The organism is Streptomyces sp. NPDC015532 (assembly GCF_043078065.1).
GTDB lineage: Bacteria > Actinomycetota > Actinomycetes > Streptomycetales > Streptomycetaceae > Streptomyces.
Map to the genome: position 1 here is coordinate 15,356 of NZ_JBIBSY010000015.1, position 57,182 is coordinate 72,537.

Consider the following 57,182-nt stretch of genomic DNA (forward strand, 5'->3'; position numbering starts at 1 on the left):
CGCGGGCCCCCCCCTTTTGTGCTAAAATTACTTCTCCCCCCAACCCCCCCCGGGCGGGGGGGGGGGGCCCCCCCGGGGGGGCCCCCCCCCCCCCCGGCGGCGTCTGCGGTCCTGGAACGTGCTCCCCGGGCCCGGGGAGCACGTGCTGCGGACCCGGAGATTCTGTTCTGCGGGCCCGGGGAGCCGTCGAGGTACAGGAACGCCGGAGGGCCCGCAGCGTGATCACTGCGGGCCCTCCGGCGTTCCGTACGCCCCCTTGGGGCCGTACGGCCAAGGCGGTTGCTGCTGCCGGTCAGTCCTCGTCGCGGCGGAGCGACGGCTTCAGGTCCTTCAGCCGGCCCAGCAGGCCGTTCACGAACGAGGGCGACTCGTCCGTGGAGAACTCCTTCGCCAGCTGCACCGCCTCGTCGAGCACCACGGCGTCCGGGGTCTCGTCGACCCAGATCAGCTCGTAGGCACCGAGGCGCAGGATGTTGCGGTCGACGACCGGCATCCTGTCCAGCGTCCAGCTGACGGCGTACTGCGCGATCAGCTCGTCGATCCGCCGCGCCTTGGTGGCGTAGCCCTCGACCAGCTCCATCGTGTATTCGCTGACCGGCGGCTGCCGGGTGTCCGAGCGGGAGTGCCGGATCCAGTCCGCGAGGACCGTCAGGACGTCCACATCGCGCTGGTCGCCCTCGAAGAGGATCTGGAAGGCGCGCTTGCGGGCCGTGTTGCGAGCAGCCACGGTTAGCTGTTCACCCGGCCGAGGTAGTCGCTGGTGCGGGTGTCGACCTTGATCTTCTCACCGGTGGTGATGAAGAGCGGGACCTGGATCTGGTGACCGGTCTCCAGGGTGGCGGGCTTGGTGCCACCGGTGGAGCGGTCGCCCTGGACGCCCGGCTCGGTCTCCTGGATGACCAGCTCGACGGCGGCCGGCAGCTCGACGAAGAGCACCTCGCCCTCGTGCTGGGCGACGCTGGCCGTGAAGCCCTCGATGAGGAAGTTGGCAGCGTCGGCGACGGCCTTGCGGTCGACCATGAGCTGGTCGTACGTCTCCATGTCCATGAAGACGAAGTACTCGCCGTCCATGTAGGAGAACTGCATGTCGCGCTTGTCGATCGTGGCCGTCTCGACCTTGACGCCGGCGTTGAACGTCTTGTCGACGACCTTGCCGGAGAGCACGTTCTTCAGCTTGGTGCGCACGAAGGCCGGGCCCTTGCCGGGCTTGACGTGCTGGAACTCGACGACGGACCAGAGCTGGCCTCCGTCGAGCTTGAGCACCAGGCCGTTCTTGAGGTCGTTCGTGGAAGCCACGGTTGCGGAATCTCCTGGACTGACGTGGACGACCCCGGCGCACGCACACAGCTCGAAAGCTAGAGCGCGAGCAGTTCCTTGGTCGTGATGGTGAGTAGCTCGGGTCCGCCGTCCGCCTCAGGGCGTACGACGAGCGTGTCATCGATCCTGACACCGCCCCGGCCCGGAAGGTGGACCCCCGGTTCGACGGTGACCGGCACGCAAGCGTCCAGTTTACCCATGGCCGCGGGGGCAAGCTGCGGGTCCTCGTCGATTTCGAGCCCGACCCCGTGTCCCGTCAGGGGCGGAAGGCCTTCGGTATGGCCCCCCGACTCCAGTACCTGACGGGCCGCGCGGTCCACGTCCCGGTAGGCGGCACCGGGTGCCAGCGCCTCCCGGCCGGCGCGCTGGGCGGCGAAGACGAGGTCGTACAGCTCGATCTGCCAGTCGGCGGGCGAGGTGCCGATCACGAACGTACGACCGATCTCACACCGGTAGCCGCGGTAGGTCGCGCCGAGACAGACGGAGAGGAAGTCGCCCTCCTCGACGCGCCGGTCGCTGGGCCGGTGGCCGCGGCGTCCCGAGTTCGGGCCGGTGCCGACCGAGGTCGCGAAGGCCGGTCCGTCGGCGCCGTGGTCGACGAGCCGGCGCTCCAGCTCCAGGGCGAGATGGCGTTCCGTGCGGCCGACCAGAATCGATTCGAGGAGTTCGCCGAGCGCCTGGTCGGCGATCTCGGCGCCGGTCCGCAGCGCGGAGATCTCCTCCTCGTCCTTGATCACGCGCAGCTGCTCCACCGCGCCGCCCAGGTCGTCCAGACGCAGCCGCGGCGCGACCGAGCCGAGGGCGCGGTGCCGGGTCACGGTCAGGTGGTGTTCCTCGACGGCAAGGGACTCCGCGCCCTGATCGGCCGCCAGTCCGGCGGCGGCGACGGCCGGATCGCCTCCGGCACGGGGCAGCACCCGGACGTTCAGCGCCTCGTCGGGGCGCCCTTCCATGGCTTCGCCGGACGGCGGGCCGGCGCACAGCAGCATGTCCTCGTCGCTGCCGAGCAGCAGCACCGCGCCGAGCGGCGCGGCGCCGGCGAGATACCTCACGTTGGCGGGACGGGTGACGAGCGCTGTCGCGCTGCCGCCCGCCGTACAGCGCTCCCGGAGCCGCTCTCTGCGGGTCGCGTACACCTCTGGCATGAACCGAGCCTACGAGCGGTGGCCGGATGTCGCCGGTTCAGAGGGCCGGACGGGTAGCCCGGCACCCGGACGAACGGCCCCGGGGCCGCGGCCCCGACCCGTCCGGCACGCTGAGGGGCAGACTCTTTCACCACGGCGAAGGGCCGAACCCCTCCGGCACCGCGAAGAGCCGGACCCCTTCGGTACCGCCGGCGGTCGAACCCTTCTTCACCTCGGCGGCCGAACTCCCTCAGCACCGCGAAGGGGCTGCCAATTCAGCACCGCGAAGGGGCGGACCCTTCAACGCGGCGAAGGGGCGGACCCCCTCAGCACCGCGCGTGGCCGAACCCTTTCTTCATCTCCGCGGGCCGAACCCGTTCACCACTGCGGCGGGCTGGCGATCGAGCGTGCCAGGACGTCGTCCAGGACGCGGGCCGTGGCCGCCACGTCGAGCTGGGAGTTGTCGATGATCGGGAGCCCGGAGCCGTACCAGCCCGCCATGCGACCGTGGATGCGCGCGACCTCCTCGTCGCTGAGCCTGCGGTTCCCCGAGCGCTCCGCGTTGCGCTCCAGGACCACTTCCAGGCCCGGCAGGAGCACGACCGGCAGCAGCCCGGGTCCCACGTGCCGCTTCCAGCCGCCCAGGCCGACGACCGGCCGGTCCGGGAAGACGGCGTCGTCGAGGATGCACGAGATGCCGTTGGCCAGGAAGTTGCGGGCGGCGAAGCCGCAGGTGCGGCGGGCGAGACGATACTGCGCCTCGGAATGGTCGTTCCATCCCGACTGCGGGTCGGCGAAGCCCGAGCGCACCCATTCGCGTACGTCGTCGAGGCTGATGTGGGCCGTGGGCACCCGGCGGTGGTCGGCCCAGTGCTTGGCGACGCTGGTCTTCCCGGCGCCCGCGGGCCCGATGAGCAGGACCGCGAGCGTGGTCGCCGCCGGGTCGGGCGCGCCCGTGGCGGGCGGCAGGCTCGGCATGGCCACCGACACGCCCGGAGGCAGCCGCACATGCCCGGTGGTGTCCGGCGCGGGCTGACCCGGCGGGTGCTGCGGAGGCTGCGCCGAGGGGTGCTGAGGAGGCTGCACCGACGGGTGCTGCGGAGGCTGCTGGGGCATCTGGTGCGGTGGCAGATGATGCTGTGGCGCCTGAGCGGGTGGGGCACCTGGCCCCGGCGCTCCGGCGAAGCCCGGAGCGGGCGCGGGACCCTGCTGCCCCGGGTACTGTCCGGCCGGCGCCCATCCGGCGGCCGGCCCTTGCCCCGGCTGGTGGGGCGGCGGCAGCGGAGCCCCCACTGCGTGCTGCATCCGGTGCCACTCCGTCTCGTACAGGCGATGTGCGCTGGCGGACGGGACCCCGGTCCCGTCGCTACCGAACGGTACCTTCCCCGGCCGCCGTTGTGTGAACGGCCGGGGACCGTGCGAAGTGCCCTGCGAGGAGAGGCAAAACGGGCTGAGCAGGTGCTCTTCGGACCTTACGTCGTCGCGGGGTGCCGCCCGTTACTCGCCGACCTCGCCGTACGCAGCGAGCAGGACGGCCGGATCCGGGCCCTCCAGGACGGTCGGCCTGGCCAGTCCGTCGAGGACGATGAAGCGCAGCAGGTCGCCCCGCGACTTCTTGTCGACCTTCATGTTCTCCACGAGCTTCGGCCACTGGTCGTAGCGGTAGCTCAGCGGGAGCCCGACGGACTCCAGGATCGTGCGGTGCCGGTCGGCGGTCACGTCGTCCAGCCGGCCCGCGAGACGGCCGAGTTCGGCGGCGAAGTGCATGCCGACGGAGACGGCGGCGCCGTGCCGCCACTTGTAGCGCTCGTTCTTCTCGATGGCGTGGGCGAGCGTGTGGCCGTAGTTGAGGATCTCGCGCAGCCCCGACTCCTTGAGGTCGCCGGAGACGACCTCGGCCTTGACCCTGATGGAGCGCTCGATCAGCTCGGCGGTGTGCGGTCCCGCGGGCGTCCTGGCCGCCTCGGGGTCCGACTCGATGAGCTCCAGGATCACCGGGTCGGCGATGAAGCCGGCCTTGATGATCTCCGCGAGCCCGGAGACGTAGTCGTTGACCGGCAGCGAGTCGAGCGCGGCCAGGTCGCACAGCACGCCCGCGGGCGGGTGGAAGGCGCCGACGAGGTTCTTGCCCTCGGCGGTGTTGATGCCGGTCTTGCCGCCGACCGCCGCGTCGACCATGGCGAGCACGGTGGTGGGGACGGCGATCCAGCGGACCCCGCGCAGCCAGGTCGCGGCCACGAAGCCGGCGAGGTCGGTGGTGGCGCCTCCGCCGACGCCGACGATGACGTCGGTGCGGGTGAAGCCGGACTGGCCCAGCGCCTTCCAGCAGTAGGCCGCGACCTCGGCGGTCTTGGCCTCCTCGGCGTTCGGCACCTGGATGGCGACGGTTTCGAAGCCCTGCTCCGCCAGGTCGGCGCGGAGCGCCTCGCCGGTGCCGGCGAGCGCCTCGGGGTGGATCACGGCGACCCGCTTGGCCTTGCCGCCGATCAACCCGCCCAGCTCGCCGAGGAGCTGACGGCCGATCAGGACCTCGTAGGGGTCGGTGCCCGCGGTGCCGCCGACCTGGACCCGGGTCACTGCCTCGCTCATGCTTCCTTCAACTCCAGTGCGTCGAGGACCCCTTGGGCGACCTCATCGGGGGTACGGCCGTCGGTCGCCACGACCGCGCGGGCGACTTCGGTGTACAGGTGGCGGCGTGCCTCCATCAGCTCGCGCCACTGCCGGCGGGGGTTGACGGCGAGCAGCGGCCGGGCGGCGTTCAGGCCGGTGCGCTGCACCGCCTCCTCGACGTCCATGGAGAGATAGACGACCTGGTGGCCGGCGAGCAGCGCCCGGGTGTCGGCGTCGAGGATCGAACCGCCGCCCAGCGCCAGTACGCCGTCGTGCCCGGCGAGCGCCTCGCGCACCGCCCGCTTCTCGATCGCGCGGAAGGCGGGTTCGCCCTCGTCGACGAAGATGTCGGCGATGGCGCGCCCCTCGGCCGCCACGATGTCGTCGTCCGTGTCCCGGTAGGCGCAGCCGAGCCGCTCGGCGACGAGCGCGCCCACGGTGGACTTGCCGACCCCCATCGGTCCGACCAGGACCAGCCGTGGGGCGGTCACCGGATGGCCAGGTTCTCGAGGTACGACCGGACGTTGCGGCGGGTCTCGGTGACCGAGTCGCCGCCGAACTTCTCGGCGACGGCGTCCGCGAGGACGAGGGCGACCATGGCCTCGGCGACGATGCCGGCGGCCGGTACGGCGGAGACGTCGGAGCGCTGGTGGTGGGCCTTGGCGGCCTCGCCGGTGGCGACGTCGATGGTGGCCAGCGCGCGCGGGACGGTGGCGATCGGCTTCATCGCGGCGCGGACGCGCAGCAGCTCACCGGTGGTCAGACCGCCCTCGGTGCCGCCGGCGCGGCCGGAGACGCGGCGGATGCCCTCGGGGGTGTTGACGATCTCGTCGTGGGCCTGGGAGCCGGGCACCCGGGCCAGTTCGAAGCCGTCGCCGATCTCGACGCCCTTGATCGCCTGGATGCCCATCAGGGCACCGGCCAGCCGGGCGTCCAGCTTGCGGTCCCAGTGCACGTGCGAGCCGAGGCCGACGGGAACGCCGTAGGCGAGCACCTCGACGACGCCGCCGAGCGTGTCGCCGTCCTTGTGGGCCTGGTCGACCTCCGCGACCATCGCCTTCGAGGTGTCGGCGTCGAGGCAGCGCAGCGGGTCGGCGTCGAGCTTGTCGACGTCGGCCGGGGTGGGGTACACGCCCTGCGGGGCCTTCACGGAGCAGAGTTCGACGACGTGGGAGACGATCTCGATCCCGGCCGTCTCCTTCAGGTACGAGCGGGCGACGGCGCCGAGCGCCACGCGGGCCGCGGTCTCCCGGGCGGAGGCGCGCTCCAGGATCGGCCGGGCCTCGTCGAAGCCGTACTTCTGCATGCCCGCGAGGTCGGCGTGGCCGGGCCGCGGGCGGGTCAGCGGGGCGTTGCGGGCGAGACCGTCGAGGATCTCGCGGTCCACCGGGTCGGCCGCCATGACCTGGTCCCACTTGGGCCACTCGGTGTTGCCGACCATGACCGCGACCGGGGAGCCGAGGGTGAGTCCGTGCCGGACGCCGCCGAGGAAGGTGACCTCGTCACGCTCGAACTTCATCCGGGCACCGCGCCCATAGCCCAGGCGCCGCCGGGCGAGGTGGTCCGCCACCATCTCCGTGGTGATCGGCACGCCGGCGGGAAGTCCCTCCAGCGTCGCGACAAGTGCGGGACCGTGGGACTCCCCGGCGGTCAGCCAGCGCAACCTGCTCAACGGTGCTCCTCATGCTCGCGCCCTGTACTGCTGCTGCGTACACGTGTCCTCGCGTACGGCGACGGCGCGACCGGGTGCGCGGCCCAGGCCCGCCATGTCCGATCCTCCCACGTCCGGAGACGGGAACCGGCCGCCGGTCCATCAGGCGGGACGGCCGGGCCCGGACGGCGGGCTCAGCGCGCCGCGTTCTGCCCCCGGCCCTGATCCTGGCCCGGAGCGTAGGAACCGAGGAAGTCGGCACCGCTGGGCCCGTCCTGCGCCGGGGTCCGCGGGAACTGGTTCTGCGGGTCCTGCCGGGTCTGCGGGTCCTGCTGGTTCCGCGGGTCCGTCTGGTTCCGCTGCGGGGCGTACGCGCCCAGGTAGTCCGCGCCGCGGCCCTGTCCGTACCGGGCCGCGGCGTGCACGGGCACACCCGCCCGCACGGCACGCCAATACTTGATCTTGCGTGTGAGCTTCAGGATCCACGAGCCGAGGACGGCGAGCACGACCAGCGCGAGCACCGTGATCTGCACCCAGTCGGGCATGAACTTGAGGACGAGCTCGAAGATCTCACCCTTGCCGGACGCCAGTGGCACCCCGGTGGACACGCTGGTCATGTACCTGACTCCCCCTACCCCGTGCTCCGCCCCCTGCGGAACTCAGCGGATCCTACGGGAGGCGAGCGCGTGTTCCCCAGCTTTTCTCATGGCGTCCAGAGGGGCCGGGTGCCGCCCGGTCATCTGCTCCACCTGGAGCACCGCCTGGTGCACGAGCAGATCCAGTCCGCCGACCACCGCTCCGCCGTACGCGGACCAGCGCGCCGCGAGATCGGTCGGCCAGGGGTCGTACAGCACGTCGAAGAGGGTCGTGGGGCGCCCCGGGACGGCGGCGGCCAGCGCGTCCGTGGTCCCGGCCGGCGTCGTGGCGATCACCAGCGGCGCCCGGAGCGCCTGCTCGGCGTCACCCCAGTCCTCGGTGCGCACCTCGATGCCGAGGCGCTCGCCCCACTGCCGCATCTCGGCGGCCCGCTCCCGGCTTCGTACGTACGCGACGACCTCGCCGGTGCAGATCCGGGCGAGGGCGGCCAGGGCGGAGGAGGCGGTGGCACCGGCGCCGAGAACGGCGGCCGAGTCGACCTGCTCGATCCCCCGCTCGCGCAACGCGGCGACCATCCCGGGGATGTCGGTGTTGTCGCCGACGCGCCGCCCGTCCTCGGTGAACACGACGGTGTTGACCGCCTCGACGGAGGCGGCCGTCTCGCTGATCCCGTCGAGCAGCGGCATGACGGCCCGCTTGAGCGGCATGGTCAGCGACAGCCCGGCCCACTCCGGCCCGAGACCCTCGACGAACGCGGGCAGCGCCGCCTCGTCGGTCTCGAAGCGGTCGTACGTCCAGTCGCCGAGGCCCAGTTCCCGATACGCGGCGCGGTGCAGCACCGGCGAGAGGGAGTGCGCGATCGGCGAACCGAGCACGGCAGCCCGGCGGGCGTCAGTTGCCCGAGCTGGCATTGAACTTGTCCTTGAGTTTCTCGAACTGGGCCAGCGTCTTGGCGAATTCCGTATTGTTCTGACCGTCGGTCGCCACGAAATACATCCAGCCGTCCTTCGTGGGGTTGAACACCGCCCTGAAGGCGTCGTCGCCCGGATTGCCGATCGGACCGGGCGGCAGACCCCTGTGGTAATACGTGTTGTACGGGTCCGGATTGCTGTTGATCTCGGACTCGCCGATATTGATCTTACTCTGGCCCTTCAGGTAATTGAAGGTCGAGTCGAACTGCAGCTTCTGGTTGGTCTCGGTGTTGGTGATCTTCAGACGGTTGTAGACGACCTCGGCCATCTTGCGGTAGTCGTCGTGCGTCTTGCCCTCGGCCTGGACCAGACTCGCGACCGTGACCACCTGAAGAGGGTTGTCGAGCTTGAGGCTCTTCGCCTTCGCCACGAGCCCCAACGCCGTGTACCTCTTGTTGGCCTGCGCGACCATGCTCTTCAGCACGGCCTCGGGCTTCATGCCCTTGGCGGCGGGGTACGTCAGCGGATAGAGGAACCCCTCCAGGGGGTCCTTTATGTCCTTGTCGCTGTTCGCCCAGGTCGGCAGCCCGAGGCTCTTGTACTTCTTCTTCGCCACGGCGCTGGTGGTGCCCTTGGCGAGTCCGAGCTTCGTGTCGATCAGCTTGTACACCTGAGCATTGCGCGCACCGGGAAACACGGTCACGTTGTTCTGGCTCTTGGGGTCGAGCATCAACTCGACGGCGCTCTTGGCCGACATCCCCTTGCGGAGGATATAGGCGCCCGCCTGGATCGACTTGCCCTTGGGATTCTCCGCCTGAGCGGACACGAACGCGTCCACGCTCTTGACGACACCGGCCGCTTTGAGCTTCTGGCCGATCACATAGCCGCCCTCGCCCTTGCCGATCTCGACGGGAATTTCTCCCGTCCCCTCACCGGCAAAGTCGGGGGCCGCGCCGAAACGATTCTGGTAGTAGTGGTACCCGAAATACCCGGCGCCCGCGAGAACGCCGCCGAAGACCGCGACGACCACCAGGCAGGCGCAGCCGCTGCGGCGCTTCTTGCCCTTGTCGCCGCGCTCCTTGCCGCCGCCCCGCGGCTCCTTGCGGTCCCCGCGGCCCCGGCGCTTCTTCGGATCGTCGTCGTCCTCGTCGAGGTCGTCCTCGTCGTCGCCACCGGCGAAGAACGCGTGCTCGCCCTGGTCCGGCCCCGGGTCCCAGTCCGGCTCGGGTTCGGGCTCGGCACGGCGCCGGGCCGGAGGCTCGGGCGGCGGATAGGCGTCCGGGGTGTTGTAACGGTCGGGCTGCTCACCCGTGTACTGGCCCGCGTAGGGGTCGGAGGGGTCGGCCGCGTACGGCACCTGGGGCTGCGCGCCGGTGCCGCTGTCGGCGTACTGCCCCTGGCCCGGGTACTGCTGCCCGCCCTGGGTGTCGTACTGCTGCTGACCTTGGCCCGGGTACTGCTGCTGCCCCTGGCCGGGGTACTGCTGCTGACCTTGGCCCGGGTACTGCTGCTGCCCCTGGCCGGGGTACTGCTGCCCACCCTGACCGTCGTACTGCTGCTGCCCCTGCCCCGGATACTGCTGCTGCCCCTGGCCGGGGTACTGCTGCTGCCCCTGGAACTGCTGGTCCTGGTACTGCTGCTGGCCCGGGTACTGACCGTGCTGGCCCTGCGGCGGGTACTGCTGGCCCTGGCCCTGGTACTGCTGCCCCTGGCCCCAGTCGCCCTGCTGCGGATAGTGCTGCGGCTGGCCGCCGTCGTAGGCGGACTGGCCGTCGGCGGCCTGCCCGCCCCATCCGCCGTCCCCGTACAACGGGTCCTCCGGATGCCACGGTTCGGAGCCAGGGCCCCGGCCATACTCAGTCATCGATCCCCTACGAGCCGCGAGCCGGCAGCGGCCGGCTCCTATGGCCCGGCTCCCGTCCGCCTCTTTACTGTGCGACGGCTGTTCGAACACCACCGCATCGGGCGGAACGTTACCGTATCGCGATCACATGACCACTTCGACGCCCTCGCCGGGCGACTTGCCTGACACCCGTTCGGATTCCAGGGCCTGCTGAAGGATGACGACGGCCGCCGCCTGGTCGATCACCGACCTGCCCTTCTTCGATTTCACGCCCGAGGCGCGCAAGCCCTGACTGGCCGTGACCGTGGTCATCCTCTCATCCACGAGCCGTACCGGAACGGGAGCGATCCCTTCCGCGAGCTCCTGGGTGAAGGCACGGACCTTGACCGCGGCGGGACCCTCGCCCCCCTTGAGGGAGCGAGGGAGCCCGACGACGACCTCGATCGGCTCGTACTCCTCGACGAGCTGCCGCAACCGGCGGTGGGCGGCCGGGACGTCACGTCCCGGGACCGTCTCCACCGGTGTCGCGAGGATCCCGTCGGGGTCGCACGAGGCGACCCCGATCCGGGCGTCCCCGACGTCGATCGCGAGCCGACGTCCTCTGCGCATGTCCGCGGCCTCTACTTGGCCGTCTCGGCGACGAGGCGCTGGACCGCGTCGATGGCCTCGCCGACGGCGGCGGGGTTCTGGCCGCCGCCCTGGGCGACGTCCGGCTTGCCGCCACCGCCGCCGCCGAGCGTCTTGGCCGCGGCGCGGACCAGTTCGCCGGCCTTCAGACCGCGCTCACGGGCGGCCTCGTTGGTGGCGATGACCGTCAGGGGCTTGCCGCCCGCGACCGTGAACAGGGCCACCACGGCGGCGCGTCCGCCCTGGATGCGGCCGCGCACGTCGAGAACCAGCTTGCGCAGGTCGTCGGCGCCCGTGCCGTCCGGGACCTGGCCGGTGACCAGGGCCACGCCGTTGACGTCCTTGGCGGACTCGACGAGACCGGCGGCGGCCTGGAGGACCTTCTCCGCGCGGAACTTCTCGATCTCCTTCTCGGCGTCCTTCAGCTTGCCGAGCATGGCGGAGATCTTCTCCGGAAGCTCCTCCGCGCGGCCCTTGACCAGCTCCTGGAGCTGGGCGACGACCGTGTGCTCACGGGCCAGGAAGTTGTAGGCGTCCACGCCGACCAGGGCCTCGATGCGCCGCACGCCGGAACCGATGGACGACTCTCCGAGCAGCTTCACCAGGCCGAGCTGGGCGGTGTTGTGCACGTGCGTGCCGCCGCACAGCTCCTTGGAGAAGTCGCCGATGGTCACGACGCGGACGCGCTCGCCGTACTTCTCGCCGAACTCGGCGATGGCGCCCTGCTTCTTGGCCTCGTCGATGCTCATCACCTCGGCCTGGACGTCCAGGTCGCGGGAGAGCACCTCGTTGATCTGCTGCTCGACGTCCGTCATCACGGCCGTCGGGACGGCGGAGGGGGAACCGAAGTCGAAGCGGAAGCGGCCGGGCTGGTTCTCGGAACCGGCCTGGGCGGCCGTCGGGCCGAGAGCGTCGCGCAGGGCCTGGTGCGTGAGGTGCGTGGCCGAGTGGGCGCGGGCGATGGCCGTACGACGGCGTACGTCGATGGTGGCCTGGGCCTTGGCGCCGACGGTGACCTCGCCGACCTGGACGACGCCCTTGTGGACGTACACGCCCGGGACGGGCTTCTGGCAGTCGCGGATCTCGATGACGGCACCGGTGTCGACGCGGATGCGGCCCGTGTCACCGATCTGACCGCCGCCCTCGGCGTAGAACGGGGTGCGGTCCAGGACGATCTCGACCTCGTCGCCCTCGGTGGCGGCCGGGGAGGAGACGCCGTGGACGAGGATGCCGACGACCGTCGACTCGGCCTCGGTGCGGTCGTAGCCGATGAAGTCGGTCTCGCCGGCGGCGTCGGCGATCTGACGGTAGGCGCCGAGGTCGGCGTGGCCGGTCTTCTTGGCGCGGGCGTCGGCCTTGGCCTTGTCCCGCTGCTCCTTCATCAGGCGGCGGAAGCCGTCCTCGTCCACCGACAGGCCCTGTTCGGCGGCCATTTCGAGGGTGAGGTCGATCGGGAAGCCCCAGGTGTCGTGGAGCAGGAAGGCCTTGTCGCCGGCGAGGACCGTGCCGCCGGAGTCCTTGGTGTCGGTGATGGCCGTGTCGAGGATGTTTGTGCCGGCCTTCAGCGTCTTGAGGAAGGCGGCCTCCTCGGCGAGGGCCACCGTCTCGATCCGCTGCCGGTCGGAGACCAGCTCCGGGTACTGCTGGCCCATCATGGCGATCACGACGTCGATGAGGTCCTTGACGACCGGTCCGCCGGCGCCGAGCAGGCGCATGTTGCGGATGGCGCGGCGCATGATGCGGCGCAGCACGTAGCCGCGGCCCTCGTTGCCGGGGCTCACACCGTCGCCGATGAGCATCACGGAGGTGCGCATGTGGTCGGTGACCACACGCAGCGACACGTCGGAGCCGTGGGCGGCGCCGTACTCGACACCCGTCAGCTCGGTGGCCTTGTTGATGACGGCCATGGAGGTGTCGATCTCGTACATGTTCTGCACACCCTGCAGAATCATGGCGAGGCGTTCGAGACCGAGGCCGGTGTCGATGTTCTTGCTGGGCAGGTCGCCAAGAATCTCGAAGTCGTCCTTCGAGGTGCCCTCGCCCCGCTCGTACTGCATGAAGACCAGGTTCCAGATCTCCACGTAGCGCTCGTCGTTGACGGCCGGGCCGCCCTCGACGCCGAACTCGGGACCGCGGTCGTAGTTGATCTCGGAACACGGACCGCAGGGACCGGGGACGCCCATGGACCAGTAGTTGTCCTTCTTGCCCAGGCGCTGGATGCGCTCGGCCGGGACGCCGATCTTGTCGCGCCAGATGGTCTCGGCCTCGTCGTCGTCGAGGTAGACCGTGATCCACAGGCGCTCGGGGTCGAGGCCGTAACCACCCTTGTCCTGGGGCGAGGTGAGCAGCTCCCAGGCGTAGGTGATGGCGCCTTCCTTGAAGTAGTCGCCGAAGGAGAAGTTGCCGCACATCTGGAAGAACGTGCCGTGGCGCGTGGTCTTGCCGACCTCTTCGATGTCGGGTGTGCGCACACACTTCTGCACGCTGGTGGCGCGGGCCCAGGGAGCCTTGACCTCACCGAGGAAGTACGGCTTGAAGGGGACCATGCCGGCGGGGACCAGGAGCAGAGTCGGGTCGTCCGCGATGAGCGACGCCGAAGGAACGACGGTGTGACCGCGCTCCTCGTAGAAGCTCAACCAGCGGCGGCGGATTTCAGCCGACTCCATCAGTGGTCCTCATTCCGGTTGTACGAGTACGTCGTGTTGTCGATGTACTTGATCTGCTTGTTGTCGCCCGACTGCTCGCCTCCGCCGATCGCGGCGATACGGCGCTGCGTGGGCACTTCGGGATCCGGGTGCGCGTTCAGGCCGAGCACCTCGCCGAGTTCGGCCTCTCGCTGGGCCATGCCGTCGCGGACGTCGAGGGCGAACTCCTTGAGCCGGTGGCCCGCGTCGATCGCCTTGTTCGCGGCCTGCGCCGCGAGGCTCTCGGGGGTCAGCTGCCTGAGCTTGCGGTTGACCTTGGTGGTGGCCCATACACCCGCGGCTGCGCCCGCGGTGAACCAGAACGTACGGCGGAACATCGCTGCGTCAGTCCTTCTTCCGCTTTCCCCGCCGCGCGGACGGGACGGTGCGGCCCACGATCACGGTACGACGGGACGCTTTGTCGGGCACATTCTCTCGACGGCCTCCGATGGCCCGGCGCACGCCGTACCCGAACGCCGCGACCTTGACCAGCGGCCCGCCGAACGTGGAGGCGACGGTAGTCGACAGCGCCGAGGCGTTCGACGTGACCTCCTGGACGTCCGACGCGATGGCGTCGACCCGGTCGATCTGCGTCTGCGCGGAGCGCACCGCCGCCGAGGCCTCGGCCAGGAGCGGGACGGCCTGGTCGGTCACGTCCGCCACGAGCTTGGTGGTCGCCCTGAGCGTCTGGGCCAGCCTCACCAGCGCGACGGCGAGGAAGGAGACCAGGATCGCCCAGAAGACGGCCACCAGGATCCCGGCCACCTCACCACCGGACACTGTGCACCCGCTCCCTGACTGTGTGCCTGAACATCGAAAAGTCGTCACCCGAGCCTATCGCGCCGGGGCCGGGGCTCCGTACCGCATTTATCCGCTCCGGAGTGTGGAGTTGCGTGAAGCGATTGTACGGAGCGCTAACGGGTCAGTACGCTCCGTATCTCATGCAACGTTCTCAGCCCGCCCGACACTCCGGTCCTGCCGCACCCGGCAATCTGCCCCTGGAACTCGACGCGTTCGTGGGGCGCTCCGCCGAGCTCGCGCGGCTGGCCGAGGCACTGGAGACGGTCCGTCTGGTCACCGTGACCGGTATGGGAGGCGTCGGCAAGACACGGTTCGCCACGCACGCGGCGGCGGGGACGTACCCGCGCGACGGCGTGTGGCGCGTGGACCTGTCCGCGGTGCAGGAACCCGAACTCGTCGAGTACGCCGTGGCCGAGGCCCTCGGCCTGACCGACCACACGGCGAAGCCGCCGCGCCGGACGCTGCTCGACCACCTCTCCGGGCGCCGGCTCCTGCTGGTCCTGGACGGCTTCGAGCACCTGGTCGACGTGAGTGCCTCCTTGGTGGGCGAGTTGCTGCGGCGGGCGCCGGACCTGCGGGTGCTGGCGGTGGGCCGCAGACCGCTGGACATCGCGGGCGAGCGGGTGTTCCCGCTGGCTCCGCTGGCCGCGGCGGAGGCGGTGGAGCTGTTCGCGGACCGGGCGGCGGCCCGGGTGCCCGGCTTCGCCCTGGACGAGGGCAACAGCTCCGACGTCCGGGAACTGTGCCGGCGGCTGGATGGGATCCCGTTGGCGCTGGAACTGGCGGCGGGGCGCGTCGGCGCCCTGTCCCCCGCGCAGCTGCTGGCCCGCCTGGAGGACCGGTTCCGGCTGCTGACCGGTGGTGTGCGCGACGCGCCGCCGCGGCACCAGACCCTGCGGACGGCGATCGGCTGGAGCCACGAACTGTGCACACCGGCGGAACGGCTCCTGTGGGCACGCCTTTCCGTGTTCGCCGGCCGGTTCGACCTGGAGGCCGCCGAATACGTGTGCAGCGGGGACGGGCTGCACGCCGACGACGTGCTGGACGTGCTCGGCGAGCTGCTCGCGCAGTCGGTGCTGTCCCGCGAGGAGACCGCGGCGGGTGTGCGCTACCGGATGCTGGACACGGTCCGGGCCTACGGCGCGCACTGGCTGGAGGCGACGGGCGACGCGGAGCGGCTGCGGCGCCGCCACCGTGACTGGTACATGGGCCTGGTCACCTGGTGCGAGCTGGACTGGTTCTCGCCGCGGCAGGCCGAGGTGGCGGTCCGCGTCGAGACGGAACTGCCGAATCTGCGCTGCGCGCTGGAGTACTCGCTCGGCGAACCCGACGAGGCGCATCTGGGCCAGTACCTGGCGGGCGCCCTGTGGTTCTACTGGGTCGGCTGCGGCCGGCTCTCCGAGGGCAGGCACTGGCTGGAGCGCAGTGTCGAGCTCGACGGCGACCGTGACCAGTCACGGCTGAAGGCCCTGTGGGTGCTCGGCTACGTGGCGGTCCTCCAGGGGGACTCGGTGCCGGCGCTGTCCGCGCTCCAGGAGTGCCGCGAGGAGGCGGAGCGCTGCGAGAACGCCGTCGCGGTCGCGTACGCCGAGCATCGCACCGGCTGTCTGGCCCTGGTCACGGACGACATGGCGCGTGCCGAGCGACTGCTGCGCTCGGCGCTGGACCGCTATCACGAGATCGGCGAGCTCAACAGCAACGTGCTGATGGGCCAGGTCGAACTGGCGATGGCGCTCGCCTTCCAGGGCGATCTGCCGGGCGCGGTGAAGCTGTGCGAGGACGTCCGCGGGGTCTGCGAGGACCACGGGGAGCGCTGGGCGCTGGCGTACGCGCTGTACGTCCTCGCGTACGCGGCGCAGGCCGAGGGCGATCAGGCGCGGGCTCGCGGTCTGCTGGAGCGGGGTCTCGGCATCGCGCACGGCTTCCACGATCTGCTCGGTGCCGTTCTCGCCGTCGAGCTGCTCGCCCTGGTCACGGTGGCGGAGGACGATCCGGCCGAGGCCGCGGTGCTCCAGGGGGCGGCGTCGCGGATGTGGCCGTCGGTGGGCCTGCCACTGTTCGGTTCGGCGTACTACAACGCGCCGCACGAGCGCTGCGCGGCTCTCTCCCGGCAGCAGCTGGGCGACGAGCGCTACGAAGAGTGCCTGCGGGCGGGAGAGCTGCTCGGGCAGGACGCGGCGGTCGCCCGCGCGCTGGGCGGTGCCGGGGTGCCGCCGCTCGGGGCGGTGCCGTCGCCGCGCAGACTGCCCCCGGACGTGCGAAAGCCCGCCGTCTCGCCCACCTCGAAGGGCGGGGAGACGACGGGCTGACGCTGACGCGCAGGTGGTACCGCGTCCGCTGTAAGAAGATCAGCGGGCGTAGTACTCGACGACGAGCTGCTCGTCGCAGATCACCGGGATCTCCTTGCGGTTCGGCTCGCGGTCCAGGCGGAAGGCCAGGGCCGGGAGGTTCACCTGGAGGTAGCGCGGGGTCTCGCCGTCGGGGGCGAACCCACCGGCACGGGCGACCTCGAACAGCGTCTTGCTGCGGCTGCGCTCGCGGACCATCACGACGTCGTCGGGACGGACACGGAACGACGGCTTGTCGACCTTGCCGCCGTTGACCTCGATGTGGCCGTGGACGACCATCTGGCGGGCCTGGTAGATCGTGCGGGCGATGCCCGAACGAAGGACCAGCGCGTCGAGACGACGCTCCAGCTCGATGACCAGAGCCTCACCGGTCTTGCCCTGCGTCTTGGCGGCACGCTCGTAGGCGCGGACGAGCTGGCGCTCGGACACGTCGTACTGCGCGCGCAGACGCTGCTTCTCCAGCAGACGGACCTTGTAGTCCGAGTTCTGCTTGCGGCCGCGGCCGTGCTCGCCCGGCGGGTAGGGGCGGGCCTCGAAGTACTTGACGGCCTTCGGGGTCAGCGCGATACCGAGCGCACGCGACTTCTTGACCTTGGGGCGGGACTGATTCGCCACTGTCTGTTTCTCTTTCCTTTTTCCGGCTCACCCGGGTTAAAGGAGGTCGCATCCGCAGCCGGGGAAACCCTGCGGGCCCTGACGGGCCTGCCGGGCAGCCGCTCCCTGGTCTGGGCACATACGTGCAGCACACGAGTAGCCCACCGACCGTTCCCGGAGACCGGGTGGTGGTGGGCAGCCCGCGACACCTCCGACGGTGCGCGACGCTCCTGGATCCCCTCGTCGTACGAGTACGGTGTCGGGGTTCCGGCTGCATGTCCCGTTGGGTGATGCCGACCGGAGCCGGACACGGGACGCAGCGCTTCGAGACATGTTACAGGGTGCTCACGACCGCCCTCTACCGAGGCGCTTGCGGGTCCACTCCACCGCGTCGGCGTACCGCGCCTCGGCGCCGTGCCGGGTCGGGGTGTAGTACTCCCGGTCCTTGAGCTCCTCCGGCGCGTACTGCTGGGCGGCGATGCCCTCGGGCAGGTCGTGCGGATACACGTACCCCTGGGCGTGCCCGAGCTTGGCCGCGCCCTTGTAGTGCCCGTCGCGCAGATGCGTCGGCACCGGGCCGGCGTGGCCCTTGCGCACGTCCTCCATGGCGGCGCCGATGGCCATCGTCGCGGCGTTGGACTTCGGGGCCAGGGCGAGGGCGATCGTGGCGTGGCTGAGGGTGAGAGCCGCCTCGGGGAAGCCGATCATCGCGACGGCCTGGGCGGCGGCCACGGCTATGGGCAGTGCGTTCGGGTCGGCGAGACCGATGTCCTCGCTGGCGGAGATCATCAGGCGGCGGGCGATGAAGCGGGGGTCCTCGCCCGCCTCGATCATCCGGGCCAGGTAGTGCAGGGCGGCGTCCACGTCGGAGCCGCGGATGGACTTGATGAGCGCGCTCGCCACGTCGTAGTGCTGGTCACCGTCGCGGTCGTACTTCACGGCGGCGCGGTCGACCGTCTCCTCCAGCGTCTGGAGGGTGATCTCCGGCTCGCCCTTGTCGAGGGCGGCGCCCGCCGCGGCCTCCAGGGCCGTCAGGGCGCGGCGGGCGTCGCCGCCGGCGATCCTCAGCAGGTGGTCCTCGGCGTCCCCGGGCAGGGCCACGGACTCCTTGAGGCCGCGTTCCGCGTCGAGCGCGCGGCGCAGCAGGCCGCGCAGATCGTCGTCGGTGAGCGGTTCGAGGGTCAGCAGGAGGGAGCGGGAGAGCAACGGCGAGATCACCGAGAAGTACGGGTTCTCCGTGGTCGCGGCGATCAGGGTCACCCAGCGGTTCTCCACGGCGGGGAGCAGGGAGTCCTGCTGTGCCTTGCTGAAGCGGTGGATCTCGTCCAGGAAGAGGACGGTCTCCTTGCCGTAGCCGCCGGTGGCGCGGCGGGCTCCCTCGATGACCGCGCGCACCTCCTTGACGCCGGCGGTGATCGCGGAGAGTTCCACGAAGCGCTTGTCGGTGGCCTTGGAGACGACGTACGCGAGGGTCGTCTTGCCGGTGCCCGGCGGGCCCCACAGGATCACCGAGGACGGTCCGGCGGGACCGCCGCTCCCCTCGGCGACGAGTCTGCGCAGGGGCGAGCCCGGCTTCAGCAGATGCTGCTGTCCCACGACCTCGTCGAGGGTGCGCGGACGCATCCGAACGGCCAGGGGGCTGCCGGACGGGTCCTTCTCCTGGCGTTCTTCTGCTGCGGCGGTGAACAGGTCGGGCTCCACGTCGGAAACCCTATGTCACCCCACTGACAATCCCCGCGGGACCGTCAGCTGGTCCAGAAGTCCCACCAGCGGGTCAGGATCAGCATGCCGATGATGCCGATGTGCAGCGTGGGCAGGACCCAGGTGAACTCGCCGAAGAAGCTCTTGGCCCAGCGCGGGGCGGGCAGGAAGCCGTTGCGGACGTTGAAGGAGGTCACGTACCAGAACATGATGATCGTGGCGACCCAGGCCAGGCTGCACCACAGGCAGAGCGAGTTGATCCGGTACAGCGACTGGAACTGGAGCCAGGTGCAGAAGGCGACGCCGAAGAGCGTGCCCGCGTTGAAGGTCAGCCAGTACCAGCGCGGGAAGGTGGCCCGCGCGAGCAGGCTCACGCCGACGCAGATCACGATGCCGTAGGCGACGAGCCCCATCATGGGGTTCGGGAAGCCGAAGGCCGAGGCCTGGTCGCTCTTCATGATGTTGCCGCAGGAGACCACCGGGTTCAGGCTGCACCCCGGGACGAAGTTCGGGTTCTCCAGCAGCTTGAACTTGTCGATCGTGATGACCCACGCGGCAAGGAGACCGGCCGCACCCGTGATCACCAGCAGCACCGCGAGGGCGCGGCTGCCGCCGGCCGTCCGTACCGCGGCGGCGGGGCGTTCCTGATCGGTCGGGACGTCCTTGACTGTCGTCTTGTTCATCACGCCGTTTCCGTAGTTTCGAAGGGCCTGCGGGCAGGCTCATTGTGCCGCACCCGCCCGGCTGTCCACCGTTCGGTGGACATAAGAAGGTACGCACGGTCGCCCCGGAAGGTTCGGTTCGGCGGGAGGCTCGCTGTCATGACAACAGACGCGGACCGGCTCGCGGTCGATGTACGGGGGCTGCGCAAGCAGTACGGGGACGTGACCGCCGTCGACGGCATCGACCTCGGCATCCGGCGGGGCGAGGTGTTCGGCCTGCTCGGACCGAACGGGGCGGGCAAGAGCACCACCGTGGAGATCCTCCAGGGCAACCGCCGACGGGACGCGGGCGAGGTCTCCGTGCTCGGCTCGGACCCGGCGACCGCCCCGCGCGCGTGGCGGTCTCGTGTCGGAATCGTCTGGCAGGACGAATCCGCGCCCGCCGAGTTGACGGTGCGCGAGACGGTGCATCATTTCTCCCGTTATTACCCGAATCCTCGTGATCCGGAGGAAGTCATCGGCCTGGTCGGTCTCCAGGAGAAGGCGGGCAGCAGGATCAAGTCGCTCTCGGGTGGCCAGCGGCGACGGCTCGACGTGGCCCTCGGCGTGATCGGCGGCCCCGAACTGCTCCTCCTGGACGAGCCGACGACGGGCTTCGACCCGGCGGCGCGACGGCAGTTCTGGGACCTGATCCGCAGGTTGGCCGACGAAGGCACGACCATCCTCCTGACCACGCACTACCTGGAGGAGGCGGAAGCGCTCGCGGACCGGCTGGCGGTCGTCGCGCGGGGCCGTGTCGTCGCCGAGGGCGAACCGGCCGCGCTCCGCGAGCGCTTCGGCACCGGGGCCACGGTCGAGTGGACGGAGACCGACGGCAGCCCGCGCAGCGAACGCACGGACACCCCCACCAGGACCGTCGCCGCCCTCACGCGCCGCTTCGACGGGGAGATCCCGGGGCTCCGGGTGAGCCGCCCCACCCTTGAGGACGTCTATCTGCGACTGACCGGCCTGGAGGACGCCCGATGACCAGCACCGACGTACGCGTGCGCACGAGGACCACGGCGGGCGGGCTGCCCGGCGCCTGGGGGCTCGGACTGCGGCGCGGAGCCCTGGAGATCAGGCAGTTCTTCCGGCAGCGCGACCAGGTGATCTTCACCTTCGCCTTCCCGGTCGTCTTCCTGTTCCTGTTCGCGTCGATCTTCAGCGACGACGTGGCGGGCGCGGGCATCACCGCCTCCCAGCTGTACGTCCCGGCGATGATGGCCGCGGGCATCATGTCGACCAGCTTCCAGTCCCTCGGCATCTCGATCGCGATCGAGCGGGACGAGAGGGTGCTGCGCCGGCTGCGCGGAACGCCGATGCCGCCCGCCGCGTACTTCCTCGGCAAGATATGGCTGGTTCTCGCCACGGGCGCCCTGGAGACGGCGATCCTGCTCCTCGTCGGCACCACGCTGTACGACGTCGACCTGCCCTCGGACCCCGGCAAGTGGGCGGACTTCGCCTGGATCTTCGTCCTGGGGCTCACCGCCTGCGCCCTGCTCGGCATCGCGATCAGTTCGGTGCCGAAGTCGGGCAGGAGTGCCACGTCGGTGGTCGTCCTGCCCTTCCTGGTCCTCCAGTTCATCTCCGGCGTCTACATCGCCGTCGACACCATCCCGGACTGGATGCTGAACATCGGCGCGCTGTTCCCCCTCAAGTGGATGTGCCAGGGGCTGCGCGGGGTGTTCCTGCCCGAGTCCGCCCAGGTCCTCGAACAGGCGGGAGGCTGGGAGTTCGGGCGGATCGCCCTGGTGCTCGGGGCATGGTGCGCCGGAGGATTGCTGCTGTGCCTGCTGACCTTCCGGTGGAAGAACCGGCGCGACGGATGAGGACTCCGGCCGCGCGCCCCGCCCCGGCGCCGGACAAGGCCCCCATGGGTCCGGCGCCGGGCGGGGCCCCAACGGGTCCGGTGCCGGGCGGGGCCCGTGCTTCGAACACCTGGGAGCTCTCGTTCCGGCTCTGGGACTCGTACTTCGCGATCGTGTGGGTGGCCACCCTGGTGTTCGTGCTCGGCACGGCGCACCCGGGGTGGCACGTCCGTGTCGCCGCCGGCGGGCTGCTTCTGCTGCTGATCCCCTGGTACCTGCTGGTCGGGCGCCCCGTCCTGACCGCCGACGCCCCCGACGAGCGCCGCGCCCTCGGCTACATCGCGGGCGCGGTCCTGCTCTTCCTGCCCCCCGGGGTGCTGGTCGGCGAGACGCGCCTGATGACCTTCGCGCTCATCCCGCAGTGCTTCATCGCGCTGCGGCTGCGCCGGGCGCTCACCGCCGCGACCGTCATCAACATCGTGCCGGTGGCGGGCTGGGCCCTGCTGTGGCGGCCCTCCGGTCAGGACCTGTTCTTCAACACGGTCTTCGCCGTGGTCACACTCGTGTTCTCGACGGCCCTGGGCAGCTGGATCATCCGCATCATGGAGCAGAGCCAGGAACGGGCCTCGCTGATCACCGAGTTGGACGCCGGCCGCCACGAGATCGCCCGGCTCTCGGCCGCGCACGGAGCGCTCGCCGAGCGCGAACGGTTCTCCCGGGAGATCCACGACACGCTCGCCCAGGGCTTCACCAGCCTGCTGATGCTGGTGCAGGCCGTCGAGGCCGAGCTCGACCACGATCTGCCGCAGGCCCGCCGCCATCTGGCCCTGATGGACGAAACCGCCCGGCAGAACCTCGCCGAGGCGCGGGCCCTGGTCACCGGGGGCACGCCCGCCGACCTGGACGGCGCCACGCTGCCCGACGCGTTGCGCCGGCTGGCCACCCGCCACGCCGCGAGCCTCCAGGTGACCGGCGCCGTACGCCCGCTGCCCGCGGGCTCCGAGGTGGTGATCCTGCGCTCGTGCCAGGAGGCGCTTGCCAACACGCGCAAACACGCCGGGAGTTCCTCCGCGATCGCCGTCACCCTCGCCTACGCCGCCGACTCGCTGGCCCTCTCCGTACGCGACGACGGCCGGGGTTTCGACCCCGCCGTGCCGGTCGGCGGGTACGGGCTGGCAGGGTTGCGCGCGCGGGCCGCCGAGGTGGGCGGTACGGCACTGATCCGCAGCGCGCCGGGCGACGGCACGACCGTCACCGTGTGTCTGCCCGTCCCCGGGAGTGACGCGTGATCCGGATCATCCTCGCCGACGACCATCCCGTCGTCCGTGAAGGGCTGCGCGCGATGCTCAGCGCCGAACCCGATCTCGAGGTGATCGCCGACGCGTCCAGCGGGCCCCGCGCGGAGGCGCTGGCCGCCGAACTACGGCCCGACATCGTGCTCATGGACCTGCGGATGCCCGAGGGCGGGGGCGTCGACGCGATCGTGCGGATGACGCGGGCCGGGCTGCCCTGCCGGGTCATCGTGCTGACGACGTACGAGACGGACCGGGACATCCTGCGGGCGGTGGAGGCCGGGGCCGCCGGGTATCTGCTGAAGGATCTGCCGCGTGCCGAACTGGCGGACGCCGTACGGGCCGCCGCGCGGGGCGAGACCGTGCTGGCCCCCTCCGTGGCCGCCCGGCTGGTCGACCAGCTCCGCACCAGGCCGGAGCGGCCCCGCCTCTCCGAGCGGGAGACCGCGGTGCTGCGGCTGGTCGCCGAGGGCTGCACGAACGCGGAGATCGGACGCCGGCTCTTCATCGGCGAGTCCACCGTGAAGACCCATCTGCTGCGCGTCTTCCAGAAGCTGGGGGTGGGCGACCGGACGGCCGCGGTGACGAGCGCGATGCGCTTCGGGCTGCTGGAGTGAGGCTCCCCCGCCCCGAGCAGCCGTCGCTCGGCGCGTCCGGCGCGATCTTCGGCCTGTTCGGCGCCACCGCACCGCTTTCCCGGGGCCGGTGGGGCTGAAGTCCTTCAGCCCCACCGGCGTTCGCGGGCCGGGGTCCGACGTGGAACGTGTGGGCCGGGCGGACAGCGGGAGGCGTCCGCCCGTCAGCGGCGGGCCCGGCGCCTGGGCCGCCGCCACCCGGGACAGGCCCGTCGCCGGAGCCGGCCACCTGCCTGACCGGGCCGGCCCGGAGACCGGCCCAGGTGTGGGCCGGCCGCCGGGGCGGAGGACCCGCCTCAGCCCAGGCGCGACCGCAGCTCGGCCACGATCTCGCCGGTGCCGACCGCCGTCTGTTCCCCGGACTCCATGTCCTTGAGCTGCACGACACCCTCGGCGAGGTCACGCTCACCGGCGACGACCGTGAAACGGGCGCCGCTGCGGTTCGCGTTCTTCATCGCGCCCTTGAGCCCCTTCGCGCCGTACGAGAAGTCGGCGGCGACACCGAGCCTGCGCAGTTCGGTGACCACACCGAAGAGCGTCCGGCGGGCCTCCTCCCCGAGCGGCACCGCGAACACACTCGTGAGCGCGGGGAGTTCGAGCTCCACGCCCTCCGCCTCCAGCGCCAGCACCGTACGGTCGACGCCCAGCGCCCAGCCGACGGACGGCAGCGCGGGGCCGCCGATCATCTCGGACAGCCCGTCGTAGCGGCCGCCGCCGCCGACCGCGGACTGCGAGCCGAGGCCGTCGTGCACGAACTCGAAGGTGGTCCGCGTGTAGTAGTCGAGCCCGCGCACCAGCTTCGGGTCGTCCTCGAAGGAGACGCCCGCGGCCGTGATCAGGTCGCGCACCTCCTCGTGGTACGCCTTGCAGCCGTCACACAGGTAGTCGCGCAGCAACGGCGCCCCGCCCAGCTGCTTCTGGACGTCCTCCCGCTTGTCGTCGAGGACGCGCAGCGGGTTGATCTCCGCGCGGCGCAGCGTCTCCTCGTCGAGGTCCAGGCCGCGCAGGAAGTCCTGGAGCGCGGCCCGGTAGACGGGGCGGCACTCCTTGTCGCCCAGGCTGTTCAGCAGGATGCGGAAGTTCCGCAGCCCCAGGGAGCGGTACGCCTGGTCGGCCAGGATGATGAGTTCGGCGTCGAGCGCCGGGTCCTCGGCTCCGATCGCCTCGGCGCCCACCTGGGAGAAGTGGCGGTAACGGCCCTTCTGGGGGCGCTCGTAGCGGTAGTACGAGCCCGAGTACCAGAGCTTGACCGGGAGGTTGCCGGCCTTGTGCAGGTTGGCTTCGAGGGCCGCGCGCAGCACGGAGGCGGTGCCCTCCGGGCGCAGGGCCAGCCTGTCGCCGCCCTTGGTCTCGAAGGCGTACATCTCCTTGGTCACGATGTCGGTGGACTCACCGACACCGCGGGCGAACAGTTCGACGTTCTCGAAACCGGGCGTCTCGATGTAGCCGTAGCCGGAGTTGCGCAGCGGGGCCGCGATGGCCTCGCGTACCGCGAGGTACTTGGCGCTGTCCGGCGGAATGAGGTCGTACGTGCCCTTGGGGGCCCTGAAGGTGCTCACGGAAGTCTGGTCACATTCCTCGTCGAGGAGCGGAGGTCGGGTCCGCTCCCAGGCCGGCGGCCACCTGCCGCAGATACGGGTTGGTGGCGCGTTCCTGGCCGATGGTCGTCTGGGGGCCGTGGCCGGACAGCACCACGGTCGAGTCGTCGAGCGGCAGGCACACACGGCCCAGCGAGTCGAGCATCTCGTCCATGTCGCCGCCCGGCAGGTCGGTGCGTCCGATGGAGCCGGCGAAGAGCAGATCCCCGGAGAAGAACACGGACGGAATGTCCGCGCCCTCGGGCATCCGGAACGTCACCGACCCCTTCGTATGGCCCGGCGCGTGCGCGACGGAGAGGCCGAGGCCCGCCAGCTTCAGCTCCGCGCCGTCGGTCAGCGTCCGCACGTCGTCGGGCTCCCCCACGGTCAGCTCGCCCATCAGCGGCATGCCGATGGACCGGCCGAGCGCCTTCTCGGGGTCGCTCATCATGTACCGGTCCTCGGGGTGGATCCAGGCTGGTACGTCGTGCGCTCCGCACACCGGGACGACCGAGGCGACGTGGTCGATGTGGCCATGGGTGAGGATGACCGCGACGGGCTTGAGCCGATGCTTCTTGAGCGTGTCCTCGACTCCCTGGGCGGCCTGATGGCCCGGGTCGATGATCACGCACTCCTCACCCGCGGCGGGGGCGACCAGGTAACAGTTGGTCCCCCAGGCCCCGGCGGGGAACCCGGCAATGAGCACGATCGTCCTTCGTGGTGGCGTACGCGCGTGTGTCGTACGGGCGGGTGGCTGTGGATCAGAGCCTACCGGCGCTGCCGATTCCTCAGCTAACCCATATACGGTACGGGCACACGCGGGCGGTCGGCTCAGGCGACGCACGCGTCCCACTCGACGTACGAGACGCACGAGGAGAAACCCGGTGGTCAGCCAGGAACAGCGGCGGCGTCAGCTCGCCCGGGAGAAGTTCTTGCGACAGCAGCAGCGCCGCACATCCGCTCGACGAAGGACCCATACACGTAACGCGGTGATCGCGGCGGTCGTCGGCGTGGTCGTCGCGGGCGGTGCGACGGCGTACGCGACCGGCGTCTTCGAGAGCGACGGCAAGAAGGCCAACGCGGGCGCGGGGGCGACGCCCAGCGCGACACCGACGAGCAAGGCGCCCGATCCGTGCGAGAAGCCCGCGGAGGGCAAGGTGAAGTCGCTCACGTGGAAGAAGGAGCCGGCGGTCACCATCGACAAGTCCGCCGCCTACACCATGAAGATGGCGACGACCTGCGGTGACATCGACATCGCGCTCAAGGCGTCCGCCGCCCCGCACACGGTGAACTCGTTCGACTTCCTCGCCGGCAAGGGCTACTTCGACCACACGAAGTGTCACCGGCTCACCACCAACGGGATCTACGTCCTTCAGTGCGGTGACCCGACGGCCCAGGGCAGCGGCGGTCCCGGCTACACGATCCCGGACGAGAATCTGAAGGACAAGACGCTCAAGGGCAACGTGTACCCGGCGGGCACGATCGCGATGGCCAACACCGGTCAGAAGCACACCGGCGGCAGCCAGTTCTTCCTGGTGTACCAGGACAGTCAGCTTCCGCCCAGCTACACACCGTTCGGAACTATTTCCCAGTCCGGCCTGACGGTCCTCAAGAAGATCGCGGCCGCCGGCGAGAGCACCGGGCAGGGCGACGGCGCACCGAACGCGACCGTCGTCGTCAACAAGCTGACCGTGACGAAATCCTGACCGTCAGCTGCTGAATTTCGGTCGCGCGGGATGCGGACAGCCGCCCCGCCGGTCGCCTATGTTGGCCGTGACGAAACTGTGGACGATGCCAGGGGGCGCTGAAGCCCCACACAGGCATCATGTGGAGGAGGCGCTGTGAGCAGCGACCCGTGGGGCCGCGTCGACGAGACGGGGACCGTGTACGTGCGTACGGCCGACGGCGAGCAGGTCGTCGGTTCCTGGCAGGCCGGCACTCCTGATGAGGCGCTGGCCTACTTCGAGCGCAAGTACGAAGGCCTGGTTGTCGAGATCGGCCTCCTCGAAAAGCGAGTGAAGACCACCGACCTGTCGGCGAAGGACGCCCAGACCGCCATCGATCACATCCGCGAGCAGGTGGACGCCCACCACGCGGTCGGCGATCTGGGCGCGCTGAAGGTGCGGCTGGACAAGCTCGTGGAGACCGTCGACGCGCGCCGTGAGGAACGCAAGGTCCAACGGGCCAAGCAGTCCGACGAGGCGCGGCACGCCAAGGAGGCCCTGGTCGTCGAGGCCGAGGAGCTGGCGCAGAGCGACCAGTGGCGGGCGGCCGGTGAGCGCCTGCGCGCGCTGGTGGACACCTGGAAGGGGCTGCCGCGACTCGACCGCAAGTCGGACGACGAGCTGTGGCACCGCTTCTCGCACGCCCGCTCGGCGTTCTCCAAGCGGCGCAAGGCGCACTTCGCGTCGCTGGACGCGCAGCGCGAGGATGCCCGCAAGGTCAAGGAGAAGCTGGTCGCCGAGGCCGAGTCGCTGTCCGGCTCGTCGGACTGGGGCCCGACGGCGGCCCGTTACCGCGAGCTGATGGCGGACTGGAAGGCCGCGGGCCGTGCCCAGCGCGAGCACGAGGACGACCTGTGGAACCGCTTCCGCGGAGCCCAGGACGTGTTCTTCGCGGCGCGCAGCTCGGTCTTCGCCGAGCGCGACGCGGAGCAGACGGAGAACCTGAAGCTCAAGGAGGAGCTGGCCGAGGAGGCCGAGAAGCTCGTCCCGGTGCAGGACCTGAAGGCGGCGCGTGCGGCCTTCCGTTCCCTCAACGAGCGCTGGGAGGCCATCGGCCACGTGCCGCGGGACGCCCGCCCGAAGGTCGAGGGCCGGATGCACGCGGTGGAGCGGGCTCTCCAGGAGTCCGAGGAGACCGAGTGGCGGCGGACGAACCCGGAGGCACGCGCGCGTGCCGAGGGTCTGACCGGTCAGCTTCAGGCCGCCGTGGACAAGCTCCAGGGCCAGATCGAGACGGCGCGCTCCGCGGGCAACACCGCGAAGGCCGACAAGCTCCAGAAGGAGCTGGACGGCCGTCAGGCGCTGCTGGACCAGGCGCTGAAGGGTCTTCAGGAGTTCGGCGGCTGATCCATCCGTCGCACCCATACAAAGGGGCTCCCGTACGCACGCCGTACGGGAGCCCCTTCGTGTGTCTTCTTCGTACGTCTTCTTCGTTCGTCTTCTTCGTTCGTCTTCGTCCGTCCGTCCGCCCGGCCGCGTGGCGGGGCGGACGGGCGGCGGGTGTCAGGCCTCGGAGGGTCTGCGCGCCGACGTCACGCGGTACACGTCGTAGACGCCCTCGACGCCTCGTACGGCCTTCAGGACGTGTCCCAGGTGCTTGGGGTCGCCCATCTCGAAGGTGAACCGCGAGGTGGCGACCCGGTCGCGGGAGGTCTGGACGGCCGCGGACAGGATGTTGACGTGCTGGTCGGACAGGACGCGGGTGACGTCCGACAGCAGCCGGGACCGGTCCAGGGCCTCGACCTGTATGGCGACGAGGAAGACCGAGGACTGGGTGGGCGCCCACTCGACCTCGAGGATGCGTTCGGGCTCGCGCGAGAGCGAGTCGACGTTGACGCAGTCGCTGCGGTGGACCGAGACGCCGCTGCCGCGGGTGACGAACCCGATGATCGGGTCGCCCGGCACCGGTGTGCAGCAGCGGGCGAGCTTGACCCACACGTCGTCGACGCCCTTGACGACCACGCCGGGGTCGTTGTTGCTGCGCCGCTTGCGGCCACGGCCCCGTGCGGACGGTACGGCCTCGTCCATCTCCTCGGTGGCCGCCTCCTCGCCGCCGAGCGCCTGGACGAGCTTCTGGACGACGCTCTGGGCCGTGACGTGCCCCTCGCCGATCGCCGCGTACAGCGACGAGATGTCGGGGTAGCGCATCTCGTGGGCGAGGGTGACCAGGGAGTCGCCGGTGAGGATCCGCTGGATCGGCAGGTTCTGCTTGCGCATCGCGCGGGCGATGGCGTCCTTGCCGTGCTCGATCGCCTCGTCGCGGCGTTCCTTGGAGAACCAGGCGCGGATCTTGTTGCGGGCGCGCGGTGACTTCACGAAGCCGAGCCAGTCGCGGGAGGGGCCCGCGCCGGCGGCCTTGGAGGTGAAGACCTCCACCAGGTCGCCGTTGTCCAGGGTCGATTCGAGGGGCACCAGGCGGCCGTTGACCCGTGCTCCTATCGTCCGGTGGCCGACCTCCGTGTGGACGGCGTACGCGAAGTCCACCGGGGTCGCACCGGCCGGAAGCGCTATGACGTCGCCCTTCGGCGTGAACACGAAGACCTCGTTGCGCGACAGGTCGAAGCGGAGCGACTCCAGGAACTCGCTGGGGTCCTCGGTCTCCTTCTGCCAGTCGAGCAACTGGCGCAGCCACGCCATGTCGTTGACGGTGTCCTGGCCCGCGCTGCCCTTGGCCGCCCGGGGCACGTCGGTGCGGATCTTGGAGGACCCGGCGACGGTCTCCTGCTTGTACTTCCAGTGCGCGGCGATGCCGTACTCGGCACGGCGGTGCATGTCGAACGTACGGATCTGGAGTTCGACGGGCTTGCCGTTGGGGCCGATGACCGTCGTGTGGAGCGACTGGTACATGTTGAACTTCGGCATCGCGATGTAGTCCTTGAACCGGCCGGGGACCGGGTTCCATCGCGCGTGCACGGTGCCGAGCGCCGCGTAGCAGTCGCGGACGGTGTCCACGAGGACGCGGATGCCCACCAGGTCGTAGATCTCCGCGAAGTCACGGCCGCGGACGATCATCTTCTGGTAGACGCTGTAGTAGTGCTTCGGGCGGCCGGTCACGGTCGCCTTGATGCGGGCCGCGCGCAGGTCGGACTGGACCTCGTCGGTCACTATGGCGAGGTACTCGTCGCGCTTGGGGGCGCGCTCGGCGACCAGGCGCACGATCTCGTCGTACATCTTGGGGTAGAGGATCGCGAAGGCGAGGTCCTCCAGCTCCCACTTGATGGTGTTCATGCCCAGGCGGTGGGCGAGCGGCGCGTAGATCTCCAGGGTCTCGCGCGCCTTCTTCTCCTGCTTCTCGCGCTTGAGATAGCGCATGGTGCGCATGTTGTGCAGGCGGTCGGCGAGCTTGATGACCAGGACGCGAGGGTCCTTGGCCATGGCCACGACCATCTTGCGCACGGTCTCGGCCTGGGCGGCCTCGCCGAACTTGACCTTGTCCAGCTTGGTGACGCCGTCGACGAGCAGCCCGACCTGGTCGCCGAAGTCGCGGCGCAGGGTGTCGAGGCCGTACTCGGTGTCCTCGACGGTGTCGTGCAGGAGGCCGGCCATGAGCGTCGCCGGGTCCATGCCGAGCTCGGCGAGGATGGTGGTGACGGCGAGCGGGTGCGTGATGTACGGGTCGCCGCTCTTGCGCTTCTGGCCGCGGTGCCAGCGTTCGGCGACCTGGTAGGCCTTCTCGATCTGGCGGAGCGTCGACGTCTCGATCTTGGGGTCGTTGGGGGGGGGGATCACCCGCCACCCCACCCCAAACCGGGTGTTGGGGGTTGGGCGGGGGGGGCCCCGGCGGGGCCCGGGTGGGCGGGGGGGGGCGGGGGGGCGTGGGGGGGCCGTCGTGGTTGGCTTTCTGTGGGGGGGGGGGGGGGGGGGGGGGGTTGGGGGGGGGGGGGGGGGCCCCCCCCCCCCCCCACGGCTCCAGAACCGGGTTGTACGGGTTCGAGCGCTGGACGCCGAGACGGGCCAGGCGGGCTCGGACGCGGTTGGAGGAGCCTCCGGAGCGGGTGGGCTGCGCCGCCGAGGGACGGACCGCCGGGGTGTTCGCGGGGCGCTCGGGCGACGCCGGCTTGGGACGTGCTCCCTCGGCCGCCGCCGCGTCGGGCGCGGCCTGGGCGTGCTCGACCGGCCCGCTCGCTCCGTCGTCTGCGGGCTTCTCCGCGGCACCCGAGGCGGGCTCGGGCTGGGTGGAGGCGGTTCGCCCCAGGCGTTCCGCGCTGGGGGCGAGTGGCTGGGCCTCGTCTGGCAAGAGGGCTCCTCGTGCGCGATCCGGGTCCCCCGGTCAGGCTCCGGAAACCCCATGGTAGCGATCCTTCGCGCCGGACTCGCTGTCGGCCGCCGGCAGCGGCCTCGCGGGGGAAACGCCGGAGGCGGGCGCCGGATTCCTCCGGGCCCGCCTCCAGGGTGTCCTACGGGTGCCTCAGGCCTTTCGGGGGCCTTTCCGGGAACAGACCCCCCGGGTGGTGCGCACGCGGTCCTCAGACCGTCAGGAGCGCCTCCAGGGGAGCCCCGGCCAGGGCCGGCTCCAGACGGCCGCGGCCGCCGAGGAAGCCGAGCTCCATCAGCACGGCGACGCCCGCGACCTCGGCGCCCGCCCGGCGGATGAGCTGGAGCGAGGCCTCGGCGGTGCCGCCGGTGGCGAGGACGTCGTCGACGACCAGCACGCGGTCGCCCGCGCTCAGGTCCTCGGCGTGCACCTCGATCTCGGCGGAGCCGTACTCCAGGTCGTACGCCTGCGACAGGGTCGCTCCGGGGAGCTTGCCCGCCTTGCGCACGGGGATGAAGCCGATCCCGGCGTGGACGGCGACCGGGGCTCCGAGGATGAAGCCGCGCGCCTCCAGACCGACGATCTTGGTGGCGCCGTTGCGCACGGCGATGTCCGCCAGGGCGCCGGTCAGCGCGCCGAACGCGGCCGGGTCGGCCAGGAGCGGGGTGATGTCCTTGAACATCACTCCCGGCTCCGGGTAGTCGGCCACGTCACGGATACGGCTGGACAGCAGCTCTTCGATGCCGGTCATCGGCGCTTCCCCGAGGGCCGCCCGCGGCCGCGGGTGCGGGACGCGGGCTGGTTGCGGGGGCCGACGACCGCCGGGGTGGCGTCGTCCGGCTCGTCGTCCTCGTACGAGGCGGCGCCCGCGGCCTGCGGCTCCAGGGACTCGCCCTTGGCGGCGGCCTGGGCCCGCTTGGCGAGGACCCGCTTGCGCAGGGCCTTCATCTGCGGCTCGCGCTCCTTGAGGTCGGCGACGAGCGGCGTGGCGATGAAGATCGAGGAGTACGCGCCGGCCGCGAGGCCGACGAACAGCGACAGCGAGATGTCGTTGAGCATGCCCGCCCCGAGCACGCCGCCACCGATGAACAGCAGGCCGGCGACCGGCAGCAGCGCGACCACCGTGGTGTTGATGGAACGCACCAGGGTGCTGTTGATGGAGCGGTCGGCGACGTCGCTGTAGGTCCAGCGGGTCTGCTTGGTGATGTCCTTCGTCTGCTCCTTGAGGCTGTCGAAGACGACGACCGTGTCGTAGAGCGAGTAACCGAGGATAGTGAGCAGACCGATCACGGTGCCCGGGGTGACCTCGAAGCCGACCAGGGCGTAGATGCCGACCGTGATGGTGATGTCGTGGATCAGGGCCACCAGGGCGGCGATGGCCATGCGCCACTCGAAGGCGATGGCCAGGTAGATCACGACCAGGACCATGAAGATCGCCAGGCCCTCCCAGGCCTTGTTGGCGATCTGGTCACCCCAGCTCGGACCGACCAGGTCGGCGTTGATCTGCTCGGGGTTGACCTTCAGGTCCGCGGCGAGCTTCTGCTTGATCGTGTCCGACTTGTCGGTGTCGATGCCGGCGATCTGGACGCGCAGTCCGCCGTTGCCCAGCTTCTGGACGACCGCGTCGTGCCCCGAGGCCTCTTCCGCGAAGGTCTCCGCCTGGCTGACCGAGATGCTGCTCTTCTCGGTCGTGAAGACGGCGCCGCCCTGGAACTCGATGCCCATGTTGAGGCCCCGAACCGTCAGGCCGAGGATGGCCGTGATGGTGATCAGGATCGAGATGCCGTACCAGATCTTGCGCTTGCCGACGAAGTCGTAGCCGATCTCGCCGCGGTGGAGCCGGGCGCCGAGGGTGCCGAGTTTCGACATCTCACGCCTCCTTCGTGTCGACGGGGGCGGACGCGCGACGGGTGCGGCGCAGCGGCGGCTTGGCGCCCAGTCGCTTCGGGTCGAGGCCGGACCAGCTGTGACCCTCCGCGAAGAACTTCCTGCGGGCGAGGATCGTCATCAGCGGCTTGGTGAAGAAGAACACGACGACGACGTCGAGCACCGTGGTCAGACCGAGGGTGAACGCGAAGCCCTGGACCTTGCCGACGGTGACGATGAAGAGCACCGCGGCGGCCAGGAACGACACGAAGTCGGAGACCAGGATGGTGCGCCGCGCACGCGGCCAGGCACGCTCGACGGCCGGGCGCAGGGTGCGGCCCTCGCGGATCTCGTCCCGGATGCGTTCGAAGAACACGATGAACGAGTCCGCGGTGATACCGATCGCGACGATCGCACCGCAGACGGCCGGGAGGTTCAGGGCGAAGCCGATGGCCGGGCCGAGCAGCGCCATGAGCACGTAGGTGAGGATCGCGGAGACGCCCAGGGACGCGATGGCGATGACCGACAGGCCCCGGTAGTAGATCACCAGGTAGATGATGACCAGGGCGAGGCCGATGGCGCCCGCGATCAGACCGGCGTGCAGCTGCTCGCCACCGAGCGCGGCGGTCACCGTGGTGACGCTGGACTCCTTGAAGCTGAGCGGCAGGGCGCCGTACTTCAGCATGTTGGCCAGGTCTTCGGCCTCGGTCTGGGTGAAGCTGCCGGAGATCTCCGCGGGGCCGCTCAGCGACTGGCCGACCGAGGGGTCGGAGACGACCTGGCCGTCGAGGACGATCGCGAACTGGTTCTGCGGCTGCTGGTTCTGGGCGAGCTTGCCGGTGATGGCGGCGAACTTCTTGGAGCCACCGGACGTGAAGTCCATGGTGACCTTCCAGCCCGCGGCGGTCTGCGTGTCGAAGAGCGCGCCGGCCTTCTTGATGTCCGTGCCGGCCACCTCGGCCGGGCCGAGGATGTACTTCTGCCACTCACCGGCGGAGTTCTTGTCCTGGCCGCAGGCCACGATCGGGTCGGTCGGCTTGGTGCCGGAACCAGCCTTGGCGCGGACGGCCTTGTCGGAGCAGTCGATCGTGGCGTACTGGGCCTGCAGCTTCGCGGTCGCCGGGTCCACGCTGGCGCTCGCGGACGGCGAGGCGCTCGCGGAGGCCGAGGCGCTCGGGGTGCTGCTCGCGGACGGCGAGGAGCCCGCCTTCAGGGCGTCGGTGACGACGCGGCCCTGGGTGGTGGCGGACGCCGACGGCGTCACGGAGGACGAGGAGGACGGGGTCGCCTTGTCCTCGGCCTTGCCGGAGGAGCTGCTGGAGGCGCTCGGCGACGGGCTGGACGACGCCGCGGCCCCGGAGACATCGGTGGTCAGCACGGGACGGAAGTAGAGCTTGGCGGTGGTGCCGACCTGCGCGCGGGCCTGCTCCGAGTTCGTGCCCTTGGGGATGTTGACAATGATGTTGTCGGATCCCTGGGTCTGAACCTCGGCCTCGGAGACACCGAGACCGTTGACACGGCGGTTCATGATGTCGACCGCGGTGTCCATGTTGGTCTTGTTGATCGCGTTGGGCTGGCCCGGCTCGTTCTTCGCCGTGAGCGTGATGCTCGTGCCGCCGGCGAGGTCGATGCCAAGACGCGGAGTGGTGTGCCCGGAGGCGAACATCCCCCCGGTGAGCGCCGCGATGGCGATCAGGATCAGGGCCAGCGAGCGCCCCGGCCTGCTCTGGGCGCTCGCGCTCCGGCCCTTCTTCGGTGCTGCCACCTTCTCGTACTCCCTCTCGGGCCGCCCTGCGCCGGGTGAGCGCGGAACGGCCATGCCATGGTGTCGGGACTCCGTGCGAGAACAGCACGTCCCGGGAGGTGTGCGGCGCGAGCGGATCGGGCCGTGCTCCCGGGTCGTGACTACTTCGCTTCGGCCCCGCCGTCGGTCTTCTTCGGCTCCGCGTCGTCGGCGACGGCGTCGTCGGCCTTGGCCGCGACGGCCTCGTCGGCCGGCTTGTCCGCCACGTCCTTCTTGCCGAGGTCGAGGGGCTTGTCGTCGGAGGCGTCGGAAGAGGCGTCGGCGGCGGGCTCGTCGGTCTCGGTGAGGGAGGAGGCGTCGTCCGGAACGACGGTTCCGTCGGCCTTCAGGTCGTGCTCGATGCCGTGAACGATGCGGTTGTACTCGTCGTCCGTGAGGACGGCGCCGATCGCGTTCTTCGCGAAGAGCAGGTCGACGCCGGGGGCGGCGTCGAGGAGGACCGTGTCCTCGTTGACCTCCTTGACGGTGGCGTACATACCGCCGATCGTGCGCACGCCCGAGCCGGGCTGCAGCTCATTGCGCATGGAAGCCGCCTGCTGCTGCTTCTTCTTGGCCGACCGGGTCATCAGGAACATGGCCCCGATGAGCACGATGAACGGGAGGAGGGTCAGAGGACTCACGGGTCGGGACTTCCTTCTTCAACCGCAAAGGTGAGCGGCCTGCTGGATGGGGGTATGTATGCCGTCGACAAGGGCGGCATCGGCGGAGTCTAAGCGAGTCCGCACTCAGGGAACAACGCTCAGCATGGCACCGGGGTTCCTGCCCCGGTACGTACGCACGCCGTCACGCCCCGAACAGGTCTCCTTGTCCGTTTCCGCCTGCCGAACGGCGGGGCGGCGTGAGGCCGAGATGCGCCCATGCCGCGGGTGTCGCCACCCGGCCACGGGGAGTGCGTGCGAGGAGTCCCTCCCGTACGAGGAAGGGCTCGGCGACCTCCTCCACGGTCTCACGCTCCTCCCCCACGGCGACAGCAAGTGTGGACAATCCGACAGGGCCGCCACCGAAAAGCTTGATCAGGGCTTCGAGAACTCCGCGGTCGAGCCGGTCCAGACCCCGTGCGTCGACCTCGTAGACCTTCAGAGCCGCCCCGGCGATCTCCCGGGTGATGATCCCGTCCGCTCTGACCTGCGCGTAGTCGCGCACGCGGCGCAGCAGGCGGTTGGCGATACGGGGTGTGCCGCGGGAGCGGCCGGCGATCTCCGCGGCGCCCTCGGCGCCGATCTCGACGTCCAGGAGGCCGGCGGAGCGGTGGACGACCCGCTCCAGTTCGGCGGGTTCGTAGAACTCCATGTGCGCGGTGAAGCCGAAGCGGTCGCGCAGCGGCGGGGGCAGCAGTCCCGCGCGGGTGGTGGCGCCGACCAGCGTGAACGGGGGCAGCTCCAGCGGGATGGCGGTGGCGCCGGGGCCCTTGCCGACGATGACGTCGACGCGGAAGTCCTCCATCGCCATGTAGAGCATCTCCTCGGCGGGCCGGGACATGCGGTGGATCTCGTCGAGGAAGAGGACCTCGCCCTCCTGGAGGGAGGAGAGGATCGCGGCGAGGTCGCCGGCGTGTTGGATGGCGGGGCCGCTGGTGATGCGGATGGGAGCGCCCATCTCGGCCGCGATGATCATGGAGAGGGTCGTCTTGCCGAGGCCGGGGGCGCCGGAGAGCAGCACGTGGTCGGCGGTGGCCCCGCGCGCGCGTGCGGCGCGCAGGACCAGGTCGAGCTGCTCGCGGACCTTCTCCTGGCCGATGAACTCGTCCAGGTCCTTGGGGCGCAGCGCGGCCTCGACGGCCTGGTCCTCTCCGTCGGCGACCGATCGCACCAGCCGCTCCGCGGTGGGGCCGACGAGCCGCTCGTCGGCGGCTTCGTCTGTCGTGTCGTCCCAGTTCATCGGTGGTGCCTCGCGGTCTCGTGGTGGGGGGCGGTCGGCGGTGCGGCGGGCGCGGGCCGCACCGGGGCGCGCCCGGTCCGGGGGCCCGGGGCGTTCAGCGTGCCCGGTTCAGGGTCTGCAGGGCAGCCCTGAGGAGCTGACCGACCTGCGGGGTGCCCTCGGCGGCCTCGGCCTGCGGCGCGACGGCGGCGACCGCCTCGTCGGCCTCGCGGGTCGCGTACCCGAGGCCGACGAGCGCGGCGTGCAGCTGGTCGCGCCAGCCGGTGGTGACGGCCGTGCCGATGGCGGGCCCGCCGGGGCCGAGCGGCTCGCCGAGCCGGTCCTTGAGATCCAGCAGCAGCTTCTGGGCGCCCTTCTTGCCGATGCCGGGGACGGCGATGAGCGCCTTCTCGTCGCCGGTGGACACGGCCCGGCGCAGCGCGTCGGGAGTGTGCACGGCGAGCATCGCCTGGGCGAGGCGCGGGCCGACTCCGCTCGCGGTCTGGAGCAGCTCGAAGACCTGGCGTTCGTCGTCGTCGGCGAAGCCGTAGAGGGTGAGCGAGTCCTCGCGGACGACGAGCGAGGTGGCGAGCTTGGCCTGCTGTCCCGTGCGGAGTCCCGAGAGCGTGTTGGGCGAGCACTGGACGGCGATGCCGATGCCGCCGACCTCGAGGACCGCGGAGTCGGGGGCGAGGGCGGCGACCGGGCCGCTGACGAAGGCGATCATGCGGTACGGCCTTTCGATGCTGGGTTCTGGGCGTGCGCGGCCGCGGCCCGCTGGAGCCTGTTCTGCGCGAGGGCCTGCTGGGGCCTGTTCTGCGCGGCGGCCTGCTGGAGTCTGTTCTGGGCCGGGGCGCGCCAGATGTGGCAGATGGCGAGGGCGAGGGCGTCCGCCGCGTCGGCGGGCCTGGGCGGCTCCGAGAGCCGGAGCAGCCGGGTGACCATCGCGCCGACCTGGGCCTTGTCCGCCCGTCCGCTGCCGGTGACGGCGGCTTTGACCTCGCTCGGGGTGTGCAGCGCGACGGGGATGCCGCGCCGGGCCGCGCAGAGCATGGCGACGGCGCTGGCCTGGGCGGTGCCCATCACGGTCCGGACGTTGTGCTGACTGAACACGCGCTCCACGGCGACGTACTCGGGTTCGTACTCGTCGAGCCACTGCTCGATCCCCTGCTCGACGGCGACCAGGCGAAGGCCCAGCTCGGCGTCCGCGGGGGTGCGTACGACGCCGACGCCGCGCATGGTCAGGGGCCGCCCGGCGACTCCTTCGACCACTCCGACACCGCACCGGGTCAGCCCGGGGTCAACACCCAGCACCCGCACCCGGGCCCTCCTTCGATCTCGCCCGTCGTCACCGGGGGTCTCCCCGGTTCGTGCAGGCTATCGGGTGCCACTGACAGAGCGACGGGCCGACGGGGGGTGTCCCGTCGGCCCGTCGCTTCGGGCAAGCCCTGGGTCAGGCGTCGACCTTCTCCATGACCTCGTCGCTGACGTCGAAGTTGGCGAAGACGTTCTGCACGTCGTCGCTGTCCTCCAGGGCGTCGATCAGCTTGAAGATCTTCCGGGCGCCCTCCTCGTCGAGATCGACCTGCATGGTCGGGACGAAGTTGGCGTCGGCGGAGTCGTAGTCGATGCCGGCCTCCTGGAGCGCGGTGCGCACCGCGACCAGGTCGGTGGCCTCGGAGAGGACCTCGAAGCTCTCGCCGAGGTCGTTGACCTCCTCGGCGCCCGCGTCGAGCACGGCACCGAGGACGTCGTCCTCGGTCAGCTCGCCCTTGGGGACGACGATGACGCCCTTGCGGTTGAAGAGGTACGACACGGAGCCGGGGTCTGCCATGTTCCCGCCGTTGCGGGTCATGGCGACGCGCACGTCGGAGGCGGCGCGGTTGCGGTTGTCGGTGAGGCACTCGATGAGCACCGCGACACCGTTCGGGCCGTACCCCTCGTACATGATCGTCTCGTAGTCCGCGCCACCGGCTTCGAGACCGGCGCCGCGCTTGACCGCGGAGTCGATGTTCTTGTTCGGGACCGAGCTCTTCTTCGCCTTCTGGATGGCGTCGAACAGCGTCGGGTTGCCGGCCGGGTCGGCGCCGCCGGTCCGGGCCGCGACCTCGATGTTCTTGATCATCTTCGCGAAGAGCTTGCCGCGCTTGGCGTCGATCACGGCCTTCTTGTGCTTCGTCGTAGCCCATTTAGAGTGGCCGGACATCTGCCTGTCTCCTTCGCGTAACCCAACCTGTACGGACTCCCCCAGACATCGAGAGCCTGGGAAGACCCCACAGATCCTACAAGGACGCCGGTGTCCGGTTCGCGCGCACCATGTCGACGAACAGACCGTGCACGCGGTGATCGCCCGTCAGTTCCGGGTGGAACGACGTGGCGAGCACGTTTCCCTGGCGGACCGCGACGATGTGGCCTCCGTGCTCGGCGAGCACCTCCGCCTCGGCGCCCACGGACTCGACCCAGGGGGCGCGGATGAAAACGCCCTCTACAGGATCGCCCTCGACGCCCTTGACGTCGACCGCCGCCTCGAAGGACTCGTTCTGCCGTCCGAAGGCGTTGCGGCGCACGATCATGTCGATGCCGCCGATGGTCTCCTGGCCCGAGCGCGGGTCGAGGATCTTGTCGGCGAGCATGATCATGCCGGCGCAGGTGCCGTAGACGGGCATGCCCGCGCGGACCCGCGCGCGCAGCGGTTCCATCACTCCGAAGAGGACCGCCAGCTTGGAGATGGTGGTGGACTCTCCGCCGGGGATGACCAGACCGTCGATCTCGGCGAGCTCCTCGGGACGCCGCACCGGCCTGGCCACGGCGTCCGCCGCGGCCAGGGCGATGAGGTGTTCCCGTACGTCGCCCTGGAGAGCCAGGACGCCAATGACAGGAGTGGTCATGTGACTACCAGCCGCGGTTGGCGTAGCGCTCGGTCTCGGGGAGGGTGTCGCAGTTGATGCCGACCATGGCCTCGCCGAGGTTGCGGGACGCGTCCGCGATGATCTTCGGGTCGTCGTAGAAGGTGGTGGCCTTCACGATGGCGGCGGCGCGCTTGGCCGGGTCGCCGGACTTGAAGATGCCGGAGCCGACGAAGACACCCTCGGCGCCGAGCTGACGCATGAGCGCGGCGTCGGCGGGGGTGGCGACACCACCGGCGGAGAACAGCACGACCGGCAGCTTGCCGAGCTCGGCGACCTCCTTGACGAGCTCGTACGGGGCGCGCAGGTCCTTCGCGGCGGCGTACAGCTCGTTGTTGTCGAAGCCGCGCAGCCGGGCGATCTCGTTCTTGATCTGGCGCAGGTGGCGGACGGCCTCGACGACGTTGCCGGTGCCGGCCTCGCCCTTGGAGCGGATCATGGCCGCGCCCTCGGCGATACGGCGCAGGGCCTCGCCCAGGTTGGTGGCACCGCAGACGAAGGGGGTGGTGAACGCCCACTTGTCGGAGTGGTTGACCTCGTCGGCCGGGGTGAGGACCTCGGACTCGTCGATGTAGTCGACGCCGAGGGACTGAAGGACCTGGGCCTCGACGAAGTGGCCGATGCGGGACTTGGCCATCACCGGGATGGAGACCGCCTCGATGATCTCCTCGATCATGTTCGGGTCCGACATCCGGGCGACGCCGCCGTCCTTGCGGATGTCGGCGGGGACCCGCTCCAGGGCCATGACGGCCACGGCGCCGGCGTCCTCGGCGATCTTCGCCTGCTCGGCGTTGACCACATCCATGATCACACCGCCCTTGAGCTGCTCGGCCATGCCGCGCTTGACGCGGGCGGTTCCGATCGCGGTGTTCTCGGCGGAGCTGGGGAGGGTGCTGGACACGGGTTGACCTCACTCGGTGAAAGAGGATTTCTGCAGCTCCGAGGAAACGCGAGGCGACCAGTCCACTGCAAGGGCCAATGGGGAGTCGGTGGCTCGTTTTCGTTCCGGTCCACCGGTGTACATCAGTTCGTCGGGCGGTCCGCCAGGGCCGTCGGGGGCTCGTCGTCCATCTCGAAGGCCATGGGGAACGGGGCGTGGCCCGCGAGGCGGAACCAGCGGACCTTGCGGTGCCGGCGCAGGGCGCGGGCGGCGCGTACGGCGTCGTTGTGGAAGCGCCGCGCCATCGGCACCCGGCGCACGGCCTGGGCCAGCTCGCCGGCCGCCTCCTCGCCGCCGGGCACCTCGCGTACCGCCTCGACCTGCTGGGGCTCCCCGAACACCGCCCGCAGGGCCTGGCTCAGTTCGCTCTCGGCCACCTCGCGCTGCTCCTCCTCGGCCTGCCGGGCCGCGTGCGCCGCCTCGTAGAGCACGATCGAGGCGGCCGGGTCGAGCACCCCGGAGGTGGCCAGCTCCTGCGTCACGGAGGCCCGGCGCAGCAACTGCGCGTCGAGGGCGGCGCGGGCGGCGTCGATACGGGCGTGCAGGCGGTCGAGCCGGCCGGCGGTCCAGCTCAGGTAGAGGCCGATCGCGACGAGGCCGACGAGGGTCCAGATGAGGGTTGCGGTCACGGGCGGCAAGGCTACCCGTGCCGGTCACCGGCCCACCGGGGCCCGCACCACGACGCGAGCCCGCCACGTCGGCGCCGGCCCACCCCGTCGGGACGCGACGGTTCCCGGCCGGCCCCCGGCGGGTGCACCGGCACGGGACCTGCCGCTGGGCGCCGCGTACCGACGGGCGCGGCGGCACAGTGGCGCGGCCACGGCGCAGCCGTCGCGGCCCGGCGGGCCCGGGACCGAGCGACTACGGTCCGGGCAGGCCCCCACCACAACCCACTCGGGCCGGCCACCAGGACCGGCACGGTCGGTCCCGCCGAGGCGTGCGGGCTCCAGCCCCGGCCCAGGGCGGTCCGGCCCGCCGAGGCGTACGGGGCACCAGCCCCGGCCCAGGGCGGTCCGGCCCGCCGAGGCGTACGGGGCACCAGCCCCGGCCCAGGGCGGTTCGGCCCAGAGGGGCGTGCGGGGTGTCAATTCCGGGCCGGGTGGGCCGGGCTGGTGAGGCGGGCCGGGGGTCAGTCGCGGGCCAGGCCGAAGCGGGCCCGGAGGCCTGTGCGTTCGTCCGTGGCCACCGCGGCGGCGCCGTCCGTCACCGTCTCGTACACGGACAGGATGTCCGCGCCGACGGTCGACCAGTCGAAGCGCCGTACGTGCTCGCTCCCCCGCGCGCGCAGCGCGGCCCGGCGATCCGGGTCGGCGAGCAGCCGCACCGCCGCGGCGGCCAGGGCGTCCGCGTCCTCGTTGGCGAACAGCTCACCCGCCTCGCCCTGGTCGAGGACCTGGGCGAACGCGTCGAGGTCCGCGGCGAGCACGGGCGCTCCGGCGGACATCGCCTCGACCAGGATGATCCCGAAGCTCTCGCCGCCGGTGTTCGGGGCGATGTACAGGTCGACACTGCGCAGGAGACGCGCCTTGTCCTCGTCGCTGACCATGCCGAGGAACTCGACGCGCGAACGCATCTCGGCCGGAAGCGACTCCACGGCCTCCTCCTCGTCGCCGCGCCCGGCGACCAGCAGTCGCGTCTGCGGGCGTTCGGCCAGGATCTTCGGCAGGGCCCTCATGAGCACCGGCAGGCCCTTGCGGGGCTCGTCGATGCGGCCGATGAACCCGATGGTGTCGCCCTGCCACTCGGGCTTGGGCTTGGCACGGGCGAAGAAGTCGACGTCGACGCCGTTCGGGATGACGACGGCGTCACCGCCGAGGTGCTCGACCAGGGTGCGCCGGGCGTACTCGCTCACGGCGATCCGCGCGCTGATCTTCTCCAGGGCGGCCTGGAGGATGGAGTACGCGGCGACCATCGCCCGGGAGCGCGGGTTCGAGGTGTGGAAGGTCGCGACGATCGGGCCCTGCGCCGCCCAGCACGTGAGCAGGCCGAGCGAGGGCGAGGACGGCTCGTGGATGTGGACCACGTCGAAGGTGCCGTCGTGCAGCCAGCGCCGTACCCGGGCCGCCGACAGGAAGCCGAAGTTCAGCCGCGCCACCGAGCCGTTGTACGGGACCGGGACCGCGCGGCCCGCCGAGACGACGTACGGCGGCAGGGGCGTGTCGTCGTCCGCGGGGGCGAGGACGGACACCTGGTGCCCCAGGCGGATGAGGTGTTCGGCCAGGTCGCGGATGTGGAACTGGACGCCGCCCGGGACGTCCCAGGAGTACGGGCAGACGATGCCGATCCTCACGAGGCCCTCTTCTCGGGATCCACCGTGCCGGACCCCTCTCGGGGAGCCTTCCCGGCGTCGAGGTCCTTGAGCCACAAACGCTGCAACATGTGCCAGTCCTCCGGGTGCTCGGCGATGCCGTGGGCGAAGGCGTCGGCCAGCGCCTGTGTCATGACAGACGTCTTCTCGGCGCGGCTGCCTGACTCGGGGACCTCGACCGGCGGATGCACCTGACCGCGCATCACGGGAGAGTCGTCGTACCAGAGCGTCACGGGCAGGAGGAGGGCGCCGGTCTGCTGGGCGAGCAGGGCGGGCCCCGCGGGCATCCGGGTCGTCTCGCCGAAGAACTCCACCTCCACGCCCGAGGCGGACAGGTCCCGTTCGGCGACCAGGCAGATCAGTCCGCCGTCGCGCAGGCGCCGGGCCAGCGTGCCGAACGCGGCACCCCCGCTGTGCGGCAGCACCTCCATGCCGAGGCCCTCGCGGTAGGCGACGAAACGGTCGTACAGCGATTCGGGCTTGAGACGCTCGGCGACGGTCGTGAACGGCGTCTTCAGCCCGGTGGTGACCCAGGCGCCCGCGAGATCCCAGTTCGCCATGTGCGGAAGCGCCAGGATGACGCCCCGGTCGGAGGCGATCCCGTCGGTCAGACGGTGCACGTCCTTGATCTCGAACCCGTTCCGCACCCGCTCCTCGCTCCACGCGGGAAGCCGGAACGACTCCATCCAGTAGCGCAGGTAGGAACGCATGCCGGCCCGGGACAGCTCCGCGAGCCGCTGCGGTGTCGCGTCCGGCACCACGCGCGCGTAGTTGCTCTCCAGGCGCTGGACCCCCTTGCCGCGCCGCTTCCAGGCGATGTCGGCGATCGTGCGGCCGAGGCCCGCGGCGACCGGCTCGGGGAGCTTCTTGACGGCGCTCCAGCCCACGGCGTAGGCACCGTCGACCAGCCTGTCCCGCAGGCTGGTCACGAGGTGGCCTCACTGCTCTGCGCGGCGACCTCGGCGTCCGCCTCGGCGGCCTCGCGGCGGACGGTGACGACGCGCTGGATCAGCGTCACGAGGCTGCCGACGGCGACGATCCACAGCGCGATCGGCAACAGCACCTGGATGCCGGGCACACCGAAGGTGTGCAGTCCCGCCAGACCGGCCGCGACCAGCGAGATGACCAGCCGCTCCGCGCGCTCGACGAGACCGTTGACGGCGACCGGCAGGCCGATCGACTCGCCACGGGCCTTGGTGTACGACACCACCTGGCCACTGGCGAGACAGAAGATCGACACGGCGCACAGCACGTTGTCGTCGCCGTTGCCCGCGTACCAGAGGGCGAAGCCGCCGAAGATCGCGCCGTCGGCGACCCGGTCGAGCGTGGAGTCCAGGAAGGCACCCCAGCGGCTGGAGCGGCCGAGCTGGCGCGCCATGTTCCCGTCGACCAGGTCGGAGAACACGAAGAGTGTGATGACGATCGTTCCCCAGAAGAACTCTCCCCGGGGGAAGAAGACCAGCGCCCCCGCCATGACTCCGGCCGTGCCCAGGAGGGTGACCGTGTCGGGGCTCACCCCCCGGCGGACGAGAAACGCGGCGAACGGTGTGAGGACACGCGTGAAGAATGCACGCGCGTACTTGTTCAGCATGGCCTTCCCGAGGGTCGGTGTCGCCGGGGGCCCCTGCTGGCCGTCGGCTGGCCCATCGTAGCCACGCGTGCGCTTGTGCGATGGCCGGGCACCCGCGCCCCGTGTCACGACCCGATGCCGCCGGTGTCACGGCGCGATCGCGTCCCTTGTATGGACGCACAGTGACGCGAGTGCAAAGCTCGAAGGACCGCGGGCGTCCCCGGGAGCCGCCACCGCTGGGGGTACCCCCGGACGGAGTCTGGGGGAGGCTTCGGCATGTCCCGCGCCCACAGAGACCTCACCGTGCACGGGAGGCAAGGCCATGGGCGACAAGGCGAACACGCACACCGGAGCCGCCGGCAGGGCTACGGCGGCCGACCACCCCGCGTCCGTACGGAATGTGGTGCTGGTCGGCCACAGCGGATCGGGCAAGACGACATTGGTGGAGGCTCTCGCGCTGACGGCGGGAGCGGTGAACCGGGCGGGCCGCGTGGAGGACGGCGGCACCGTCTCGGACTACGACGAGATCGAGCACCGGCAGCAGCGTTCGGTGCAGCTCTCCCTGGTGCCCGTCGACTGGGACGGGCTGAAGATCAACCTTCTCGACACCCCCGGATACGCCGACTTCGTCGGCGAACTGAGGGCCGGTCTGCGAGCGGCGGACGCGGCCCTCTTCGTCGTCTCGGCCTCGGACGGGGTCGACGGCTCGACCCGGATGCTGTGGGAGGAGTGCGCGGCCGTCGGCATGCCCCGGGCCATCGTGGTCACCCACCTCGAATCGGCCCGGTCCGACTTCGAGGAGATGACCGCGATCTGCGCGCGGGCGTTCGGCGGCGACGACCCCGACGCCGTCCTGCCGCTGTACCTTCCGCTGCACGGCGCGGCGGGACCGGACGGGCACGCGCCCGTGACCGGCCTGACCGGCCTGCTCACCCAGCAGTTGTTCGACTACTCCTCCGGGGAGCGCAAGGAGGCGGACCCGGGGCCCGAGCAGCAGCCGTTCATCGAGACGGCCCGCAACCGGCTGATCGAGGGGATCATCGCCGAGAGCGAGGACGAGACGCTCATGGACCGCTACCTCGGCGGCGAGGAGATCGACCTCAAGACACTCGTACAGGACCTGGAACAGGCCGTGGCCCGCGGGAGGTTCTTCCCCGTGCTGGCCGCCGCGCCCGCCGCCGACGGAGCCCGGCAGGGCCTCGGCACGGTCGAACTCCTCGAACTGATCACCGGCGGCTTCCCCACCCCGCTGGAGCGTCCGGCGCCCGTGGTGACCACGCCGGACGGCGCTCCGCGCGAGGTGAGGGCCTGCGACCCGGACGGGCCGCTGGTCGCGGAGGTCGTGAAGACCGCGTCCGACCCCTACGTGGGCCGGGTCTCCCTGGTCCGGGTCTTTTCCGGGACACTCCGTCCCGACGCGACGGTGCATGTCTCCGGGCACGGGCTGACCGACCGCGGACACGAGGACCACGACGTCGACGAGCGGATCGGCGCCCTGTCCGCGCCGTTCGGCAAACAGCAGCGCGCCCTCACCCACTGCATCGCGGGCGACCTCGCCAGTGTGGCGAAGCTGAACCGCGCCGAGACGGGAGACACCCTTTCGGCCAAGGACGACCCGCTGCTGATGAAGCCGTGGCGGATGCCCGACCCGCTGCTCCCGCTCGCCATCGAGGCGCACAGCAAGGCGGACGAGGACAAGCTCTCCCAGGGGCTCGGCCGGCTGGTGGCCGAGGACCCCACGATGCGTCTGGAACAGAACCAGAACACCCATCAGGTCGTCCTGTGGTGCCTGGGCGAGGCCCACGCGGACGTCGCCCTGGAACGGCTGCGCAACCGCTACGGCGTGCAGGTCGACGTGGTGCCGCACAAGGTCTCCCTGCGCGAGACGTTCGCGGGCCCCTCCACCGGGCGCGGCCGCCATGTCAAACAATCCGGCGGGCACGGCCAGTTCGCGATCTGCGAGATCGAGGTCGAACCGCTGCCGAACGGCTCGGGCATCGAGTTCGTGGACAAGGTCGTCGGAGGCGCCGTGCCCCGGCAGTTCATCCCCTCCGTCGAGAAGGGGGTGCGCGCCCAGGCGGCCAAGGGCGTGGTCGCCGGCTATCCGCTCATCGACGTACGGGTCACGCTGAAGGACGGCAAGGCGCACTCGGTGGACTCCTCCGACGCCGCGTTCCAGACGGCCGGCGCGCTCGCGCTGCGCGAGGCGGCCCGTGACGCCACGATCCATCTATTGGAGCCGGTGGCCGAGGTGACGGTCATGGTCGGCGACGACTACGTGGGCCCGGTGATGAGCGATCTGTCGGGACGGCGCGGCCGGGTGGTCGGCACCGAGCAGGCGGCCGGCGGGCGCACCCTCGTCCGCGCCGAGGTCCCCGAGATCGAGATCGGGCGGTACGCCGTCGATCTGCGGTCCGTCTCGCACGGCACCGCGCGCTTCGACCGGTGCTACGCACGGCACGAACCCATGCCGCAGCACATCGCCGAGCGGCTCCGCGAACAGGAGGCGGGTGCCTGAGGCCAGGGGGGCTTCGGGCACTTCGCCGGGGGGTGTCATCCGTCGGTGGGCGGCTTCGGCCGTCCGCCGACGAATGTCGGCCGCGGCCGATACTCTGAGAGCTGATCAAGACGAAGACCTGATCAACAGGTGTGCGGGGCACCGAAGTCGGGAAAGCCGCAGGAGCGGGTGCGGCGGCGATGGGGGCGGAAGTGGCGTTCGACGGTTTCGATTTCACTCCCGGGGCGCAGGTGCCGCTCACGGGCTCCGCGGGGCAGACGGCCGCGACGTTCGCGCTGGCCTCGGCGGCGTACCGCGACAGTCCGATGGAGGAGATCCTCAAGGCCGACAACGAATGGCACCAGTCCACGGTGAAGGCCGGCCGGATCAAGCTGTTCAGGCCGAATCTGGGCGAGGCCTTCTCGGGGGCCGTCACGGCCCGCATGCTGGGCGCGGGCCGCAATCCGCTCATCCAGTCCTTCGGCACCGAGCCGCAGGTCATCGTGGAGCACTGCCTGGCGGCCACCAACATCCGCCGGGAGCGCGACAATTGGCTCTCGGCCGTCATGGTGCTCTGCGGGCTGCTGTTCCTGCCCGGACTCCTGATCTGGCTGATGGTCTTCCAGATCCGTACGCAGATCGCCAAGCGCGCGGACAAGCGGGGTTCCGCGCTCGGCACCACGCTCCTGTTCGCCGTCGGCGCCCTGGCCGTCCTCTTCCTCCTCCGCATGCCGTTCACCGGCTTCTGGGCCTGGTACGCGCGCGCCGCGGTGGTCCTCCCGGTCGTGGGCTGGCTGTGGGCGAAGCGGATCTGCGAGCGCACCGCCAAGGACCTGCGGCTGCGCTGGGACAATCTGCTGTCGGGCGGCGGCATCGGCGCCAAGATCCCCGAGGCGGTGCCCGGCAGCCCGGGTGAGACTGCGGCGGAGCAGCTGCGCCAGTCGCTCGCCCGGCTGACCGCGGAGCAGCAGTCCAACTCGGTCTTCTACGCGGGCCCCAAGGGCATACTCGGCATGGGCACCCGCTGGGGGAGCTGGCAGCTCGCCGAGGACCTGGTGGCGATGGACGAGAAGAAGGAGATCCATCCGTTCCGCAGCTGGGACGTGATCCGCAACATCCACGACCAGTTGCGCATGCTGGAGCGCGGGCCGCTCAACACCGGTGGTTTTCCGGCCCCTTCGATAAAGCACTGGATCGTCACCCCGATCGGCGAGAACGCGAAGGCGGTGTCCCGGCCGGGCGGCACGGACGTCGACGCGTACACGATCAAGTCGCACGCCGTGCAGGACATCTGCAACAAGCAGCAGTTCGGCAGCGGGGACCGGCACTATCTCGGGGTCCAGTGGACGCTCTGGGACGGCCAGTTGATCATCACGATGATGATCACGGTGACCGTGCTGCACCAGACCCTGCGCATCGAGGTGACCGGGCACGCGCTGGGACCGGTGAACTCGCTGTTCACCAGCAAGCCGGAGGCTCCCACCAAGGAGGTCGCGAAGACCGTCAAGTTCTGGGAGACCCGGAAGGTGAGCCTGCCGCTGGTCACCGCGGACGAGGTCGTACGGCTCGCGGCGCGGGCGCCCCTCACCTGGTATCCGCCGCTGCTGAACTGGGTCGGCGGGAGTCTGGCGCTGCCCGAGCCCTTCGGGCTGCGGCACGCCTGGGCGGATCAGCCGTGGCGGCACCGTTTCATGGCGGACGACGCGCTGCGGGCCGCGACGCCCGTGCTGCGCGTGGTGCACTCGGCGGCGATCAAGGTCCTCGGCGAGAACGGCGTCGACACGGAGAAGTTCGGCAACCGCTCGGCGTTCCTCAGCACGGCGGTGCAGGACCCCTCACCGCGCAAGGCCGACATGTACGACGCGTGACCGCACGTCCGACGAGAGCCGGCCGCGACCGGCGGACGAGCCCCCGGGTGGAGGCGGACGGGGCGCCCGGTGGGGCGCCCCGGAACCGACCGGACAGGTCCTAGGCGGTCGGCCAGGCCTCGGCCAGCATCTTGCGGGTGTCCGCGAGGAGCTGCGGCAGGACCTTGGTGTGGCCGACGACCGGCATGAAGTTCGTGTCGCCACCCCAGCGGGGCACGATGTGCTGGTGCAGATGGGCGGCGATGCCGGCACCCGCGACCGATCCCTGGTTCATGCCGATGTTGAACCCGTGGGCGCCGGAGGCGGTGCGCAGGGCGGTCATGGCCTGCTTGGTCAGCTCACCGAGTTCGGCGGTCTCCGGCCCGGTGAGGTCCGTGTAGTCGGCGACGTGCCGGTAGGGCACGACCATCAGGTGTCCACCGTTGTACGGGTAGAGGTTGAGCACCGCGTACACGTGCTCCGCGCGCCTCACGATCAGCCCGTCCTCGTCGGATTTGGCCGGTATCGAGCAGAACGGACAACCGTCGTCGGCCCCCGGGCCCGTGGGCTTGTTCTCGCCCTGGATGTAAGCCATCCGATGGGGCGTCCAAAGGCGCTGGAACGCGTCCCGCGTTCCCACTCCGATCTGCTGCTCCGGCTCGCTCGTCATGTGTTGCAGCATATTGCTTCGCCCGTTCGCGGCGTGTCGCCGGGTGCCGGGCAATGGAGCGTGCGGCCAAGCTGTGGCCATGGACGACGACAGCCCGATGACCCGCTGGGAGCGCCGCACCGAGGTACCGCTGGCGGTCGCGTCGCTGCTGTTCCTCGCCGCCTACGCGGTGCACGTGCTGGCGCACGGCCTGCCCCAGGTCGGGCGCGACGTCTGCCTGGCGGTGATCGCGGTCGCCTGGGCGGCGTTCCTCGTCGACTACCTGGTGCTCTGGCGGCTCAGCGGACAGGGTCCGCGGTTCGTCCGGACCCACCTGCTGGACACCGTGGTGCTCGTCCTGCCGCTCCTTCGGCCACTGCGGGTCGTCAAGCTCTACGACTCCGTACTGAGGCGCCGCGGGGAGCCCCGTCTCCCGCTGTACGCGCGGGTGATCTTCTACGCGAGCATCGCGGTCCTGCTGCTCGGCTTCTCGGGTGCCCTCGCCGTCTACCAGGCCGAGTACCAGGCGCCGCACGCGACGATCGTCACCTTCGGCGACTCGGTGTGGTGGGCCGCCTCCACCCTCGCGACGGTCGGGTACGGGGACGTGACACCGGTGACCCCTCGGGGCCGCACGATCGCCGTCGCCATGATGGTCTGCGGTCTGGCCCTGCTCGGCGCGGTGACGGGTTCCTTCTCCTCGTGGCTGTTGCAGCTGTTCTCGCGCGAGGGCGACGAGAAGCCCCCGGGAAGCTGAGCTTCCCGGGGGCTTCGGGCTCGGCCGGAGAGGCCGATCAAATCTGGGCGCGCTCCTCGACGACCTTCGCGATCTTGGCGATGGCCTCGTCGAGCGGGATGCCGTTCTCCTGCGAGCCGTCGCGGTAGCGGAAGGAGACGGCGCCGGCCGCCATGTCCTCGTCGCCCGCGATGACCATGAAGGGCACCTTCTGCTTCTGCGCGTTGCGGATCTTCTTCTGCATCCGGTCCGAGGACGCGTCGACCTCGACGCGCAGACCCTTCTTGCGGGCCTCGGCGGCGAACTTCTGGAGGTACTCGACGTGCGCGTCGCCGATCGGGATGCCGATCGCCTGGACGGGCGCCAGCCACGCCGGGAACGCGCCCGCGTAGTGCTCCAGGAGCACGGCGAAGAAGCGCTCGATGGAGCCGAAGAGCGCGCGGTGGATCATGACCGGGCGCTGCTTGGAGCCGTCGGGGCCGGTGTACTCCAGGTCGAAGCGCTCGGGCAGGTTGAAGTCGAGCTGCACGGTCGACATCTGCCAGGTACGGCCGATGGCGTCCTTGGCCTGCACGGAGATCTTCGGGCCGTAGAAAGCGGCGCCGCCCGGGTCCGGGACCAGCGGGAGGCCCTGCTTCTCGGCGACCTGGCGCAGCGTCTCGGTGGCCTCTTCCCAGATCTCGTCCGAGCCGACGAACTTCTCCGGGTCCTTGGTGGACAGCTCCAGGTAGAAGTCGGTGAGGCCGTAGTCGCGGAGCAGGTTCAGGACGAAGGTGAGCGTCTTGTCGAGTTCGTCCGCCATCTGCTCCTTGGTGCAGTAGATGTGGGCGTCGTCCTGCGTGAAGCCCCGGGCACGGGTCAGGCCGTGCACGACGCCCGACTTCTCGTACCGGTACACGGTGCCGAACTCGAACAGGCGCAGCGGCAGTTCACGGTACGAGCGGCCGCGCGCGTCGAAGATCAGGTTGTGCATCGGGCAGTTCATGGGCTTGAGGTAGTAGTCCACGCCCTCGTCGAGCTGCATGGGCGGGTACATGCCGTCGGCGTACCAGTCCAGGTGGCCGGAGGTCTCGAAGAGCTTCCCCTTGGTGGCGTGCGGGGTGTAGACGAACTCGTAGCCCTCCTCCTCGTGCCGGCGGCGCGAGTAGTCCTCCATGACCCGGCGGATGATGCCGCCCTTGGGGTGGAAGACGGCGAGGCCGGAGCCGATCTGGTCCGGGATGGAGAACAGGTCCAGCTCGTTGCCCAGCTTGCGGTGGTCGCGCTTCTCGGCCTCGGCGAGGAAGTCGAGGTGCGCCTTCAGCTCCTCCTTGGAGGGCCAGGCGGTGCCGTAGATGCGCTGGAGCATGGGGTTCTTCTCGCTGCCGCGCCAGTACGCGGCGGCGTTGCGCATCAGCTTGAACGCCGGGATGTTGCGGGTGGTCGGCAGGTGGGGACCGCGGCACAGGTCCTTCCAGCACAGCTCACCGGTCTTGGCGTCGAGGTTGTCGTAGATGGTCAGCTCGCCGCCGCCCACCTCGACGTTCGCGCCGTCGTCCGAGGACGCGGAGCCCTTGATGCCGATGAGTTCCAGCTTGTACGGCTCCGCCGCCAGCTCCTCGCGGGCGTCCTCGTCGGTGACGACGCGGCGGGAGAAGCGCTGCCCGCGCTTCTGGATCTCCTGCATCTTCTTCTCGACGGCCTTGAGGTCCTCGGGCGTGAAGGGCTTCTCGACGTCGAAGTCGTAGTAGAAGCCGTCCTTGACCGGCGGGCCGATGCCCAGCTTGGCGTCGGGGAAGAGCTCCTGCACGGCCTGGGCCATCACGTGCGCGGTGGAGTGGCGCAGGATGTTCAGGCCGTCCTCGGAGGAGATCTCGACCGGCTCGACCTCCTCGCCGTCCTGCACCTCGTACGCGAGGTCCCTCAGCTCGCCCGCGACACGGGCCGCGACGATGGTGCGGTCGCCGGTGAAGAGGTCGGCGGCCGTAGTCCCCGTCGTCACCACGCGCTCTTCCCGCTCGGAATCGCGTTGGATGATCACACGGACGTCTGACACCGGTCTCTCCTGACTGAAGGGGTGCCACACCACATACGGGATGGCATGGCAATGCCCCGAATCCTACCGAGCCCGGGGGGCCCTCCGCGAAACGGTTGTGGACAGTGCGCCCCGGCCCCCTCCGCACGACCGCCTCGGCCCCCCGCACACGCGCCTCGGTCCTCCCCGCACGCGCGCCTCAGTCCTCGTTGCACGCCTCCTCGAAGAAGTCCAGATTCTCCTGGAGCGACTTCATCAGCCGGTCCCGTTCGGCCTCGTCCACCTGGACGGGTACGACACCGGTGGCGTCCGTGAGCCTGCGGAAGCCGCCGCGGCTCTCCAGGCGGCCGTGCACCCGAACCGGCAGCCCGACCAGATGGGCCTGGCCCGCTATCCGGTACGCCTCCTCGTCGAGGGTCATGCGGACGTGCGGGACCTCGGCGCCCGCGATGACCCGCAGCCGTACCGTCCCCGCTCCGCGCGGGCCGGACCTGCGCATCCGGACCACGGCACCGGTGAGCCGCACCGGCACGGACGGCTCCTCGCGCAGATAGCGGGCCCCGGCCTCGCGCAGCACGGGCAGGTCGCCGGGCGAGAACTCGACCGGCTCGGCGGGGCTCGCACCGCCTTCGGGGACGCCCGCGGCCGGTGACCACTCGACGGTGATCCGGGCGCCCTCGGTGCCCCGGACGAGGGCCACCAGGGCTTCCATCAGTTCATGGCTGACGCCCGCCTCCACGGCCGCGTCGAAGGCCTCCATGCCGCCGGTGGCCCGCTGGTAGTCGACGGCCTCGCGAGCGGCGCACAGCGCCTCGTGCAGGCGCACGGCGAGCGGTCGGCCCGTGGTGACGGGCACGAACGCGGTGAGACCGCGGCCTCCCGGTTCCGCGCCCACCAGGACGTTCTCCAGGGAGGCGGTGGCCGCCCTGCGGTGGCGGGCGCCGTAGTAGCCGGCACGCGCGTGTGCCGCGAGCGCGCCGGCGAGCAGGATCTGGCGGGCGGCCCCACGCGTCTGCTCCTCGACGGTCCAGGGCGCCGCGCCCACGGGGCCGGTCGGCACATCCCGCCACCAGCGGATCTCGTCGCTGGGCACGGCGAGGGCGACGAGCACGTCACGCGCGGCCGGGGAGCCGCTGCGGGAGAGCGCGACGAGTGCCTCACCGAGGAGGTCGTCACTGTCGGGGAAGGCCCGGTTCTCCGGCACCAGCAGGCTGGTGCCGCCGCCCCCGGGCCCGGGTGGGGTCCACCGGCCGTACCGCCCGGCGGCTCCCCCGCGGCGCCGCCAGCCGTGCCGCCGCAGCAGCGCGCCGAGCACGGCCGGGTCCACCTGGTCGGGGGCCGGCGGATCGTTCCAGAAGGCTTCGGCGGGGTGCGGCCTGACCGGCCTGAGCACCTCGTCGATGGGGCGGTGTGTCATGGTCTGCCTCCCGTCCCGACCCTCGTCATGATCTCGCACAGGGCCCGGTCGTCGAAGATCCGGGCCGTCGGGATGCGGACGGTGGTCCGGCGCCGGCCCGTGATGGCGTGCCCGGCGAGATTGATCCAGTAGCAGCAGTGCCTGAGGTCGAGCCGGTCGTGGCCGGCGCGCAGCCAGTCGTCCTGGGACCGGGGTACGAGCATCACGACCAGGATCTTGTGCACCGAGACCGGGGTCCGCGCGAGCTTCGCCAGGTGCTCGTTGTCGAGCGTGAAGGAGAAGGCGGGCCCCGGGGGGTCGGGCGGGATCTGATACGTGCACTTGAGCTGCACCTTGATGGTGACTTCGTCGTCGACCGTGTGCCCGGGGGCGCTGTGGCTGACGTGCCAGTCGATGCCGTTGTCGGGAAACGGCTGGGACAGCGAGCAGCCCGCGGCCGCCGCGACCGCGTGCAGGTAGCCCACCTGCAAGGTCTCCATGCAGGCGGTGGTGGCGAGTGATCCGCGGTGGGGTGCCGTCCGCTGGGGCAGCAGCCCGCCCTGTTCGGGCTGCGCGAGTGCCATGAGTCCAACGGCCTTCCAGGCGTGATGTATCCCCGCGACGGGTCGCTGAACTGCAAAGACCCGTACCTCTGTTGTCTCCTGCCGGCGTACGGCGCAAACAGCCCGGGTATCACCAAACGGGCAGAAGACGGTGCGTCAGCTGCCGTGGGTGAACGAGGAGTTGTGTGCGTATGACGTGCTGGTACGAAGGCCCCTTGGCCGCGTTCGACACGGAGACCACGGGCGTGGACGTCGAGACCGACAGGATCGTGTCGGCCGCCGTCGTCGTCCAGGACGCCCCGGGTTCCCGTCCGCGGGTGACCCGGTGGCTGGTGAATCCCGGAGTGCCGGTGCCCGCGGGGGCGACGGCGATCCACGGGCTCACGGACGAACATCTGCAGCGCAACGGCCGCTGGCCGTCGCCCGTGATGGAGGAGATAGCGCGCGAGCTGAGTGAGCAGGCCGCGGCGGGCCGGCCGCTGGTGGTGATGAACGCCCCGTTCGATCTGACGCTGCTGGACCGGGAGTTGCGCAGGCATCGGGCGTCGTCCCTCGACCACTGGTTCGCGTCGGCGTCGCTGCGGGTGCTCGACCCCCGGGTCCTGGACAAGCATCTGGACCGCTATCGCAAGGGCCGCCGCACCCTGACCGATCTGTGCGCGCACTACGAGGTGCCCCTGGAGGGCGCGCACGACGCGGCGGCCGACGCGCTGGCCTCGATGGAGGTCGTCCGTGCGGTGGGGCGGCGGTTCGCGGCCCGTCTCGAACGGCTGTCGCCGTCCGAGCTGCACACGCTCCAGGCGGTGTGGCACGCGGCACAGGCGCGCGGGCTCCAGGCCTGGTTCGCGCGCAGCGGTGCGCCGGAGGCGGTCGATCCGGCGTGGCCGCTGCGCCCGGATCTGCCGGCGGCGGCCTGACCGGGGGCGATGCCGTCGGGCACAACGAAAAACCGGTCCGTCGATGACGGACCGGTCTTCTCCCGGTGGGCGATACTGGGTTCGAACCAGTGACCTCTTCGGTGTGAACGAAGCGCTCTCCCACTGAGCTAATCGCCCGGGAACGGACTGAACAATACAGGTCCCGGCGGGTGGGGTTCAAACCGTTCCGAGGTGAGCCTTCAGTCCGCGCCGTCCCGCGCGCATCATCAGGGCGTGGTTGGCGCGGAAGAAGGGGCGTCCCGGCACGGCGAGCCGCCGCAGCAACGGCGTGGTGACGTGCACGTTCTGGTCGTACCGGGCGCGGGTCCCCGGGCCGGCCGCCTCGCAGGTCCAGCGTGCCCAGCCGTCGAGATCGCCCGACATCTCCATCTCCAGGACGCCGGCCGCCGGGTCCCGGCGCGTCTCGTGCGCGGTGATCGTGATGTCGTACGGCAGGACCGAGCGGATCCTGATGACGGCGCTGTGCTCGTCGACGGGGGTCACCTCGCGCACCTGGGGCCACCAGCGCGGGTAGGTCTCGGCCGCTTCCAGGACCGTGTAGACGTCCGCGGGCGGCGCGGGCAGCTCCCACACGGTGCGGAAGCGGTAGTGGGTCCAGTCCATGGACCGAGTGTGCCCACGCGGCGGAGGTACCGGAAGTACCCGCCGGGCATGTCCGCTGATCTGAGTACGGCGTGAGTACGCGCGCTCATGTCCGGGGGCGTGACCGGGACCACACTGCGAACCATGACCCAGATCCCGTCCCCGGCCGAGGAGTTGCGGCTCCTGGACACCGAGTTGCGGCAACTCGACGCGCGCCGGGCCGTGTTGCTGACCCGCCGCGCCTGGCTGGTCCACGCGCTCCAGCCGACGCCCGTACAAACCGCGCCCCCGGCTCCCGGGGCCCGGCGGCCCGAGACCGGCGCACCCGGGGTGCAGAACGCGCTCCTGCTGCTCGGCGGCATCCTGCTGGCCGTCGCCGCCGTCGCGTTCACTCTGGTCGGCTGGGGGCACCTCGGGATCGCGGGACGGTCGCTGGTGCTCGGCGCGGTGACGCTCGCCGCGCTCGGCGCTCCCGTGCCCCTGCTGCGCCGCGGGCTGCGCTCGACGGCCGAGGCGGTGGCGGGGACCGGCCTCGTGCTGACGGTCCTGGACGCGTACGCGCTGTACGCGGTGGCGCTCCCCCGCACGGACGGCGTCGGCTACGCGGCGCTCGCCTCGACGGTGCTGGCCGCGGTGTGGGCGGGGTACGCGGTCGCGCTGGGCGCGCCGCTGCGGACCGCCGCCCCCGGCGCGCGTGCGTCGCTGCGGCTGCCGCTGCCCGCCGCCGTGGTCGCCGCGCAGCTTCCGCTGCTCCTGTGGGCGGTGGCCGCCTCGGCGGGCGCGTACGCCGTCACGGCCGCCCTGCTGGTCACGGCGGCGCTCGACACGGCACTCGCCCTGCGCCTGCCCGCGCGGCCGGTCCGCGCCGTCGCCGCCGTCGGGGCGTACGGCCTGGGCGGCTGGGGCGCCTTCGCCGCCGGCTGGCTGTCCTGGACGTCCGCCGGTCCGAGCGCCGCCGCCCGTGCGGCGGCGCTCCTCCTCCTCGCCGCGTCGATCGCGCTGACGGCGGCGTGGGGCGCCCCGAAGCCGGGCCTCACCACGAACACCGCGACGGGCATCGCGACGGCCGGCGGACTGATCGGTGTCGTCGCGTCCGGCGGGCTGCTGCGGACGTCACTGCCGGGCGAGTGGACGGTCCCCGGTCATCTGGCGTGCGCGATCGCCCTGCTGGCCGTCGCCCAAGCGGGCGTCCCCACCCCGGTGCGGCGCGGGATCGTCCTGGCCTCGGGGTGTGTGGGGGCCCTCGCCGTGGCCTGGGCCCTGCCCGTGGTCGTGATCACCCTGCTGGGCCCGGTGGGCCAGGCGGGCTCCGTCTGGTCCGGGGCTCCGGCGAACGCGCGGGACGCGGTGACGAACGGCCTGCCCTGGCCCGCGGACGCGGTCACGGCACCGCTCGTGCTCGCGCTCGTCGCCGCCGTCCTGGTGGTGGCCGTCCGAGCCGCCGCCTGGCGTCCGTACGCCCTGGCCTGCGCGCTGACCCTGGCGTGGGCGACGGCCCTCGTCCTGCCGGCGACCCTCGAACTCCCTTACGTGGCCGCGCTGTCGGTCCACGGCCTCCTCACGGCGGCCCTGCTTCGGTACGCCCGCCGGACCGGCCTCCCGGCGGTGGCGCTCGTGCTGGCCCTGGTCACCTCCCTCGGTCTCGCCTTCCTCGCGCTGGCCTCCGAGGGCGCGACCCTGACCGTGCTCGCCGTGCTGACCGCCCTGTTCGCGGCGGCCGCCGTACGGCCCGGCCACGGCCCGGTCGCGGCGCCCGCGGCGCTCGGATACGCGTCGGCCCTCGCCTGTGCGGCCGGCGCCTCACTCGGGCTCCAGCCCCAGCACACGGCGCTGCTCGTGCTGGTCGTGCCCGTGGTCGCCGCGCTGCTCGCCGCACGCGCCGAGCACGGACCGACGACCGTGTCGATCG

General features: G+C 71.1%; 51 protein-coding genes, 1 tRNA gene and 1 pseudogene (1 of these 53 cut by a window edge). 12 read left to right on the forward strand and 41 right to left on the reverse strand.

The features are described from left to right. Positions 1 to 292 precede the first annotated feature (292 nt). The 14 genes from nusB to ACF07B_RS33545 form a co-directional block, all read right to left on the reverse strand. On the reverse strand, positions 293 to 727 hold the full coding sequence (gene nusB / locus ACF07B_RS33480) for a transcription antitermination factor NusB (protein ID WP_369483210.1): 435 nt from the start codon (positions 725 to 727) through the stop codon (positions 293 to 295). Between the two features lie 2 nt (positions 728 to 729). Further along, positions 730 to 1,296 carry an elongation factor P gene (efp, locus tag ACF07B_RS33485; protein WP_261702763.1) on the reverse strand — a complete coding sequence of 189 codons (567 nt, stop codon included), beginning with the start codon at positions 1,294 to 1,296 and terminating at the stop codon, positions 730 to 732. Positions 1,297 to 1,355: 59 nt separating this feature from the next. Next, positions 1,356 to 2,462, reverse strand: a complete 1,107-nt coding sequence (locus ACF07B_RS33490) for an aminopeptidase P family protein (RefSeq protein ID WP_362398129.1) — start codon at positions 2,460 to 2,462, stop codon at positions 1,356 to 1,358. A 357-nt stretch (positions 2,463 to 2,819) separates the two neighbouring features. Beyond that, positions 2,820 to 3,746 carry a Pro-rich N-terminal domain-containing protein gene (locus ACF07B_RS33495; RefSeq protein ID WP_369483212.1) on the reverse strand — a complete coding sequence of 309 codons (927 nt, stop codon included), beginning with the start codon at positions 3,744 to 3,746 and terminating at the stop codon, positions 2,820 to 2,822. A gap of 192 nt (positions 3,747 to 3,938) precedes the next feature. After that, positions 3,939 to 5,030, reverse strand: coding sequence for a 3-dehydroquinate synthase (gene aroB, locus ACF07B_RS33500; RefSeq protein ID WP_362398135.1), 1,092 nt, complete (start codon positions 5,028 to 5,030; stop codon positions 3,939 to 3,941). Then, positions 5,027 to 5,509 (reverse strand): shikimate kinase, encoded by a 483-nt coding sequence (locus tag ACF07B_RS33505; protein WP_369483248.1) that lies wholly within the window; start codon positions 5,507 to 5,509, stop codon positions 5,027 to 5,029. The genes aroB and ACF07B_RS33505 overlap by 4 nt, the downstream gene beginning before the upstream one ends. A gap of 29 nt (positions 5,510 to 5,538) precedes the next feature. Continuing rightward, complete coding sequence (gene aroC, locus ACF07B_RS33510; RefSeq protein ID WP_369483213.1) at positions 5,539 to 6,723, reverse strand: chorismate synthase; 1,185 nt, start codon at positions 6,721 to 6,723, stop codon at positions 5,539 to 5,541. 173 nt (positions 6,724 to 6,896) lie between these two features. Then, positions 6,897 to 7,319 carry a hypothetical protein gene (locus tag ACF07B_RS33515; protein ID WP_392181713.1) on the reverse strand — a complete coding sequence of 141 codons (423 nt, stop codon included), beginning with the start codon at positions 7,317 to 7,319 and terminating at the stop codon, positions 6,897 to 6,899. 42 nt (positions 7,320 to 7,361) lie between these two features. After that, positions 7,362 to 8,210 (reverse strand): shikimate dehydrogenase, encoded by an 849-nt coding sequence (locus ACF07B_RS33520; protein ID WP_362398147.1) that lies wholly within the window; start codon positions 8,208 to 8,210, stop codon positions 7,362 to 7,364. Beyond that, a complete protein-coding gene (mltG, locus tag ACF07B_RS33525; protein WP_392181714.1) occupies positions 8,191 to 10,074 on the reverse strand; it encodes an endolytic transglycosylase MltG in 1,884 nt (627 codons plus the stop codon). The genes ACF07B_RS33520 and mltG overlap by 20 nt, the downstream gene beginning before the upstream one ends. A gap of 123 nt (positions 10,075 to 10,197) precedes the next feature. Then, positions 10,198 to 10,662: a Holliday junction resolvase RuvX gene (ruvX, locus tag ACF07B_RS33530; protein ID WP_362398153.1), complete on the reverse strand. Its 465-nt coding sequence runs from the start codon at positions 10,660 to 10,662 to the stop codon at positions 10,198 to 10,200. 11 nt (positions 10,663 to 10,673) lie between these two features. After that, on the reverse strand, positions 10,674 to 13,346 hold the full coding sequence (gene alaS / locus ACF07B_RS33535) for an alanine--tRNA ligase (protein ID WP_392181715.1): 2,673 nt from the start codon (positions 13,344 to 13,346) through the stop codon (positions 10,674 to 10,676). Beyond that, positions 13,346 to 13,702 (reverse strand): DUF6167 family protein, encoded by a 357-nt coding sequence (locus ACF07B_RS33540; protein WP_369483218.1) that lies wholly within the window; start codon positions 13,700 to 13,702, stop codon positions 13,346 to 13,348. Before ACF07B_RS33540 ends, alaS begins: the two co-directional genes overlap by 1 nt. A 7-nt stretch (positions 13,703 to 13,709) precedes the next feature. Then, a complete protein-coding gene (locus ACF07B_RS33545) occupies positions 13,710 to 14,144 on the reverse strand; it encodes a DUF948 domain-containing protein (RefSeq protein WP_369483219.1) in 435 nt (144 codons plus the stop codon). Positions 14,145 to 14,305: 161 nt separating this feature from the next. Here ACF07B_RS33545 and ACF07B_RS33550 point away from each other — a divergent pair, with 161 nt between their 5' ends. After that, positions 14,306 to 16,474 (forward strand): ATP-binding protein, encoded by a 2,169-nt coding sequence (locus ACF07B_RS33550; RefSeq protein WP_392181716.1) that lies wholly within the window; start codon positions 14,306 to 14,308, stop codon positions 16,472 to 16,474. Between the two features lie 39 nt (positions 16,475 to 16,513). Here the strand turns inward: ACF07B_RS33550 and rpsD are convergent, their stop codons facing one another. From rpsD to ACF07B_RS33565, 3 genes are all read right to left on the reverse strand, one after another. Next, entirely contained in the window at positions 16,514 to 17,128 is a 615-nt protein-coding gene (rpsD, locus tag ACF07B_RS33555; protein ID WP_362398167.1) for a 30S ribosomal protein S4, read from the reverse strand. A gap of 324 nt (positions 17,129 to 17,452) precedes the next feature. Then, the gene (locus ACF07B_RS33560) at positions 17,453 to 18,808 is read right to left on the reverse strand and encodes a replication-associated recombination protein A (RefSeq protein WP_369483221.1); all 1,356 of its coding nucleotides are present in this window, start codon (positions 18,806 to 18,808) and stop codon (positions 17,453 to 17,455) included. Between the two features lie 44 nt (positions 18,809 to 18,852). Beyond that, entirely contained in the window at positions 18,853 to 19,491 is a 639-nt protein-coding gene (locus tag ACF07B_RS33565; protein ID WP_392181717.1) for a vitamin K epoxide reductase family protein, read from the reverse strand. A gap of 138 nt (positions 19,492 to 19,629) precedes the next feature. Here ACF07B_RS33565 and ACF07B_RS33570 point away from each other — a divergent pair, with 138 nt between their 5' ends. From ACF07B_RS33570 to ACF07B_RS33585, 4 genes are read left to right on the forward strand one after another with little or no spacing between them, the layout of a single operon-like run. After that, a complete protein-coding gene (locus ACF07B_RS33570; RefSeq protein ID WP_392181718.1) occupies positions 19,630 to 20,496 on the forward strand; it encodes an ABC transporter ATP-binding protein in 867 nt (288 codons plus the stop codon). Beyond that, positions 20,493 to 21,338: an ABC transporter permease gene (locus ACF07B_RS33575; RefSeq protein WP_369483224.1), complete on the forward strand. Its 846-nt coding sequence runs from the start codon at positions 20,493 to 20,495 to the stop codon at positions 21,336 to 21,338. The genes ACF07B_RS33570 and ACF07B_RS33575 overlap by 4 nt, the downstream gene beginning before the upstream one ends. Beyond that, positions 21,335 to 22,606: a sensor histidine kinase gene (locus ACF07B_RS33580; protein ID WP_392181719.1), complete on the forward strand. Its 1,272-nt coding sequence runs from the start codon at positions 21,335 to 21,337 to the stop codon at positions 22,604 to 22,606. Before ACF07B_RS33575 ends, ACF07B_RS33580 begins: the two co-directional genes overlap by 4 nt. Further along, the gene (locus ACF07B_RS33585) at positions 22,603 to 23,226 is read left to right on the forward strand and encodes a response regulator transcription factor (protein WP_362398185.1); all 624 of its coding nucleotides are present in this window, start codon (positions 22,603 to 22,605) and stop codon (positions 23,224 to 23,226) included. The genes ACF07B_RS33580 and ACF07B_RS33585 overlap by 4 nt, the downstream gene beginning before the upstream one ends. A 314-nt stretch (positions 23,227 to 23,540) precedes the next feature. Here the strand turns inward: ACF07B_RS33585 and hisS are convergent, their stop codons facing one another. Then, positions 23,541 to 24,803: a histidine--tRNA ligase gene (gene hisS / locus ACF07B_RS33590; protein WP_392181720.1), complete on the reverse strand. Its 1,263-nt coding sequence runs from the start codon at positions 24,801 to 24,803 to the stop codon at positions 23,541 to 23,543. 10 nt (positions 24,804 to 24,813) lie between these two features. Next, entirely contained in the window at positions 24,814 to 25,527 is a 714-nt protein-coding gene (locus tag ACF07B_RS33595) for an MBL fold metallo-hydrolase (protein ID WP_392181721.1), read from the reverse strand. A 178-nt stretch (positions 25,528 to 25,705) separates the two neighbouring features. On the opposite strand from ACF07B_RS33595, the gene ACF07B_RS33600 reads away from it, so the two are divergent. Both ACF07B_RS33600 and ACF07B_RS33605 read left to right on the forward strand, forming a co-directional pair. Continuing rightward, positions 25,706 to 26,527, forward strand: a complete 822-nt coding sequence (locus ACF07B_RS33600; protein ID WP_369483228.1) for a peptidylprolyl isomerase — start codon at positions 25,706 to 25,708, stop codon at positions 26,525 to 26,527. 135 nt (positions 26,528 to 26,662) lie between these two features. Continuing rightward, entirely contained in the window at positions 26,663 to 27,892 is a 1,230-nt protein-coding gene (locus ACF07B_RS33605; protein WP_369483229.1) for a DUF349 domain-containing protein, read from the forward strand. A gap of 156 nt (positions 27,893 to 28,048) precedes the next feature. Here ACF07B_RS33605 and ACF07B_RS33610 read toward each other — a convergent pair whose 3' ends face one another. The 16 genes and pseudogenes from ACF07B_RS33610 to pgsA form a co-directional block, all read right to left on the reverse strand. Then, positions 28,049 to 30,274: a RelA/SpoT family protein gene (locus ACF07B_RS33610; RefSeq protein ID WP_392181722.1), complete on the reverse strand. Its 2,226-nt coding sequence runs from the start codon at positions 30,272 to 30,274 to the stop codon at positions 28,049 to 28,051. Positions 30,275 to 30,449: 175 nt separating this feature from the next. Beyond that, a pseudogene (locus tag ACF07B_RS33615) lies at positions 30,450 to 30,740 on the reverse strand (GTP pyrophosphokinase); the annotation flags it as partial. Between the two features lie 271 nt (positions 30,741 to 31,011). Further along, positions 31,012 to 31,551 carry an adenine phosphoribosyltransferase gene (locus ACF07B_RS33620; RefSeq protein ID WP_369483230.1) on the reverse strand — a complete coding sequence of 180 codons (540 nt, stop codon included), beginning with the start codon at positions 31,549 to 31,551 and terminating at the stop codon, positions 31,012 to 31,014. Continuing rightward, positions 31,548 to 32,669 (reverse strand): protein translocase subunit SecF, encoded by a 1,122-nt coding sequence (secF, locus tag ACF07B_RS33625; RefSeq protein WP_369483231.1) that lies wholly within the window; start codon positions 32,667 to 32,669, stop codon positions 31,548 to 31,550. Before secF ends, ACF07B_RS33620 begins: the two co-directional genes overlap by 4 nt. Position 32,670: 1 nt before the next feature. Continuing rightward, positions 32,671 to 34,431, reverse strand: coding sequence for a protein translocase subunit SecD (gene secD, locus ACF07B_RS33630; protein WP_369483232.1), 1,761 nt, complete (start codon positions 34,429 to 34,431; stop codon positions 32,671 to 32,673). A gap of 140 nt (positions 34,432 to 34,571) precedes the next feature. Further along, entirely contained in the window at positions 34,572 to 35,090 is a 519-nt protein-coding gene (gene yajC / locus ACF07B_RS33635; protein WP_369483233.1) for a preprotein translocase subunit YajC, read from the reverse strand. A 163-nt stretch (positions 35,091 to 35,253) separates the two neighbouring features. Next, on the reverse strand, positions 35,254 to 36,348 hold the full coding sequence (gene ruvB / locus ACF07B_RS33640; protein WP_362398208.1) for a Holliday junction branch migration DNA helicase RuvB: 1,095 nt from the start codon (positions 36,346 to 36,348) through the stop codon (positions 35,254 to 35,256). Positions 36,349 to 36,442: 94 nt separating this feature from the next. After that, complete coding sequence (gene ruvA, locus ACF07B_RS33645; protein ID WP_362398211.1) at positions 36,443 to 37,054, reverse strand: Holliday junction branch migration protein RuvA; 612 nt, start codon at positions 37,052 to 37,054, stop codon at positions 36,443 to 36,445. Further along, positions 37,051 to 37,647, reverse strand: coding sequence for a crossover junction endodeoxyribonuclease RuvC (ruvC, locus tag ACF07B_RS33650; RefSeq protein ID WP_369483235.1), 597 nt, complete (start codon positions 37,645 to 37,647; stop codon positions 37,051 to 37,053). The genes ruvA and ruvC overlap by 4 nt, the downstream gene beginning before the upstream one ends. A 133-nt stretch (positions 37,648 to 37,780) precedes the next feature. Then, entirely contained in the window at positions 37,781 to 38,533 is a 753-nt protein-coding gene (locus ACF07B_RS33655; RefSeq protein ID WP_362398216.1) for a YebC/PmpR family DNA-binding transcriptional regulator, read from the reverse strand. A 76-nt stretch (positions 38,534 to 38,609) separates the two neighbouring features. Continuing rightward, entirely contained in the window at positions 38,610 to 39,215 is a 606-nt protein-coding gene (gene pdxT / locus ACF07B_RS33660) for a pyridoxal 5'-phosphate synthase glutaminase subunit PdxT (RefSeq protein WP_369483236.1), read from the reverse strand. A 4-nt stretch (positions 39,216 to 39,219) separates the two neighbouring features. Beyond that, positions 39,220 to 40,134: a pyridoxal 5'-phosphate synthase lyase subunit PdxS gene (pdxS, locus tag ACF07B_RS33665; RefSeq protein WP_362398222.1), complete on the reverse strand. Its 915-nt coding sequence runs from the start codon at positions 40,132 to 40,134 to the stop codon at positions 39,220 to 39,222. A 122-nt stretch (positions 40,135 to 40,256) separates the two neighbouring features. Then, positions 40,257 to 40,802 carry a hypothetical protein gene (locus tag ACF07B_RS33670; RefSeq protein WP_362398224.1) on the reverse strand — a complete coding sequence of 182 codons (546 nt, stop codon included), beginning with the start codon at positions 40,800 to 40,802 and terminating at the stop codon, positions 40,257 to 40,259. 500 nt (positions 40,803 to 41,302) lie between these two features. Then, entirely contained in the window at positions 41,303 to 42,463 is a 1,161-nt protein-coding gene (locus tag ACF07B_RS33675; RefSeq protein ID WP_362398227.1) for a glycosyltransferase family 4 protein, read from the reverse strand. Further along, entirely contained in the window at positions 42,460 to 43,410 is a 951-nt protein-coding gene (locus ACF07B_RS33680) for a phosphatidylinositol mannoside acyltransferase (protein ID WP_392181723.1), read from the reverse strand. The genes ACF07B_RS33675 and ACF07B_RS33680 overlap by 4 nt, the downstream gene beginning before the upstream one ends. Then, positions 43,407 to 44,072: a phosphatidylinositol phosphate synthase gene (pgsA, locus tag ACF07B_RS33685; RefSeq protein ID WP_369483238.1), complete on the reverse strand. Its 666-nt coding sequence runs from the start codon at positions 44,070 to 44,072 to the stop codon at positions 43,407 to 43,409. Before pgsA ends, ACF07B_RS33680 begins: the two co-directional genes overlap by 4 nt. Positions 44,073 to 44,373: 301 nt before the next feature. On the opposite strand from pgsA, the gene ACF07B_RS33690 reads away from it, so the two are divergent. Beyond that, positions 44,374 to 46,569 (forward strand): elongation factor G-like protein EF-G2, encoded by a 2,196-nt coding sequence (locus tag ACF07B_RS33690; protein WP_392181724.1) that lies wholly within the window; start codon positions 44,374 to 44,376, stop codon positions 46,567 to 46,569. Positions 46,570 to 46,748: 179 nt separating this feature from the next. After that, positions 46,749 to 48,416: a hypothetical protein gene (locus tag ACF07B_RS33695; protein WP_392181725.1), complete on the forward strand. Its 1,668-nt coding sequence runs from the start codon at positions 46,749 to 46,751 to the stop codon at positions 48,414 to 48,416. Positions 48,417 to 48,516: 100 nt separating this feature from the next. Here the strand turns inward: ACF07B_RS33695 and ACF07B_RS33700 are convergent, their stop codons facing one another. Continuing rightward, positions 48,517 to 49,077: an HIT domain-containing protein gene (locus ACF07B_RS33700; protein WP_369483241.1), complete on the reverse strand. Its 561-nt coding sequence runs from the start codon at positions 49,075 to 49,077 to the stop codon at positions 48,517 to 48,519. A 67-nt stretch (positions 49,078 to 49,144) separates the two neighbouring features. Between ACF07B_RS33700 and ACF07B_RS33705 the strand changes: the two genes are divergently transcribed. Beyond that, a complete protein-coding gene (locus ACF07B_RS33705; RefSeq protein WP_392181726.1) occupies positions 49,145 to 49,801 on the forward strand; it encodes a potassium channel family protein in 657 nt (218 codons plus the stop codon). Positions 49,802 to 49,838: 37 nt separating this feature from the next. On the opposite strand, the gene thrS is transcribed toward ACF07B_RS33705, so the two are convergent. The 3 genes from thrS to ACF07B_RS33720 form a co-directional block, all read right to left on the reverse strand. Next, the gene (gene thrS, locus ACF07B_RS33710; RefSeq protein ID WP_369483243.1) at positions 49,839 to 51,815 is read right to left on the reverse strand and encodes a threonine--tRNA ligase; all 1,977 of its coding nucleotides are present in this window, start codon (positions 51,813 to 51,815) and stop codon (positions 49,839 to 49,841) included. A gap of 178 nt (positions 51,816 to 51,993) precedes the next feature. Continuing rightward, positions 51,994 to 53,211, reverse strand: coding sequence for a hypothetical protein (locus tag ACF07B_RS33715; protein WP_392181727.1), 1,218 nt, complete (start codon positions 53,209 to 53,211; stop codon positions 51,994 to 51,996). Beyond that, entirely contained in the window at positions 53,208 to 53,774 is a 567-nt protein-coding gene (locus ACF07B_RS33720; RefSeq protein WP_362398251.1) for a DUF4365 domain-containing protein, read from the reverse strand. The genes ACF07B_RS33715 and ACF07B_RS33720 overlap by 4 nt, the downstream gene beginning before the upstream one ends. A 170-nt stretch (positions 53,775 to 53,944) precedes the next feature. Here ACF07B_RS33720 and ACF07B_RS33725 point away from each other — a divergent pair, with 170 nt between their 5' ends. Continuing rightward, positions 53,945 to 54,670 carry a 3'-5' exonuclease gene (locus ACF07B_RS33725; protein ID WP_369483246.1) on the forward strand — a complete coding sequence of 242 codons (726 nt, stop codon included), beginning with the start codon at positions 53,945 to 53,947 and terminating at the stop codon, positions 54,668 to 54,670. A 66-nt stretch (positions 54,671 to 54,736) separates the two neighbouring features. On the opposite strand, the gene ACF07B_RS33730 is transcribed toward ACF07B_RS33725, so the two are convergent. Then, positions 54,737 to 54,808: transfer RNA gene (locus ACF07B_RS33730), tRNA-Val, on the reverse strand. Positions 54,809 to 54,847: 39 nt separating this feature from the next. Next, positions 54,848 to 55,294 (reverse strand): SRPBCC family protein, encoded by a 447-nt coding sequence (locus ACF07B_RS33735; protein WP_384236008.1) that lies wholly within the window; start codon positions 55,292 to 55,294, stop codon positions 54,848 to 54,850. Positions 55,295 to 55,381: 87 nt separating this feature from the next. Here ACF07B_RS33735 and ACF07B_RS33740 point away from each other — a divergent pair, with 87 nt between their 5' ends. Continuing rightward, positions 55,382 to 57,182 carry the 5' portion of an SCO7613 C-terminal domain-containing membrane protein gene (locus ACF07B_RS33740; protein WP_392181728.1) on the forward strand. 635 nt of this gene lie beyond the right edge of the window, so the window shows 1,801 of its 2,436 coding nt (coding positions 1-1,801); its start codon is at positions 55,382 to 55,384; its stop codon lies off the right edge, out of view.

Coding starts and splice junctions, on each gene's coding strand:
- ACF07B_RS33490 (WP_362398129.1), bottom strand. CDS start 2,462: ATGCCAGAGGTGTACGCGACCCGCAGAGAGCGGCTCCGGGAGCGCTGT.
- ACF07B_RS33495 (WP_369483212.1), bottom strand. CDS start 3,746: ATGCAGCACGCAGTGGGGGCTCCGCTGCCGCCGCCCCACCAGCCGGGG.
- aroB (WP_362398135.1), bottom strand. CDS start 5,030: ATGAGCGAGGCAGTGACCCGGGTCCAGGTCGGCGGCACCGCGGGCACC.
- ACF07B_RS33505 (WP_369483248.1), bottom strand. CDS start 5,509: ATGGGGGTCGGCAAGTCCACCGTGGGCGCGCTCGTCGCCGAGCGGCTC.
- ACF07B_RS33515 (WP_392181713.1), bottom strand. CDS start 7,319: ATGACCAGCGTGTCCACCGGGGTGCCACTGGCGTCCGGCAAGGGTGAG.
- ACF07B_RS33520 (WP_362398147.1), bottom strand. CDS start 8,210: ATGCCAGCTCGGGCAACTGACGCCCGCCGGGCTGCCGTGCTCGGTTCG.
- mltG (WP_392181714.1), bottom strand. CDS start 10,074: ATGACTGAGTATGGCCGGGGCCCTGGCTCCGAACCGTGGCATCCGGAG.
- ruvX (WP_362398153.1), bottom strand. CDS start 10,662: ATGCGCAGAGGACGTCGGCTCGCGATCGACGTCGGGGACGCCCGGATC.
- alaS (WP_392181715.1), bottom strand. CDS start 13,346: ATGGAGTCGGCTGAAATCCGCCGCCGCTGGTTGAGCTTCTACGAGGAG.
- ACF07B_RS33540 (WP_369483218.1), bottom strand. CDS start 13,702: ATGTTCCGCCGTACGTTCTGGTTCACCGCGGGCGCAGCCGCGGGTGTA.
- ACF07B_RS33550 (WP_392181716.1), top strand. CDS start 14,306: ATGCAACGTTCTCAGCCCGCCCGACACTCCGGTCCTGCCGCACCCGGC.
- ACF07B_RS33565 (WP_392181717.1), bottom strand. CDS start 19,491: ATGAACAAGACGACAGTCAAGGACGTCCCGACCGATCAGGAACGCCCC.
- ACF07B_RS33570 (WP_392181718.1), top strand. CDS start 19,630: ATGACAACAGACGCGGACCGGCTCGCGGTCGATGTACGGGGGCTGCGC.
- ACF07B_RS33575 (WP_369483224.1), top strand. CDS start 20,493: ATGACCAGCACCGACGTACGCGTGCGCACGAGGACCACGGCGGGCGGG.
- ACF07B_RS33580 (WP_392181719.1), top strand. CDS start 21,335: ATGAGGACTCCGGCCGCGCGCCCCGCCCCGGCGCCGGACAAGGCCCCC.
- ACF07B_RS33620 (WP_369483230.1), bottom strand. CDS start 31,551: ATGACCGGCATCGAAGAGCTGCTGTCCAGCCGTATCCGTGACGTGGCC.
- secF (WP_369483231.1), bottom strand. CDS start 32,669: ATGTCGAAACTCGGCACCCTCGGCGCCCGGCTCCACCGCGGCGAGATC.
- ruvB (WP_362398208.1), bottom strand. CDS start 36,348: ATGAACTGGGACGACACGACAGACGAAGCCGCCGACGAGCGGCTCGTC.
- ruvA (WP_362398211.1), bottom strand. CDS start 37,054: ATGATCGCCTTCGTCAGCGGCCCGGTCGCCGCCCTCGCCCCCGACTCC.
- ACF07B_RS33655 (WP_362398216.1), bottom strand. CDS start 38,533: ATGTCCGGCCACTCTAAATGGGCTACGACGAAGCACAAGAAGGCCGTG.
- pdxT (WP_369483236.1), bottom strand. CDS start 39,215: ATGACCACTCCTGTCATTGGCGTCCTGGCTCTCCAGGGCGACGTACGG.
- pgsA (WP_369483238.1), bottom strand. CDS start 44,072: ATGCTGAACAAGTACGCGCGTGCATTCTTCACGCGTGTCCTCACACCG.
- ACF07B_RS33690 (WP_392181724.1), top strand. CDS start 44,374: ATGGGCGACAAGGCGAACACGCACACCGGAGCCGCCGGCAGGGCTACG.
- ACF07B_RS33695 (WP_392181725.1), top strand. CDS start 46,749: ATGGGGGCGGAAGTGGCGTTCGACGGTTTCGATTTCACTCCCGGGGCG.
- ACF07B_RS33700 (WP_369483241.1), bottom strand. CDS start 49,077: ATGCTGCAACACATGACGAGCGAGCCGGAGCAGCAGATCGGAGTGGGA.
- ACF07B_RS33705 (WP_392181726.1), top strand. CDS start 49,145: ATGGACGACGACAGCCCGATGACCCGCTGGGAGCGCCGCACCGAGGTA.
- ACF07B_RS33715 (WP_392181727.1), bottom strand. CDS start 53,211: ATGACACACCGCCCCATCGACGAGGTGCTCAGGCCGGTCAGGCCGCAC.
- ACF07B_RS33720 (WP_362398251.1), bottom strand. CDS start 53,774: ATGGCACTCGCGCAGCCCGAACAGGGCGGGCTGCTGCCCCAGCGGACG.
- ACF07B_RS33725 (WP_369483246.1), top strand. CDS start 53,945: ATGACGTGCTGGTACGAAGGCCCCTTGGCCGCGTTCGACACGGAGACC.
- ACF07B_RS33735 (WP_384236008.1), bottom strand. CDS start 55,294: ATGGACTGGACCCACTACCGCTTCCGCACCGTGTGGGAGCTGCCCGCG.